Source organism: Bradyrhizobium sp. SZCCHNS3016, assembly GCF_032484535.1.
GTDB lineage: Bacteria > Pseudomonadota > Alphaproteobacteria > Rhizobiales > Xanthobacteraceae > Bradyrhizobium.
This window is the reverse complement of the sequence record NZ_JAUETE010000006.1, coordinates 113178-170848: the sequence shown is the minus strand read 5'-3', so window position 1 is coordinate 170848 and position 57671 is coordinate 113178. Positions and strand designations below refer to the sequence as shown.

Genomic DNA, 57671 nt, shown 5'->3' with positions numbered 1-57671 from the left:
AGGATCACGCGGTAGGAGTTGAGCTGGGTGAAGTACTGCGCGACCTGGCGCTGGCCGAACGCGTCATACAGCGTGTCATCGATCAGCTGCGGCGAGATGCCGTACCGCGAGGCGGTGTCGCGGTTGATCGTGAGCTGCACGGTGGTGCCGTCGGCCTGCTGGTCGGTGGCGACGTCGCGCAGCTGCGGCAGCGAACGCATCTTCTCAAGGATCTTCGGCGCCCATTCGTTCAGCTCTGCGACGTTGGGATCCTGCAAGGTGAACTCGAACTGGGTGCGGGACGGGCGGCCGCCGAGCCGGATGTCCTGCGCTGCCTGCATGTAGAGCCGCGCACCCTCGACCTTCTCGAGCTGCGGCCGCAGGCGGGTGATGATCTGCTGCGCCGTCGCGTTGCGCTCCTCGCGCGGCTTCAGCGTGATGAACATGTTGCCGTTGTTGCCGGCGCGGCCGGAGCCGCCGATTGCCATGGCCACGCTGGCGACGTCGTGATCGGCCATTACGATGTTGGCGAGCGCCTCCTGGCGCGACTGCATCGCCTTGAACGAGATGTCCTGGGAGGCCTCCGAGGTCGCGGTGATCAGGCCGACGTCCTGCTGCGGGAAGAAGCCCTTCGGGATCAGGATGAACAGATAGACCGACAATCCGAGCGTGGCGAAGAACACCATCAAGGTGGCGAAGCGCCAGCGCAGCGCCAGATCGAGCCCCTTCTCATAGGCGCGCAGCATCGCGTCGAACGCGGCCTCGCTCCACTGGTAGAACTTGCCGTGCTGCGCGGCGTGCTCGTTGCGCAGGAAGCGCGAGGCCATCATCGGCGTCAGGGTCAGCGACACGAACATCGAGACGAAGATGGTCATCGCCAGCACGACCGCGAACTCACGGAACAGTCGGCCGATGATGCCGCCCATCAGCAGCAGCGGGATCAGCACCGCGACCAGCGAGATCGAGATCGACACGATGGTGAAGCCGATCTCCTTGGCGCCCTTGTAGGCGGCGGCCATCGGCGATTCGCCTTCCTCGACATAACGCGAGATGTTCTCGAGCATGACGATGGCGTCGTCGACCACGAAGCCCACCGCGATCGTCAGTGCCATCAGCGACAGATTGTCGAGCGTGTAGCCAACCCCCCACATCATCGCGCAGGCGCCGAGCAACGCCAGCGGCACTGTGATGGTCGGGATCACCGTCGCCCAGAAGCTGCGCAGGAAGATGAAGATGACCATCACCACCAGGAAGATGGTCAGGATCAGCGTGAACTGAACGTCCTCAACGGCGGCGCGGATGGTGGTGGTGCGGTCGGAGATGAGATCGATCTTGATCGCCGGTGGGATCGCCGCGACCAGCCGCGGCAACAGCCCCTTGATGCGGTCAACGGTCTCGATGACGTTGGCGCCGGGCTGCTTGAAGATCACCAGGAACACGCCGCGCTTGCCATTGGCCCAAGCCGCCTGCTTGGCGTCCTCGGCCCCGGTCACAGCCTTGCCGATGTCGCGGATGCGCAGCGGGCCGCCATTGCGGTAGGCGATGATGACGTCGTTCCAGTCCTTCGACTCGGTGAGCTGGTCGTTGGCGTAGATCGTGTAGGCCCGCCGCTCGCCGTCGATGTTGCCCTTGGGCGCGTCGACCGTGGTGATCGCGATCTGGCTGCGCACATCCTCCATCGACAGCCCCTTGGCGACGAGCTTGGCCGGGTCGATCTGGATGCGGATGGATGGTTTCTGCTGGCCGCCGATGATCACCTGGGCGACGCCCGCGATCTGGCTGATCTGCTGGGCGAGACCGGCGTCGACCGCGTCGCTGACGCTGGTCAGCGGCAGCGTCTCCGAGGTTGCCGACAGCAGCAGGATCGGCGAGTCCGCCGGGTTGACCTTGCGGTAGGTCGGCGGCGACGGCAGATTCTTCGGCAGCTGGCCGGAGGCGGCATTGATTGCACCTTGGACGTCGTTAGCGGCGCCGTCGATGCTGCGATTGAGGTCGAACTGGATCGTGACCGATGCGGTGCCCAGGTAGCTGGTCGAGGTCATCTGGGCGATGCCCGGGATCTGGGCGAACTGCCGTTCCAGCGGCTGGGCGACCGAGGTTGCCATGGTCTCGGGGCTGCCGCCTGGCAGGTTCGCCGTGACCTGAATGGTCGGGAAGTCGACCTGCGGCAGCGGTGCGACCGGCAGCAGGGGGTAGGCGACGAGGCCGATGAACAGGATACCTGCCATCAGCAGCGAGGTGCCGATGGGGTATTTGATGAAGGGTGCCGAGATGCCGCCGCCGTTCATTCCTGCCGGACCTTAGCTGGCGCCAGCTCCGAGCTGGCCACCGCGGTGGTCACGACCGAGCCTGGCTGCACTTTGAATTGACCGCCCGTGATCACCTGCTGGCCGGGGGTCAGTCCCTCTTCGACGACGGTACGGCCATCGATCGAAACGCCGACCTTCACCTTGCGCAGCTCGGCCTTGTTGTCCGGGCTCACCGTGTAGGAATACAGCCCGTTGGTCGAATGCTGGACGGCGTCGTCGGGAACCACCGTGGCATCCTTCAGCGTCCGCACCAGGAGCCGCGTCGACACCGACTGTCCAGGCCACAGCACGTGGTCCTTGTTGTCGAACACCGCCTTCAGCCGGATCGTTCCACTCGACGTGTCGACCTGGTTGTTCACGACCATCAGCTTGCCTTCGGCGAGCTGTTTCCTGCCGTCGGTGGTGAACGCGATCACCTTCAGGGCAGCAACCTTCTGCGCCTCGTTGATATAGGGCAACTGCTCCTCCGGCGCGGTGAAGATCACCGCAATCGGCTCGATCTGCGCGATCGAAACGATGCCGGTCTGGGTCGAGGCATTGACGATGTTGCCGATGTCGACCTGGCGCAGGCCGGCGACGCCGGAGATCGGCGCCTTGACCTGCGTGTAGCTGAGCTGGGTCTGGGCATTGGCGATCGCGGCGTCGTCGGCTGCGATCTGAGCGGTGAGCTGCGCGACGGTGGCGCGCTGCGTGTCCTGCTGCTGCCGGGTCGCGAACTCGCCGAGCTTGGTGGTGCGCTGCAGGTCGAGATTGGCGTTGTTGAGATTGGCCTCGTCCTGCGCCCGCTTGGCCTTGGCCTGGTCGAGCGCGGCCTGGAACGGCCGCGGGTCGATCTCGACCAGCAGGTCGCCCTCGTTCACGAGCTGGCCTTCGGTGAAGGCGATCTTGTCGATCTGGCCGTCGACGCGGGTCCGGACCTGGACGGTGTTGAAGCCTTGCACGGTCCCCAGGCCGGTGAGGAAGACCGGGAAGTCCGTCTTCTGGACCAGCACGGTCGAGACTCGAACGGCCTGCGGCCCGGCCGATTTCTGTGCAGCCGTCTTCTTCGCTGCCTCAGCGCCCTGATAGCGCTGCCAGCCGTAATAGCCGGCGCCGCCGAGAGCCGCCAGCAGCAGGATCCAACCTATGGTTCGCGATGTCTTCATGCTGGCCCACATGCTGAGACGAACAGGATAACCGGTCTTTAAAACCATTCCCAGCACGCCAGATATAGTACGCACGCAATTAATGTGTAAACACACGAGCGCGTGGACAAACCTAAACAATCGGCAAGCTTCGAGGGATCGCAAGGGAGTTCACAGCCATGTCGCTGGATATGAGACGTCAGCTCGTTGCGCAGCTTGTCGAAAGCTCGCGCATCCTGCGCAACTATATTGATCATCGTGCCAAACAGCGCGGCACGACCCGCGCACAATGGGTGGTGCTGTTTCGGCTGCGCGCGCATGAGGGGATGTCACAGGTCGATCTCGCAGAAGTGCTGGAACTGCAGCCCATCTCGCTGGTGCGTCTGCTCGACAAGCTGGTCGAGCAGGGGCTGCTGGAGCGCCGGCACGATCCGAGGGATCGCCGCGCGAACCGTCTCCATCTCACCGCCGCGGGACGAAAGCTCGTCGATGATCTCGACGAGCTGCGCGATGCGATTGCCGGCGAGGTTCTGCACGACATTCCGGACGAGGCCGTCGCGACCAGCCTGTCCACGCTCAGGGACCTGAAGGATCGGATCAAGACGCTATCCGATCCGAAAGCCGAGGTCGCGCTCAAATAGCCGAGCCGCAGCGCGGACCGTCTTGATCCCATCTTGAGTTGCGTTGTTCTACTAAAACATCTTGAGTGCGAAAAATGGCGCAGAAGCTTGCCATTGCCGCCGTGCGGCCTGCGCGAGAGCAGGGCGGTCTGCGGCATTCCTCTGCCGCGATCGTCGGCCAGCGCGCCGCGCCGGATCTGTCGCCGACCGCGCGGGTCTCTCGTGCGAAAGCCGCACTCCGACCTATTCTCGCCGTCTTGTCGCGCCCGATGGGAGCTGATTAGAAGCCGATGAGTCCGGCCGCCGTCATGGCGCCGTCGGGCAGGGGCAGGATTCAACCGGAGCGAGGCTGCGTCGCCCGACGATGCGCCGTGCGACGATAGCGAATGGGGAGCTCACGATGGAAGAACTGAATGGAAAGATGCTCGCGTGCCAGATCCTGGTCACCGGCCTGATCGCGCGCGTCGCCAACGAGCAGCGCGATCCCTTGCGCTTCCTGACCGATTTTCGCGATGAGATCAGGGCCGTCGTCAAGGGCGTGCGGATCGCGGGGGTCGATGATTCCGATCGCGTGCGCCAGATCGCGGTGCAGACCGTGGACGAGCTGTTCTCGCTGATGAAGCCGCCGAGCAGCGACGAGCCGGCTGGCTCGTCGAACTGACAAGCGCAGCGATTCGACGGCAGCGCGAGTCAATTCGCGCTGTTTAGAACGATTTCAAGTTCCGCATGTTGTTAGTTGAGCGTTTTAGAATTGTTTTGATCTGGAACTATTCAAGGCCAAATTAGGGCTCCTCAAATTGACCCCCTGAAACGCGCCCGATACCAACGACACATCGTTGCAACGCAAATGATCCGCGTTCGCGATGTGGAATGAAAAAATCTGGGGCGCGTGAAAATAATATGGGACAGGTGAGAGCACCGCGTTCGCTGCGTGGGGTCGCAGCGACGAAGTTCAATGACGGACGAGGAGAGGGGCCCTCCGTCACCAAGGTGTCGGCGGTGGCCGGGCTGATGGCGGTGGCATCGATGTCCTCGGCCGAGGCGCAGCCGGCTTCCGACCTGCCCCCGGTCAACGTCGATGCGCCGATCGCGCGCGCCAAGCCGACGTCCCCCAAGCCGACCGCCGAGCAGGTCCGCGCGCGCAATGCCCTACGCCGCGCGGCGGCCCGTCAGCAGGCGGCGCAGCAGGCCGCGGTGGCGTTCCCGAACGCAGGCGGGCTGTCCGCGCCGGACGCCAACCCCTACGCGGACGCAGCCGAGCCCTACAAGGTCAACCGCGTGCAGGCGTCGGGCAAGTTTCCTGAGCCGCTACTGAATACGCCCAAGACCATCACGGTGATGAGCAAGGAGGTGCTGCAGGACAAGCACATCACGGCGCTCAAGGAGATCGGCCGCTCGACCGCCGGCGTCACGCTCGGATCGGGCGAAGGCGGCAATGCGTTCGGCGACCGCTTCTTCATTCGCGGCTTCGATGCCCGCAACGACGTCTTCATCGACGGCATCCGTGATCCCGCCGTGTCGATCCGCGAGAACTTCTTCACCGAGCAGATCGAGATCCTGCGCGGTCCGGCCTCGTCCTATGCCGGACGCGGCACCGCCGGCGGCGCCATCAACATCGTCACCAAGCAGGCTGGCGATACGAACTTCAAGCGGATGGATACCGAGTTCGGCACCGACCAGCAGAAGCGCGTCACGCTCGACGTGAACCAGGTGATCTCGCCAACCTTCTCGGTGCGCACCGGCGGTCTGTTCCAGGACTCCAACGTCGCGGGGCGCAACTACGTCACCGACGACCGCTGGGGCGCCTTCCTCTCGACCAAGTGGACGCCGATCGACGATCTCAAGATCACGACGAACTATGTCCATACCGATCTGTCGGGTTATCCGGATTTCGGCGTACCCTACTACAAGCAAGGCAACGTCCCCGTGACCTCCGCGGGCATTCCGCGCGGCACCTGGTATGGCTTCCTCAATCGCGACTTCCAGACGGCGCGGCAGGATTTCGGCACTGCCGCAGCCGAGTACAAGGTCAACGAGGCGATCACCCTCAGCAGCAAGTTCCGCGGCGAGCACTCGCTGCTCAACTATATCGGCACCTTGCCGCAGAATCCGAACACGACCAGCCCCAATCCGCTGCTCTGGACCACCACGGCGAGCGCGCAGAGCCGCTATCAGACGGTGGACGTCTGGGCCAACCAGAACGACGCCACGTTCAAGCTCGATACCGGCGGCGTCAAGCATACCGCCGTTCTCGGCACCGAGTTCTCGAACGAGAACATCTCGATCGATCGCTACACCGGCCTCTCGTCCGAACTGTTCGGCGGCGGCTCGACCAGCTCGGGCGCGGTCACCGGCGTCAACGTGTACTCGCCGCAATACACCTACATCCCATTCAGCACCACGCCGTCGCTGGTCGGCAACCCGACGCGCTACGGCGTCAACACCAACAGCGTCTACGTCATGGACACGGCCAACTGGCGGGACACGGTCATCCTGAACGGTGGGGTGCGCTATGACGGCTACACCATGAGTTCGTCGACGAACTCGCCGAAATACCTCAAGATGAACGCGGACCTGGTCAACTACAATGTCGGCCTGGTCTACAAGCCGATGCCGATCGGCAGCATCTACGCGGCCTATGCGACCTCGGCTAATCCGTTCGGCTCCGAGCTCGACGCCACCGGCACCGACTATGGCGGCGTGCCCGCCAACACCGCCGTGCTGCTCGGGCCGGAGCGCAACAAGGCCGCCGAGCTCGGCACCAAATGGGAGCTGGTGGACCGCCATCTGCTGGTCTCAGCCGCACTGTTCCAGACCACCAAGGACAATGCCCGCGAGACCGTCGGCGGCCTGCTCACCTCGGGCGCGGCCTACCGCATCCAGGGCATCGACATCGAGGCGGAAGGCAAGCTCACCGATCGCTGGAGCATCTTCGGCGGCCTGGTGCTGATGCAGTCGAAGGTCACGCGGAGCGGCGTCGCCTCCAACATCGGCCTGCAGCTCGCCAACATCGCGCATCAGTCGTTCAGCATGCTGTCGAAGTACAAGCTCGACAATGGCTGGGAGATCGGCGGCCAGGCGGTCTACCGCTCCAAGGTCTATGGCGGCACCTTCGCGGCGAACACCGGCAACGAGCTGCCGAGCTACTGGCGCTTCGACGCGTTCGTCGAGAAGAAGCTCGACGCGCACTGGACCATGAAGCTCTATGCCCAGAACCTGACCAACAAGCTGTACTACGACACACTGTATCGGAGCGCGGTGCCGTTCGTCGCCGTGGCCCCGGGGCGCGCCTTCTACATCGTCACCACTGCGAAGTTCTGATCATGCTGATCTGCATCCCCGACGTTCTGTCGAAGGACGAGGTGGCCGAGTTCCGCCGCATCATGGATGCGGCGGAGTGGGAGGACGGCCGCTCGACGGCCGGGGCGCAGTCGGCCATGGTCAAGCGCAACGAGCAATTGCCGCCGGACGGCGAGGCGGCGCGGGTGCTCGGCCAGCGCATCATCCAGGCGTTGACGAAGCATCCGCGCTTCCTGTCGGCGGCGATCCCGCTGCAGATCTTTCCGCCCTTGTTCAACCGCTACACAGCCTCGCGCGGCGATCATTTCGGCATCCATGTCGACAACGCCGTGCGCGGCGATCCGCTCACCGGCCTGCGCATCCGCACCGACCTGTCGATGACCTTGTTCCTCGCCGAGCCCGACGAATATGATGGTGGCGAGCTTGTGATCGAGGACACCTACGGCTCGCACGAAGTCAAGTTGCCCGCGGGGCATGCGGTGCTGTATCCGTCATCGAGCCTTCACATGGTCACGCCGGTCATGCGCGGCGCCCGGGTCGCCTCTTTTTTCTGGATGCAGAGCATGGTACGGGATGCCCACGTCCGGAGCATGATCTTCGATCTGGACACGGCGATCCAGAGTCTGGCGGAACGCCTCGGGAGGGACGATCCCGATGCTGTCAAGCTGACCGGCATCTATCACAATCTGATCCGGCAATGGGCCGAGGTCTAATGGGCCGAAATATGATGACATCGTTCCTCGTTAGGTTTGCAATCGTCCTGTCATGTCTGTCTGCTGCTGCGGGGCTACCTGCACATGCGCAGCAGGAGCCCGCCAGGTCCGCGCCGGCGGTCTCGACCGATCTGTCCGCGCCGGGCACGGCACACACGATGGCACCACCGGCATCGGTCCAGGCCGCGCCGACGGCTGCTGCGCCGGCCGGCGCAGAGAGCGGCACCCGAAGCGGCAAGTCGGTTGCCACCGGACTCGACGAGCTGTCGCCACTCGGCATGTTCCTCAAGGCAGACATGGTCGTCAAAGCGGTCATGATCGCGCTGGCGCTGGCTTCGGTCGCGAGCTGGGCGATCTTGATTGCCAAGAGCATCGAGTTTTCCGTGCTGCGCCGGCGGCTCGTCGGCGCGCTGCGCAAGCTCACCGGCGCCAAGTCGCTGGCGGAAGCGCAGCTCGCGCTCGGCCATGGAAGAAACGTTGCGGCGGTACTGCTGCAGGCGGCGATATCGGAGGCCCGGCTGTCGGCAGGGCTGAACAGCGATGAGGGCATCAAGGAGCGCGCGGCCTCGAGCTTCACCGAGATCGTGCGTGCGGAAGCGCGGCGCGTGCGCGTCGGCATGGGCCTGCTCGCCACGGTCGGCGCAATCTCGCCCTTCGTCGGGCTGTTCGGCACCGTCTGGGGCATCATGAACAGCTTCATCGGCATTTCCAAATCGCAGACCACCAACCTCGCAGTGGTCGCGCCGGGCATCGCCGAGGCGCTGCTGGCGACCGCGATCGGGCTTGCCGCCGCGATCCCTGCCGTCATCATCTACAATCACTTTTCGCGCGTGACGAAGGGTTATCTGGAGCTCGTCAACCGCGCATCCGGTGCCGCCGGCCGCCTGCTGTCGCGTGATCTCGACCGCAGCCAGGTCGGCATTCACGTGCGCGCGGCGGAGTAGCAGGCGATGGCCGTTTCGCTCTCCGAAGGCGATCTCGACGACGATTTCGACGAGACCCACGACATCAACGTGACGCCGTTCATCGACGTCATCCTGGTGCTCTTGATCATCTTCATGGTGGCGGCGCCGCTGTCGACCGTCGACCTGCCGATCGACCTGCCGTCCTCCAGCGCCACGCCGCAGAAGAAGCCGGACAAGCCGACCTATGTCTCGATCAAGCCGGACCTGTCGCTGGCGATCGGGGAAAACCTGGTCAAACGCGTCGACCTGGTGCGCGAGCTCGACGCCATGACCGATCAGCCCAAGGACCGGCCGATCTTCCTGCGCGCTGACAAGCTGGTGCCCTATGGCGAGCTGATGGGAGTCCTGGAGCTGCTGCGCGCCGGCGGCTACACCAAGATCAAGCTGGTGGCGCTGGAAGCGCCGCCTGCCGCGGCCGCCCAGGTGCCGCCGGCCCAGCCCGCGCAGCCGTGAGGGGCGCTGGCTAGTGATGAGCGACCTCGACATCGGGCACTCCCCCTCGCGCCGTCTGTGGTTTCTGGCCATCATGGGCGCGCTGATGCTGCATGTCGGCGGCGCCGCACTGGCGCTGACGCATCTGAAGGACGACGAGGACGCCGGCGGCCTCGGCGCGGCGGGCGCTGAGGTCATCGACATCGACATGGGCTCGCCGAGGGTCGAGAACGACGAGGTTCCGGTCGGACAGGACTCGGTGGCGCAGACAGCCGCTCCGCAGATGCAGGAGCAGAAGGCCGAGGTCGAGCAGACCGATCTGCAGAAGGATGTCCCGACCACGACCGAGGAGGCCGACCGCGAGGTCACGACCTCCGACGTGAAGAAGCCGACCGAGGAGCAGAAGGTCGCGACGGTCCAGACACAGGCGTCAGAGGCGCAGGAAGCCTCCGAGGACAGGGCGCGCAAGGCCCTGGACGAGAAGGTTCCTGAAGCCGAGAAGACCAAAGCGCCGAATGCCGGCATCGGCAAGGACGTGCAAAGGCTGACGGCCAATTGGGGTCGCAAGATCAGCGCCTATTTCGAACTGCACAAGAAGTATCCATCCGGAAAGAAGGTTGCAGCCCAGCTCAAGCTGGCGCTCGTGCTCAACCGGCTCGGCCGTGTCGTCTCGGTGGACGTCAGGGAAACGTCCGGCGATCCGGAGTTCGATCAGGCCGCCGTCAGCATGGTCCGCCGTTCGGATCCCGTGCCAAAGCCTCCCGCGGGCCTCACCGACGACGAATTCTCCTTCATCCTGCCGGTCAAGTTCAACCCGCCGAAATGAGGGCGTGGGCTTTGGCCGACCTCACTGCCAATACAGCCTGACTCCGACATAGACCGCGCAGAGCGCGGCGAAGATCAGCGCGACCGGCAGCTTGCGCGGAGCGGTCGTCCCGCTCTGCGCGGCCTTCGGCTTCGGCGGCAACTTGCGGAAGGCGGTGACATTGTCGGTCACCGGCTCGGCGGCGACCGGCTTGACTTCAGGCGGGACGCCGCCACCGCCCATCTCGGCATAATAGGCCTTGTACATCTCGCGGATGGTGGCCTCGGTGGCCTCGTCCTCAGACATGTCGTCAAGGCGGGTCTTGTAGCTTGCCAGGAAGTCCTGCGCCGCCGGCGGCAGGCCGGAGGCGCCGTTCAGTTTGGCGATCATCTTCCAGGTCGCGAAATCGGCACGGGCGCGGGTGTCGGCGCGGCGTGCGATCATCATGTCGGCGGCTTTGACCAAGAGTGCCTCGGGGCTCGTTCGTTACCATCCCTGACGGGTAGATCTAGACGTTACCCGTCAATAACAGAAGCAGCTGCTTCAGAGAATCGGTCGTGGCGCGGAGCAGCCCCGACACAAGATCAAGATTGAGACCGAACTGGGAACCCGCCAGCGGCAGAAGGATCAAGAATCCGATCAAAATCAGCATGCCATAGGGCTCGAGCCGGGCAAAAGGCCGCGCCAGCACCGACGGCAGCAGGCCGACCGCGACCCGGCCGCCGTCCAGCGGCGGTATCGGGAGCATGTTGAACACGGCGAGCAGGATGTTGAACGAGAAGGCATTCAGCAGGTTGTGGGCAACCCACTGCGCGCCCCCGGCCGGCACGAACGGCATGAGGTGAAAGGCCAGGGCGGCCGCAAGCGCAAGCGCGATGTTGGTCGCCGGGCCCGCGAGCGCCACCATCACCATGCCGGCCCGCAGCGGCTGCAGATTGCGAAAATCGACCGGCACCGGCTTGGCGTAGCCGAACAGGAACGGCGAGCCGGACAGCAGCAGCATGCCCGGCAGCAGGATCGTGCCGAACGGATCGATGTGCTTGAGCGGGTTGAAGCTGACGCGACCGAGTCGCAACGCCGTGTCGTCGCCGAACCGCCAGGCGACGAAGGCGTGAGCGGCCTCATGAAAGGTGATGGCGATGATGATCGGCAGGATCCAGACGGAGATGCCGTAGAGGGAGATGTTCAAGGATCGGGGTTCCGGACGCGTTACGGCGTTACATAGGCACGATGGTTCCCCGATGCTACGCGGGATTCTCCGGAAATTGCGGCAGGCCGTCGTTGAGCTGCACCCAATCCATCTTTTCCGAGACCCAGATGTGCTCGGTCGGGGCAAAGGCGTTGCGGTCGTCGAAGCAGGCCAGCGCCACGCCGACCACCGGGCGCGTCTTGCGCCATGAGAACAGCCTGACGCCGCAGCGCGGGCAGAACATGCGGTCGAGCGCGTCGGAGGAGGGGAAGCGCGCGGTTTCGCCGGCGATCGTCAGCGCGTCGTGCGCGAACAGCGCGCGGGCGAAGAACGGCGAGCCCGTCGACCGCTGGCAGTTGCGGCAGTGGCAGACGCGCACGTTGATCGGCTCGCCGGTGCATTGAAAGCGCACCGCGCCGCAGAAGCAGCCGCCGTGGTGGGTCATCAGGCAAGCTCCATGGGTCAGAAATCCGTGTCGTCAGCGAGACGTGTAGGGTGGGCAAAGGCGCGAGGCAGTCATGCCTGTGTTCTCGCAAAATCTCCCGCGCGCGGTGCCCACCGTCCTGATGGGTGAAAGCCGATGGTGCGCACGTCGCCGTCTGCGACGGCGCCTTTGCCCACCCTACACGTACCAAACTAACCAAACTAATAAGTTGCGCGGCCGCCGGAAATGTCGAATACGGCGCCGGTCGAGAACGAGCATTCTTCCGAGGCGAGCCACGACACCAGTGCTGCCAGTTCCTCGACCAGCACGAAGCGGCCCTTCGGGATCTTCGACAGCATGAAATTGATGTGCGCTTCCGTCATCTGGTCGAAGATGGCGGTCTTCGCCGCGGCGGGCGTCACCGCATTGACCGTGATGTTGTGCTGCGCCAGCTCTTTGCCGAGCGACTTGGTCAGCGCGATCAGGCCGGCTTTGGACGCCGAGTAGTGCGCAGCGTTCGGGTTGCCCTCCTTGCCGGCGATCGAGGCGATGTTGACGATGCGGCCATAGCCCTGCTTCAGCATCACCGGCACGATCGCCTTGGCGCAGATGAAGGGACCGTCGAGATTGATGCGCAGCACCTTGCGCCACTCCTCGAGATCGGTCTCCCACACCGTCTTGTTGATGCCGGCGATGCCGGCATTGTTGACCAGGATGTCGATGCCGCCGAACGCGGCCAGCGTCGCGTCACGCGCGCCTTCGACCGCTTTGGTGTCGGTGACGTCGACCTGCAGCGCCAGCACCTCCGAACCGATCGCCTGCGCGGTCTTCTCCGCCAGCGCGATGTCGTGATCCCAGATCGCGACCTTGGCGCCGGAGGCCTTGAAGCGCTCGGTGATGGCGCGGCCAAAGCCCTGCGCGCCGCCGGTGACCACGGCGCAGCGGTTGGTAAGGTCGATGTGGTTCATGATGTTTCCCCGGTCGATCTTTGTTGTCGTCATTCCGGGGCGCGCGCAGCGCGCCCCCGGAATCTCAAGATTCCGGGTTCAGCCCTGCGGGCTGCCCCGGAATGACGGAGCAGAACTACAGCGTCCAGCCGCCGTCGATGGTATGCGCTACGCCGGTCGTGAACGCGCTCTCGTCGCTGGCGAGATAGACCGCGAGATGGGCGATCTCCTCCGCCGTGCCGAGCCGGCCCATCGGCTGGCGCGAGATGAACATCTCCAGCCCGTTCGGGCCGGCCGAGGCCGCGCGTCCCAGCATCGAGGGCGTTTCGATCGTGCCCGGGCAGATGCAGTTGCAGCGGATGCGCTTGCCCACGAAATCGGCGGCGACCGAGCGCGTCAGCGCCGCCACGGCCGCCTTGGTCGCACCGTAGACGTAGCGGTTCGGCGCCGCCTTGAACACGCCCGCGGCGGAGGCGATGTTGACGATGGCGCCGCCGCCCTGATCGAGCATCTTCGGCAGGAAGGCGCGGATGGTGCGATGCATCGACTTGACGTTCAGATCGAACGAGAAATCCCAGTCGTCGTCGGAGCAGTCGAGGATGGTGCCGTTATGCACGAAGCCGGCGGCATTGAGCAGGATCTCGACCTTGCCGACCCGCTCGGCCATCGCGTTCACGGCCGCGGTGTTGCGCACGTCGAGCGTCGCGACCTCGGCAATGCCTTCGCTCTTCAGCGTGTTCAGGCCGTTCTCATCGATGTCGGTGGCGAATACGGTGGCGCCTTGACGCGCGAAGGCAATGGCACAGGCGCGGCCGATGCCGGCAGCGGCGGCAGTGACGAAGGCGCGCTTGCCCTTGAGACGGTCGGACATGGGGTCTCCCTGGAGATGCGATTTGATGTCTTCCGTCATCACGAGCGCAGCGAAGCGATCCAGGGGCCGAACGAGGACTCCGGATTGCTTCGTCGCTTCGCTCCTCGCAATGACAGTGGTTGGCTTTGTGCGTTGTGATTAGTGATTATGCCGCGCCACACCGACGGTGCCGGCGATGTTGTGATAGCGCGTGGCAAGCTCCATGCAGGCGCCGGTGGACTGCTGGCCCACGGTGTTGCGATAGAGCTCCTGCCAAGGCGTCTGATTGGCGGGGTGCGGGAAGCCGCCCTTGGCCTTCAGCTCGGCGCGCCGCTTCGCGAGCTCCTCGTCCGAGATCAGGATGTTGGCCGAGCCCTTGTTGAGGTCGATGCGCACGCGGTCGCCGGTCTTGAGGATTGCGAGCCCGCCATCGGCGGCGGCTTCCGGCGACGCATTGAGGATCGAAGGCGAGCCCGAGGTGCCCGACTGCCGGCCGTCGCCGATGCAGGGCAGAGACAGGATGCCGCGTTTGATCAGCGCCGCCGGCGGCTGCATGTTGACCACCTCGGCGCCGCCGGGATAGCCGATCGGCCCGGCGCCGCGGATGAACAGCACGCAGTGCTCGTCGATCGCAAGCGACGCATCGTCGATGCGGTCGTGATAGTCCTCCGGACCCTCGAACACGATGGCGCGGCCCTCGAACGCGTTGGGGTCCTTCGGGTTGACGAGATAGCGGTCGCGGAATTCCTTGGAGATCACGCTGGTCTTCATGATCGCGGAATCGAACAGGTTGCCGCGCAGCACCAGGAAGCCGGCGTCCTTCACCAGCGGCTTGTCGTAGGACCAGATCACGTCGCCGTCGGGCTTCGGCGCCTCGCGGCAATTCTCACCCATGCTGCGGCCGTTGACGGTGATGACGTCCTCGTGGATGCGCCTGTGGCGCATCAACTCGCCGATCACGGCCGGCACGCCGCCGGCGCGATGGAATTCCTCGCCGAGATAGAAGCCGGCCGGCTGCATGTTGACCAGCAGCGGCACGTCATGGCCGAACTTCTGCCAGTCGTCGATGTCGAGCTCGACGCCGACATGGCGCGCCAGCGCGTTGATGTGGATCGGCGCGTTGGTCGAGCCGCCGATCGCGGAGTTGGCGACGATGCAGTTCTCGAACGCCTTGCGGGTGAGGATGTCAGAAGGCTTGAGGTCCTCCCACACCATGTCGACGATGCGTGTTCCCGTCTCGTAGGCGATCTGGCCGCGCTCGCGATAGGGCGCTGGGATCGCGGCGCAGCCGGGCAGGGACATGCCGAGTGCCTCGGCCAGAGCATTCATCGTCGATGCCGTGCCCATGGTGTTGCAATGGCCAACCGACGGCGCCGAGGAGGCGACGATCTCCATGAACTCCTCATAGCCGATCTCGCCGGCGGCGAGCCGCTCGCGCGACTTCCACACCACGGTGCCGGAGCCAGTGCGCTGACCCTCGTGCCAGCCGTTCAGCATCGGGCCGCCCGACAGCACGATGGCGGGAATGTTCACGGTCGCCGCGGCCATCAGGCAGGCCGGCGTCGTCTTGTCGCAGCCGGTCGTCAGCACCACGCCGTCGAGCGGATAGCCGAACAGGATTTCCACCAGGCCGAGATAAGCGAGGTTGCGGTCGAGCGCGGCCGTCGGGCGCTTGCCGGTCTCCTGGATCGGATGGGTCGGAAATTCCATCGCGATGCCGCCGGCCGCGCGGATGCCCTCGCGGACGCGGTGCGCCAGCTCGATGTGATGGCGGTTGCAGGGCGAGAGATCGTTGCCGGTCTGGGCAATGCCGATGATCGGCTTGCCCGACTGGAGCTCGGCGCGGGTCAGGCCGTAATTCAGATAGCGCTCGAGATAGAGCGCGGTCATGCCCGGATTGTGCGGATCGTTGAACCACGCCTGCGAGCGCAGCTTGCGGCTCTTGTCAGCGCCGTTGCCGGCATGCCCGTTCGACTTCGTCATGTGTTTTCTCCCGCAGTGCAAACGTGGCGAGGCCGGTCCGTCGTCTGCGCGCCATCGGCCCGCTGTCGAAGATCGCCTACGTCTTTCGTTCAAGTCATCGTTGGTTCGAGTGGTTCTAGTTCATGGCTTTTGGTTGCGCTACCATTTTGTTCCGGAAGCGCGCCCCGACGCGGGCTGCGGACTTGCGGCGGCGCGCTGCAAGGTCGAGCTCTGCCGTTCGATCACCTCGAAGCCGAGATCGACGACGCGCTCCGCCACGGGACGGCCTTCGACGGCGTCCATGATCATCGTCGCCGCGCGCCGGCCCATCTCGTAGCGATTGGTGCGCACGCTGGTGAGCGTCGGAACCGCCGCGGCCATGAATTCCATATCATTGAAGCCGACGATCGCGATCTGCTCGGGCACCGCAATGTGCCGGCGCTGGCATTCGAACAGCACGCCGAGCGCGAGATCGTCATTGGCGCAGAACACCGCGTCGAGATCCGGCGCCTTCATCAGCAGATCGGAGAACAGGCTGCCACCCATTGTGGTCGAGGTCGGAACAGGCGCCGTGACGATGAGACGCGGGTCGAACAAACCGGCCTCCTTCATCGCGTTCTGATAGCCCTGCAGCCTGCGCTGCACCCTTGGGTCCATGCGGGCGCCGATGAAGCCGATGCGACGGCAGCCCTGCGCGAGAAGGTGTGAAATGGCTGCAAAACAGGCATCGACATGCGAAAATCCGATCATCATGTCGATCGGGTCGGTGCCGAGCTCCATGATCTGTACGACCGGACAGTCCGCTGCCTGGATGATCGACCGGCTCTCCGCCGTCTGGTCGAGGCCGGTCACGATCAACCCGGCCGGCTTCTGCATCAGGAACAGCCGCAACAGGCGTTCCTCTTGCAGCACGCTGTAGCGGGTGTTGGCGAGCTGGATGCTGTAGCGGCTACCCTCGAACGCGTCATAGATGCCGCGCAGCACGTCGGAGAACACGTTGTTGGTGAGGGACGGTATCAGCACGCCGATCACTTCGGTGCGCTGCGAAGCGAGCGCGCGGGCGGCGAGGTTCGGCACATAGCCGAGCTCCTTGGCGGCACTCTCGATCCGCGTGCGGCGGCCGGCCGAGACCGTGGCGGGATTACGGAAGAAGCGTGACACCGTGATCGGGCTGACGCCCGCCAGTGCCGCAACTTCGGTCAGCCGGACTTTGCCCGGCTCGATGCGTTTCCGTCCCATGCCTCGCTCATAGCATAGGCGGTCTGGTACACAAGCGATATTGACAGCGCTATCACGCGGTTGCTAAGCGAGGCATTGCGGAAGCGAACTGAACTGCGGACAATGTCAGCCGAGCTGGTCCTTGTTTCAGATCCAGTCGGAGCGACCATAGCCAACAACAAGGCCACCAAAAACAAGACTGCACGACCAAGACTACAAAACGACAAGCGGCCTGATCAAACGGCCGAGAACAACGGTCAGAATGCCGCCGGCAAGCAGCCAATGCTGTCGGTCTTTGAGGAGGAAATTGATGTCGTCGGTGCAAATTCGCGACGTGCGCAAATCATTCGGCGGATTCGAGGTGCTGCACGGCGTGACGATTCCGATCGAGGATGGCGAGTTCGTCGTGCTGGTCGGGCCGTCCGGCTGCGGCAAGTCGACGCTGCTGCGCATGCTCGCAGGGCTCGAGAACATCACCGCCGGAACCATCTCGATCGGAGAGCGCGTCGTCAACAACGTGCAGCCGAAAGAGCGCGACATCGCGATGGTGTTCCAGAACTACGCGCTCTATCCGCATATGACGGTCGCCGACAACATGGGCTTCTCGCTGAAGCTGCGCGGCGCACGGCCCGAGGACATCAAGAAGGGCGTCGCGCGCGCCGCCGAGATCCTGGCGCTGACGCCGCTGCTCGACCGCTATCCGCGCCAGCTCTCCGGCGGCCAGCGCCAGCGCGTCGCGATGGGCCGCGCCATCGTGCGCGATCCGCAGGTGTTCCTGTTCGACGAGCCGTTGTCGAACCTCGATGCCAAGCTGCGCGTCGCGATGCGCACCGAGATCAAGGAGCTGCATCAGCGGCTCAAGACCACCACCGTCTACGTCACCCACGACCAGATCGAGGCCATGACGATGGCCGACAAGATCGTCGTGATGCATGATGGCATCGTCGAGCAGATGGGCTCGCCACTCGATCTCTACGACAAGCCGGACAACCAGTTTGTGGCCGGCTTCATCGGCTCGCCGGCGATGAACTTCCTCAACGGCCACCTCAAGTCCAACGGCTCGGTCTATGTCGAGACCGAGAACGGCGCCAGGCTACCGATCCTCACCGCGCCGGCGGCCTCCGACGGCCGCCCCGTCGTCTACGGCGTCAGGCCCGAGCATCTCGAACTCGCCGATGACGGCATCGAGGCCGAAGTGGTCGTGGTCGAGCCGACCGGCTCGGAGACGCAGATCGTCGCCCGCATCGGCACTCAGGACATCATCGCGGTGTTCCGCGATCGCCACGAGGTCAATCCTGGGGCGAAGATCCATTTGCGTCCGCGCGCGTCGGCGGCGCATCTGTTCGACAAGGACAGCGGCCGGAGAATTTGACCAGCCGCACGGCGCGGAACTGACAACAAGCAAAACAAGCAAAATACTCAACGGGAGAAAACTTCAGATGGCTCATTTCCCCACCGATCGACGGTCTCTGCTCAAGGGCGGCGCGACCTTGCTGGCGGCTGCCGCGACCATGTCGGCCGACGACCTGCTCGGCTACGCCAAGGCCTGGGCGCAGACCTCGCCCTTCAAGCCGGAGCCCGGCGCCAAGATCAACATGATGCGCTGGAAGCGCTTCGTCGAGGCCGAGGACGTGGCCTTCATGAAGATCGTCGACGCCTTCCAGAAGGCCAACAACGTCACCATCAACGTCTCCAACGAATCCTATGACGACGTCCAGCCCAAGGCCTCGGTCGCGGCCAATACGGGGCAGGGGCTCGACATGGTGTGGGGCCTCTACACGCTGCCCTTCCTGTTCTCCAACAAGTGCGTCGACATGACCGACGTCGCCGACTACCTCGGCAAGAAGTGCGGCGGCTGGACCGACTCGGGCAAGGCCTATGGCATGCTCGACGGCAAGTGGATCGGCATCCCGGTGGCCGCCACCGGCGGCCTCGTCAACTACCGCATCTCGGCCGCCGAGAAGGCTGGCTTCAAACAGTTCCCGAAAGACCTCGCCGGCCTGTCCGAGTTCTTCAAGGCGATGAACAAGAACGGCACGCCGGGCGGCATGGCGCTCGGCCACGCCTCGGGCGACGCCAATGGCTGGGTGCACTGGGCGCTGTGGGCGCATGGCGGCAATCTGATCGACAAGGACAACAAGGTCGTCATCAACTCGCCTGAGACCGCCAAGGCGCTCGAATACGTCAAGGGCCTGTACGACAATTTCGTGCCGGGCACCGCGTCGTGGAACGACTCGTCCAACAACAAGGCGTTCCTCGCCGGCCAGCTCTACGCGACCGTCAACGGCATCTCGATCTATGTCACCGCCAAGAAGGAGGCGCCGCAGATCGCCGAGGACATGAACCACGCGCATCTGCCGCCCGGCCTCGACGGCAAGACCCGCGAGATGCATTTGGGCTTCCCGATCCTGGTGTTCAACTTCTCCAAGTACCCGCAGACCTGCAAGGCGTTCACCGCCTTCCTGCTGGAGCCGGAGCAGTTCAACCCGTGGATCGAGGCGGCGCAGGGCTATCTGTCGCACTTCCTCAAAGGCTACGACGCCAACCCGATCTGGACGGTCGATCCGAAGAACACGCCGTATCGTGAGGTCGCGGCGACCGCGACCACGCCGGCCGGTCTCGGCAAGCTCGGCGAGGCGGCTGCGGCCGCGATCGCCGACTTCGTCCTGGTCGACATGTTCGCGAACTACTGCACGGGCCGCGAGGACGTGAAGACGGCGATGGCGAGCGCCGAGCGCTCCGCCAAGCGCATCTTCCGCTGAGGCGAGGACGGCCGGCGCGCGAGAGCGCCGGTCGCCATCGTCGGAGGGTGGGCAAGGCGCAACGCGCCGTGCCCACCGTCATTGCGAGCGCAGCGAAGCAATCCCGGGAGGAACGTCGGACTCTGGATTGCTTCGTCGCTTCGCTCCTCGCAATGACGGAGTAACTCTATCCGTCCCGAACGCCGGTGGGCGCGCGTCGCTCACCCCACGGTTCGAAGGGAGCTGCTGGATAAATGAGTACCATTCAGACCTCGTTGCCACGAGGCGCCGCCGTCGGCGAGCCCTCGGCATGGGTGCGCATCAAGACCAACCGCAACGTCATTGCGCTGTGGTTCATGCTGCCCGCGGCGGCCTTCCTGATCCTGTTCCTGGCCTATCCGCTGGGGCTCGGCGTCTGGATGAGCTTCACCGACGAGAAGATCGGCCGCACCGGCGTCTTCGTCGGGGTCGAGAACTACGAATGGTTGTGGGACGACTCGATCTTTTGGCTGTCGGTGTTCAACACGCTGCTCTACACGATCGTGGCGAGCGCCATCAAATTCGCGATCGGCCTGTATCTCGCGCTGCTGCTGAACCGGCACATGCCGTTCAAGGCCATGATCCGCGCCATCGTGTTGATCCCCTTCATCGTGCCGACCGTGCTGTCGGCGATTGCGTTCTGGTGGATCTACGATTCGCAGTTCTCGATCATCTCCTGGTCGCTGATCAAGCTCGGGGTCATCACTCAGAACATCAACTTTCTCGGTGACACCAACTGGGCGCGTGCCTCCGTCATCATCGCCAACATCTGGCGCGGCGTGCCGTTCGTCGCCATCACCTTGCTGGCCGGCCTCCAGACCGTGTCACCCTCGCTCTATGAGGCCGCCACGCTCGACGGCGCCACCAGTTGGCAGCGCTTCCGCTTCATCACCTATCCGCTGCTGACGCCGATCATCGCAGTCGTCATGACCTTCTCTGTGCTGTTCACCTTTACCGACTTCCAGCTGATCTGGGCACTCACCCGTGGCGGCCCCGTCAACGCCACCCACCTGATGGCGACCTTGAGCTATCAGCGCGGCATCATCTCCGGGCGGCTCGGCGAGGGCGCCGCGATCGCGACCGCCATGATCCCGTTCCTGATGGCGGCGATCGCGATCTCCTGGTTCGGCATGCAACGGCGCAAATGGCAGCAAGGATCCGACCAATGACCGACACCACGCTGCACGCCAAGGCACCCACCACGGCCGGCTCCGACGAATCCGAGGGCATGAGCTACCTGGAGTCGCTGCCGCGCCGGCTGATCACGCTGTATCTGCCGCTGTTCATCATCCTCGTGGTGCTGCTGTTCCCGTTCTACTGGATGGGGCTGACGTCGATCAAACCCGACGAGCAACTGATCGACATGGAGAAGTACAATCCGTTCTGGGTGGTGCATCCGACCTTCAAGCACATCTCCAAGCTGCTGTTCGAGACGCAGTATCCGCGCTGGCTCTGGAACACTATGTATGTCGCGGTCGGCGCGACCACGCTGTCGATCTTCGCCTCCGTGCTCGCGGCCTATGCGATCGTTCGGTTGCGCTTCAAGGGCGCCGACACCGTCGGCGTGCTGATCTTCTTCGCCTATCTGGTGCCGCCGTCGATCCTGTTCATCCCGCTGGCCTCGGTGATCCAGGCCTACGGCTTGTTCGACTCGCCGCTGTCCTTGATCCTGGTCTATCCGACGCTTCTCATCCCGTTCTCGACCTGGCTCTTGATGGGCTACTTCAAGACGATCCCGTTCGAGCTCGAGGAATGCGCCCTGATCGACGGCGCCAGCCGCTGGCAGATCCTGGTCAAGATCGTGGTGCCGCTCGCGGTGCCCGGCCTGATCTCGGCCTTCATCTTCTCGTTCACGCTGTGCTGGAACGAGTTCATCTATGCCCTGACCTTCCTGCAGTCGACGCCGAACAAGACGGTGCCGGTCGCGATCGTCAACGAGTTCGTCGACGGCGACATCTACAAATGGGGATCGCTGATGGCCGGCGCCCTGGTCGGCTCGCTGCCGCTGGTGATCCTTTACGCCTTCTTCGTCGAGCACTATGTGTCGGCGATGACCGGCGCGGTGAAGGAGTAGGCGAGATTCGCGTGTTCCGTCATTGCGAGCGCAGCGAAGCAATCCAGAGCTATGGAGAAGACTCTGGGTTGCTTCGTCGCTTCGCTCCTCGCAATGACGACCAGTTTTCGTAGGGTGGGCAAAGCGAAGCGTGCCCACCGTCGTCCGGCATCACCCGGTGCTGCGGTGGGCACGGCGCTATGCGCCTTTGCCCACCCTACATTTTGAAGGAGCACTCCCTTGCATATTCTCGTTCTCGGCGCCGCCGGCATGGTCGGACGCAAGCTGGTCGAGCGGCTCGTTCGCGACGGCCGCCTCGGCGAGGCCGCCATCACCCGCATGACCCTGCAGGACATCGTGGCGCCGGCGAAGCCGGATACGAGCATCGCGGTCGAGACCATCGCCGGCGATTTCGCCGTCGCAGGTTTTGCCGAGAAGCTGGTCGCCGCGCGCCCCGACGTGATCTTCCATCTCGCCGCGATCGTCTCCGGCGAGGCCGAGCTCGATTTCGACAAGGGCTACCGCATCAATCTCGACGGCACGCGGATGCTGTTCGACGCGGTCAGGCTGATCGGCGACGGCTACAAGCCGCGCCTGGTCTTCACCTCCTCGATCGCGGTGTTCGGCGCGCCGTTCCCCGACGCGATCGGCGACGAGTTCGTCAATGCGCCGCTGCTCAGCTACGGCACCCAGAAGGCGATCGGCGAGCTCCTGCTGGCCGATTACAGCCGCCGCGGCTTCTTCGACGGCGTCGGCATCCGTCTGCCGACCATCTGCATCCGCCCCGGCGCGCCCAACAAGGCCGCCTCCGGCTTCTTCTCCAACATCCTGCGCGAGCCCTTGGCCGGCAAGGAGGCCGTGCTGCCGGTGTCCGAGGACGTCCGGCACTGGCACGCGACGCCGCGCTCCGCTGTCGGCTTCCTCCTGCATGCCGCGACCATGGACACCGCGCGGATCGGCCCGCGCCGCAACCTCACCATGCCCGGCCTGTCGGCGACGGTGGGCGAGCAGATTGCCGCGCTCCGGCGCGTCGCTGGTGACAACGTCGCGGCTCGCATCAAGCGGGTTCCCGATCCCTTCATCATCGGCATCGTCGACGGCTGGCCGCGGAATTTCGAGGCCAAGCGGGCCCGCGAGCTCGGTTTCACCACCGAGGAAAAGACCTTCGACGACATCATCCGGATTCACATCGAGGACGAACTCGGTGGTAAGTTCGTGGCCTGAGAACGCCACCAGCCTCTGGACTCAAATGGCGCGAAGCGCCATTTGAGCAGGGAGATAGTCGGGAGAGAGATCATGACCGCCAGCATTGTCGGATGGGCGCATACGCCGTTCGGAAAGTTCGACGCCGAGACCGTTGAGAGCCTCGTCGTCAAGGTCGCCAACGAGGCGATCGCAGATGCCGGCATCTCGGCCGGTGACGTCGACGAGATCGTGCTCGGCCATTTCAACGCCGGCTTCTCGCCGCAGGACTTCACCGCCTCGCTGGTGCTGCAGGCCGACCCCGCGCTGCGCTTCAAGCCGGCGACCCGGGTCGAGAACGCCTGCGCCACCGGCTCTGCCGCCGTCCACCAGGGCATCCGCGCCATCGCCGCCGGCGCCGCCAAGATCGTGCTCGTCGTCGGCGTCGAGCAGATGACGCGCACGCCGGGACCTGAGATCGGTAAGAACCTGCTCAAGGCGTCCTACCTACCCGAAGACGGCGACACCGTCGGCGGCTTCGCCGGCGTGTTCGGCAAGATCGCGCAGGGCTATTTCCAGAAATACGGCGACCAGTCCGACGCGCTGGCGCTGATCGCGGCCAAGAACCACAAGAACGGCGTCGCCAACCCCTATGCCCAGATGCGCAAGGATTTCGGCTTCGAGTTCTGCCGCTCCGAGAGCGAGAAGAACCCCTATGTTGCCGGTCCGCTGAAGCGCACCGATTGCTCGCTGGTCTCCGACGGCGCCGCCGCGCTGGTGCTGGCCGACAGCGAGACCGCGAAGTCGTTCGCCAAGGCGGTCAACGTCCGCGCCACCGCGCACGCGCAGGACTTCCTGCCGATGAGCAAGCGCGACATCCTTGCCTTCGAAGGCTGCACGGTGGCCTGGCAGCGCGCGCTGGAGAAGGCCGGCGTCACCTTGTCCGATCTCTCCTTCGTCGAGACCCATGACTGCTTCACCGTCGCCGAGCTGATCGAGTACGAAGCGATGGGCCTGACGCCGCGCGGGCAGGGCGCCCGCGCCATCAAGGAAGGCTGGACGCTCAAGGACGGCAAGCTGCCGGTCAACCCGTCCGGCGGCCTCAAGGCCAAGGGCCACCCGATCGGCGCCACCGGCGTCTCCATGCACGTGATGACCGCCATGCAGCTCACCGGCACGGCGCCCGAGGGCATGCAGCTGCCCAACGCCAAGCTCGGCGGCATCTTCAACATGGGCGGCGCCGCGGTCGCGAACTACGTGTCGATCCTGGAGCCGGCGAAGTAGGTCGCCGTTTCGGCAGAGCTCCATCCTCCGTCATTGCGAGCGAAAGCGAAGCAATCCAGGGCTGCGCCCGCTACTCTGGATTGCTTCGTCGCGGAGCCTGCTCTCGGGCTCGCCCAAGGCGAGACCCGGGGGCTCCTCGCAATGACGGTGGCCTAAGAGAGCCCGCCGTTGAGCGGGAGATTCGACATTCGCTGGTCGGGCCGCCCATCATGATCATTTCCACCGAACGCCTGTTTCTGCGCGAATGGCGCGACGAGGACCGGGCGCCGTTCGCGACGATGTCGGCCGATCCGGAGGTGATGGCATTCCTGCGCGCGCTGCCGACGCGGCAGGCGTGCGATCAGTGGATCGACGCTCAGATCGCGCATCATGCCGCCCACGGCTTCGGCTTCTGGGTCGTCGAGGGCCGGAGGTCGGGCGCATTCCTCGGCACGGTCGGGCTGTTCCGCGTCGGCTTCGACGCGCCGTTCACGCCGGCGGTCGAGATCGGCTGGCGGCTCGCGCGCGAAGCCTGGGGGCAGGGTGTTGCGACAGAAGCGGCGCGTGCGGCGCTCGACTTCGGCTTCAACACGCTCGGGCTCGACGAGATCATCGCCTACGCAGCGCCGGCCAATCAGGCGTCGCAGAACGTCATGCGCAAGCTCGGCATGGCCAGGGATGCGGCGTCGGATTTCGACCATCCTCGCGTCGCGGCCGACAGCCCGCTTCGGCGGCAGGTCATGTACCGACTCTCACGCGACGCATGGGCTTCGGACGCGATGCCGTAGGGTGGGCAAAGCGGCCGCCGAAGGCGGCAGCGTGCCCACCGTCGGGCGGCATGCGCATCGGCAAGATGGTGGGCACGGCGCCATTGCGAGTGTTCTTGAGGAGAGAGCGCGGCAGCGCCTTTGCCCACCCTACGGCTTCCACACCTTCTCCTCGCTGAACCCCAGCGCGCTGAAATCTCCGGTCCGCAAGCCCCATCATCCGCCGGAAAGAACTCATCCAGCTGCGGCGGCTTGACGGATGTCGCCGACAGCATCGCATGCGCCTGGCCGCGGTGATGGATGTCATGCTGGAACAGATGCAGCAGCAGCCGGTCGCAGCGCTCGTTCTGCACCCGCGTCTCGCGGTTGATGCGCACGGTGTCGTCGAGCCGCTCCGGCGTCAGCGTCTCGCAGAAGCTGATCAGCCGGCGGTCCATCGCGCTCTGCGCCTTGACGAGGTCTGACAGCCGCGGGAACGGCACCTGGTTCTGCCACGCCATCGGGCCGAGCCAGCCGCCCTCCAGCGCATCGATGTAGAACAGGTCGATGATGTAGATGTGGTTGAGCGTCTTCTGCAGGCTCGGAAAGAAGCCCGCGCGTTCCGCGGCGAAGTCCTCGGCGCTGAGCTGGCCGCAGGCCGTCAGCAGGCGGTGGTTGGCCCAGGCATTGTTGTAGGCGAAGGCGCGAAAGGTCTGGACGAGATCGGCGGGCATCGTGTCGAGCGTCCCCATGCTGGCTCCGCACTGATCATAGGGACCTGCGTGCGGCATTGACCATGGCTTTTGCGCAGGTCCCTTCAGCGTCCCCACAAGATGTTCCTCCGGAACTCTGCCTCACTTGGTCGCGGTGAATCGGCCTGCGTCCTGTGCAAGAAGTTCGGATGCCGCATGACACACCTCTCATCGCGACCATCGTCGCCGGCCTCGGTCTTGCCTTCGTGTTCGGAGCCCTGGCGCAGAGGTTCCGCTGTCCGCCGCTGGTCGGCTATCTCCTCGCCGGCGTCGCCGTAGGTCCCTTCACGCCCGGCTTCGTCGCCGATCAGGCGCTGGCGACCGAGCTCGCCGAGCTCGGCATCATCCTGCTGATGTTCGGCGTCGGCCTGCATTTCTCGCTCAAGGACCTGATGTCGGTCCGCGCCATCGCCGTGCCCGGCGCGATCGTGCAGATTGCCGCCGCGACCCTGATGGGCATGGCGCTGGGCTGGATGATGGGCTGGTCGATCGGCGCGGGCCTCGTGTTCGGTCTCGCGCTGTCGGTGGCCAGCACCGTGGTGCTGCTGCGCGCGATGCAGGAGCGCCGGCTGATGGACACCGAGCGCGGCCGGATCGCCGTCGGCTGGCTGATCGTGGAAGACCTCGCGATGGTCCTGGCGCTGGTGCTGATCCCGGCCTTCGCCAGCCTGTACAACGGCAATGGCGATGCGCTCGCGGCCCGGTTCGGGCTCGGTCTTCCCGGCGTGCTGCTGCTGACCTTCGTCAAGATCGGCGTGTTCATGGCGCTGATGCTGGTGGTCGGGCGCCGGCTGATCCCGTGGATCCTGCACTACATCGCCCACACCGGTTCGCGCGAGCTGTTCCGCCTGGCGGTGCTGGCGATCGCGCTCGGTGTGGCCTTCGGCTCGACCAAGCTGTTCGGCGTGTCGCTCGCGCTCGGCGCCTTCTTCGCCGGCATGATGCTGGGCGAGTCGCCGCTGAGCCAGCGCGCCGCGCAGGAATCGCTGCCGCTGCGCGATGCCTTCGCGGTGCTGTTCTTCGTCTCCGCCGGCATGCTGTTCGATCCGGGAAGCGTCATCCGCGAGCCCTGGCCGCTGCTCGCCACCTTGTTCATCATCCTGTTCGGCAAGTCGGTTGCCGCGTTCCTGATCGTGATCGCATTCCGCCATCCCGCGTCGACGGCGCTGACGATCTCCGCGAGCCTCGCCCAGATCGGCGAGTTCTCCTTCATTCTCGCCGAGATCGGCGGCGCCTCGAACCTGCTGCCGAAAGCGGGCCGCGACCTGATCCTGGCCGGCGCCATCATCTCGATCATGCTCAATCCGCTGATGTTCGCCGCGCTCGACTGGCTGCTGCCGCGGCTGGAGCGGCGCCGCGCCGATGCCTCCGCGCCGGCCGCAACGCCGCCGGCCGAGATCCCGGTGACGCAACTGACCGAGCACACGATCATCGTCGGCTATGGCCGCGTCGGACGCCTCGTCGGCGAGGCGCTGCAGCAGCGCGGGCATCCGTTCCTTGTGGTGGAAACGTCGGAGGACGTCCTCGAGCAATTGAAGAGCGATGGCGTCGAGACCATCACGGGCAACGCCGCGCGCAGCAACGTGCTGCGGGCGACAAACCCAACGGCTGCGCATGCGCTGGTCATTGCCATCCCCGAGGCGTTCGAGGCCGGCCAGATCGTCGAGCAGGCCCGCGCCGTCAACCCCGCTCTGCACATCGTTGCGCGAGCGCATTCCGATGCCGAGGTCGATCATCTCAAGTCGCTGGGCGCCGACAAGGTCATCATGGGCGAGCGCGAGATCGCGCGCGGCATGATCGAGGAATTGGATACGAGGCCACCCGACGCCGCCCCCGAGCTGGCGCCGGAGCGGACGGCGGAGGGGGTGCAGGTCCAGGCGTAGAACGCGCAGCCCGGGTGAGCGAAGCGATACCCGGGTTCATTCGCACAGCTCGTGTGACCCCGGATATCGCTTCGCTCATCCGGGCTACGGGCCTGTGGCTGCGTCGAGCGGCGAATTTCGCTTGTGCCTTCAGGCTGATTTGCCCTGTCCAGTCCCCGCGCGAAAAAGATTCTTGTTTCGCTTTTCCAGAAAATATGCTTCACTCCCGCCATCCTGCTTCGCCACGAGGGGCGCTTCGCGATCGTCACGAACGTTGAGGCAGGGAGGCGGTGGCCGCGACGTGTCGCAGCGTAGCTTGTCTGCGCGGACGAACGGCATGGCGCGGACGTGAAGTCGCGTGGTCCCGGCATCCCGATGCTGATGCCAAGCCTAAGGGGCATGATGATCCCAACGGCGACGGTGGCCAAAAGCCGGTGCACCGAGGAGATCGCGAAGTAAGCGTGAAAACCATCGCGCAGGGAAGGCCGGGTCGGTCCGGCTGAACCTGTGGTTCTCTCCCCGTGCTTTCTTTCGCACGGGGGCCACGGGTGCCAGTCGGCACCCGGCCTTCCCTGCGCCCTCTGTTTCGAAGGGGGCGGCTTCGATCAGCACAGCTCGGACAGATCCTGTCGCGAGGCCCCTGATGCTCGCGTGGTTGCTGGAAGCAGACCTTGCCTTACTCCGGCATCATCTCGCCGGAGCCGCCGAACTCGGCCGGGAAATCCTTCAGCTTCGGCAGGCCGTCCCTGATGGGCAGCACCGTTTCCGCGTAGTTGACGTGCACGCCGGGCGTGAACTTCAGCGTCGGAATCGTCGCGGCATAGACGTCGATCATGCCGAGCGGCGGGTGGTCGGTCATCAGATGTCCGCCACACTTGGTGCAGTACTTGCGGTAGCTCATGTCGGTCTTGTGGTAGGTGCCGATCGCATCGGCGCCCTTTGTCACCCGCACGCTCTGTGGCTTCCACAGGGTGAAGGCGTTGACCGGGCCGGCCGACCAGGACCGGCACGACGAACAATGGCAATAGCCCATTGCCTCCGGCTCGCCGTCGGCCTCGATCTCGACCGTGCCGCAGAAGCATTTGCCCTGATAGAGCGTCATGAGAGCGTTCTCCCTCGTGTGTGTTCTGGATGTTGGACCGGCATGCTGACACACCTGAACGTTGAAATGGAATCCTAGAATGCAGCTCGCTGCAGGGAACATCTGGTGCAGCGCAGCGGTCCTCGTCCGTGATCCGCGACACGGAATGTTGCGGCGGGGGATCAGACGCATGGCCCCATACCCGCAGGCCCGCTTGCTAGGGAACATCAGGTGCCGTTAGCTCTGGCGACAACAAGGATCGAGGGAGCCGACGCCACGATGGGACCGCTTGCGGGCATCAAGGTCATCGACATGACCACCGTGCTGATGGGGCCGTATGCCGCCCAGACGCTCGGCGACTACGGCGCCGACGTCATCAAGGTGGAATCGCCGGAAGGAGACGTCACCCGCAAGATCGGCCCGTGGCATCATCCGGGCATGGGGCCGGTCTATCTCAATACCAACCGCAGCAAGCGCGTGATCTGCCTCGACCTCAAGAAGCCCAGGGGACGCGAGGCCGCGCTGCGGCTCATCAAGGACGCCGACGTGCTGCTCTACAACATCCGGCCGCAGGCGATGGCGCGGCTGAACCTCGGCTATGATGTGGTCTCCGCGCTCAATCCGCGGCTGGTCTATGCCGGCGTGTTCGGCTTCGGCCAGGACGGTCCCTATGCGGCCAAGCCCGCCTATGACGACCTGATCCAGGGTGGGGCGGCGCTGTCGCACCTGATGGCGGTCGCCGGTGACGGCACCCCGCGCTATGTGCCCAATGCGCTGGTCGACCGCATCGTCGGCCTGACCGCGGTCGGCGCCATCTGCGCCAGCCTCGTGCATCGCGACCGCACCGGGCGCGGCCAGCGCCTCGACGTGCCGATGTTCGAGACCATGTCGGCCTTCATCATGGGCGATCACATGGGCGGGCTGACCTACGAGCCGCCGCTCGACAAGGGCGGCTATGCGCGGCATCTGTCGCCCGACCGCAGGCCCTACAAGACCGCCGACGGCCATATCTGCGTGATCGTCTACAACGACAAGCAATGGGACGCGTTCTTCACGGCGTCCGGCCGCACCGACCTGCGCGCGGATGACAGGTTCAACAGCTTTGCCCGGCGTGCCGCCAACATCGATTTCGTCTATGCCGAGCTCGCGCGCATCTTTCAGACGCGCACCACGGCCGAATGGACCGATCTGCTGGATGCGGCCGATGTGCCGGTCATGCCGATGCACGACCTCGAAAGCCTGCTGAACGATCCGCACCTCGTGGCGACCGATTTCTTTCCCCTGGTCGAACATCCGACCGAAGGTCCGATCCGCAGCACCCGCGTTTCCGCGACCTGGTCCGAGACCAAGGCCGAGCCGCAGCGTCTGGCGGCGCGGCCGAACGAGCATGGCGCTGATATCCTGCACGAGCTTGGATTTTCGGACGAGGAGATCGCCGCGATGATCCGCGACGGCGTGACCACGCCGGCGCCTGCCAGGGAGTGAGACGATGGATTTCGCGCTCTCCGCCAACCAGGAATCGATCCGCGACGCGGTCGCAAAAATTTGTGCGCGTTTCGACGATGCGTACTGGCTGAAGAAGGACAAGGAGGGCGGGTTTCCCGCCGACTTCCACAAGGCCTTGGCGGAGGCTGGCTGGCTCGGCATCTGCATCCCCGAGGCGTATGGCGGCTCCGGCCTCGGCATTCTCGATGCTGCGATCATGATGCGCACCATCGCCGAATCCGGCGCCGGCATGTCCGGTGCCTCGGCGATCCACATGAACGTGTTCGGGCTCAATCCGGTCGTCGTGTTCGGAACTAAAGAGCAGTGCGCGCGGATGTTGCCGGGCATCGTCGATGGCAGCGAGAAGGCCTGCTTCGCGGTGACCGAGCCCAACACCGGACTCAACACCACCCAGCTCAAGACCCGCGCCGTGCGCAAGGGCGACCGCTACATCGTCAACGGCCAGAAGGTGTGGATCTCGACCGCGCAGGTCGCCGAGAAGATCCTGCTGCTGGCGCGAACGACGCCCTTGGAGGAGGTGCAGCGCCCGACCCATGGGCTCAGCCTGTTCTACACGGATTTCGATCGCAGCCGGATCAAGGTGCACGAGATCGAGAAGATGGGCCGCAAGCCGGTCGACTCCAACGAGCTGTTCTTCGAGGATGTCGAGATCCCGGTCGAGGACCGCCTGGGCGAGGAGGGGCGGGGCTTCGACTACATTCTGCATGGGATGAACCCCGAGCGCATCCTGATTGCCGCCGAAGCCGTCGGGCTCGGTCATCTCGCGCTGTCACGTGCGAGCGCCTATGCGCGGACGCGCAACGTGTTCAATCGCCCGATCGGTCAGAACCAGGGCATCCAGCATCCCCTGGCGAAGAACTGGATGGAGCTGGAGGCCGCCTGGCTGATGGTGCTGCAGGCCGGCTGGCAATACGACCAGGGCATGGCGTGCGGCCCGGCCGCCAACGCCGCGAAATATCTCGCCGCAGAGGCCGGCTTCCACGCCTGCGAGCAGGCGGTGATGACCCATGGCGGCTTCGGTTACGCGCGCGAGTATCACGTCGAGCGTTACCTGCGCGAATCCCTGATCCCCCGCATCGCGCCGATCAGCCCGCAACTGATTTTGTCCTTCATCGCCGAGAAGGTCCTCGGCCTGCCGAAATCGTATTGAGATGTCGTAGTGGGACGAGCCTGTATTGAGATGATGAACCATTCAGCTGTCAGGGACGAACGCTGCCTGCATTCCCTCCCCCCTTGTGGGGGAGGGGCAGGGAGGGGGGTACCCAGCAAAGATTCGTTGTGTGGCCATCCCCGACGCCTCCCCGCAAGGGAAGGGGAGCGCAGCAGTGCTCGCGGCCTCGTATTCGGTCAACAGCGAATGCTGTTTGCCTCACTCCGTCATTCCGGGGCGCGACGAAGTCGCGAACCCGGAATCTCGAGATTGTTTTGCGCATTCGTTTCTCAGCTCGAGATTCCGGGTTCATCGCTGCGCGATGCCCCGGAATGACGGCAGAGGGCATGGCGCGATGACCTATATCACCGGCACTGGCCTGACATCCTTCGGCCGGCACGACGGCCGCTCCTCGCTCGACCTGATGAGCATGGCGGCGCAACTGGCGCTCGATGATGCCGGGCTAAGGCGGCGCGACATCGACGGCATCCTGTGTGGCTATTCCACGGTGTCGCCGCACATCATGCTCGCGACCGTGTTCGCCGAGCATTTCGGCCTCACGCCGTCCTATGCTCACGCCGTCCAGGTCGGCGGCGCCACCGGGCTCGCGATGGCGATGCTGGCGCATCACCTGGTCGAGGCCGGCGTGGTCAAGCACATGCTCGTGGTCGCCGGCGAGAACCGCCTGACCGGGCAGAGCCGCGACGCCTCGATCCAGGCGCTGGCGCAGGTCGGCCATCCCGACTACGAGTTGCCGCTGGGGCCGACGATCCCCGCCTATTACGGCCTCGTTGCGTCGCGCTACATGCACGACCACGGCGTCACCGAGGAGGACCTCGCCGAATTCGCGGTGCTGATGCGCACGCATGCGCTGGATCATCCCGGCGCGCAGTTCCAAGAGCCGATCACGGTGGCCGACGTCATGGCATCGAAGCCGGTGGCGCGGCCGCTGAAGCTGCTCGACTGCTGTCCGGTCTCCGACGGCGGCGCCGCCATCATCATCAGCCGCGAGCCGACCGGAGCGACGGCGGTGCGCGTGCGCGGCTGCGCCCAGGCGCACACGCATCAGCACGTCACGGCGGCGCCGGCCCTGAGCGAGCTCGGTGCCGAGATTGCGATCGCGAAGGCGAAGGCAGCAGCGGGTGTGGACATCAAAGACGTCGACTACGCCGCCGTCTATGACAGTTTCACCATCACGCTCTGCATGCTGCTCGAGGATCTCGGCCTCGCCGGCCGCGGCGAGGCGGCGGCGCGGGTCAGGGCCGGTCATTTCAGCCGCGACGGCGCCGTGCCGCTCAACACCCATGGCGGGCTGCTCAGCTACGGTCATTGTGGCGTCGGCGGGGCCATGGCGCATCTGAGCGAAGCGCATCTGCAGATGACGGGGCGCGCCGGACCTCGCCAAGTCCGCGAAGCAGCGCTGGCGCTGCTGCACGGCGATGGCGGCGTGCTGTCCTCGCATGTCAGCATGTTCTGGGAGCGGGTGCGATGAGCGAATCGGCCGACTGGACCAGGGGCACTGCAGCGATTCGCTTTCAGCGCTGTGCGTGCTGTGCCCACCTGCAGTATTTCCGCCGCGACTTCTGCGCGGCCTGCGGCTCGCTTGCGCTCACCGATCACGCGGCGACGGGCGAAGGCACCATCTATGCGGCATCATTGGTCTGCCGGGCCGCGACTCCAGAGACGCGCGCGCATGTGCCCTACAACATCGTGCTGGTGGATATGCGCGAGGGCTTTCGCATGATGGCCCATGGCGACCACGAACTTGCGATCGGCGATCTCGTCACGGCCCGCTTCGTCACCTTCGCCGGCGGCATCGTGCCGTACTTCGGGAAAGTCAAATGAAGATGGGGAACAGAACGACGTCTGAAAAGGTCGACCGCAGGCGGCCGAGGCGGGACGATACGCAACACACATTCGTCCCGACCCGGATCGCCGCGCGATTGACGCAAAACTGTTACGCTACGCTCACCAACTCAAACGCAACTCTACTCGGTCGTTCGCGTGAGCAATCAAGCTCACATTCCTACCTACGGGCGATGAAGAAACTGCGACGCAGAACCTCCAGACAGCCCTTCATCGCCCGTAGAACAGGACGCTGGCGATGACGATCATGGACGTCACCGCCAGCATATGCGCGAGTGCCTCCGACGTTGCCCTCTTAGTGGCTTCCTTCATGCCGTTTCCTCCCTGGACACTGGACTGGACACGACTCTCCGTGGCGCAAATACACACGCTACGTCGGCTGGAATTTTACTCGGAACACCCCACTTCGACGTTCGCTTCGCGAGTCCCCACTCGGCGTTCATCGACGGTTCAGAACATCGTCGGGTAATGCGGCGTGAATTGGGCTCGCTTATGGTTGTCCTGCGACCGAGTCCCGGTAACGTTTAGGCGAGCCCGTACAAATACGAGTGATGCGAATTATCGACCGAAAGCCGTTAGTTGCTGTGGATTGCAACCTTGAGTAATTGTTTGCTTCGACCGCGTGCGACACTTCGATGACGGACTTCGACGCACTGAGATCAGTCTGCCGCGAGCAAATTGAGCCGCGCATTGGCGACAGTCAGACGCTCGGCCAACAGCTGCGCCAGATTGCGCATGATCCGCTCGCCGGCTTTCGGATGTCGCACGCGTAAACGTTCGAAATCCACCAGCGAGATCTCGAAAGCGGTGGCCGAGAAATCCGCGACGACGTCGGCGGAGCGCACGGGCTCCAGCAGTGCCATCTCGCCGAAGCATTGCCCTGCCGTCAGCGTCGCGAGCCGGATGCCGTCGGGCAGGGTGACGTGGACGACGCCGGAGCGCAGGAAGAACAACGAGGCCGCAGCATCGCCGGCCGCGAGGATGCGTTCGCCCTGCTGATAGTGCCGGATGATCGCCAGTGCCGCGAGCTCATGGCGCTCGTCCGCGGAGAGCCCCGCGAGCAGCGGCTGCTCGGCGAGCTCGGTGGTTTCGAGGAAATCGATGGCGCCGCCATAGCGATAGACGATCTGGTCCTCGGCCCATTCGATCGCGGTGTCGAGCAGGTAGAAGTCGCGCACGTTCTTGCTGTCGCCGGTACGGGCCGCGATCTCCTGCCATTCCGGCGAGCTGCGGCGGATGCCCGACAGCACGACGGTGACGTGGAAGTCGGCGAGCTCGTGAAACAGCTCGGAGAGCAGGCGCAGGCCTGCTTGTGTCATCGCGGTGACGCGGTGGAGGTCGACGATGACGAATTGCGGTCGCGTGCTCGCCGCGAGCTGGCGCGAGACGTAGTCGACGCTGGAAAGGGACAGCGTGCCGACCAGCTCGAGCACGCGCACCGCGTCGGGATGGGCGGTGAGGATGTTGCGCTCCTGAGCGCGGCGGCTGCGTCGCGACGGGTTGGCGCCGATGTCGTAGTCGGCGATGATCGTGGTGCGCGCATCGTCGGAACGGTTCAGCATGTGCAGGCCGTAATGCGCCGACAGCGCCTCGCAGACCTTGATGCCGCGCACGCTGTTGCCGTGACCGTCGAGCCTGGGCGAATAGCTGCCGAGCCCGAGCCGTGCCGGCAGGCTTGCCAGGATGCCGCCGCCGACGCCGCTCTTGGCGGGTATGCCGACGCGGTAGATCCACTCGCCGGCGAAGTCATACATGCCCGACGAGGTCATCACCGACAGCGTGCGCGACACGGCATAGGGCGTCACCACCTGCTCGCCGGTGACCGGATTGACGCCACGATTGGCGAGCGTGGCCGCCATGATCGCGCAGTCGCGCGCCGTGACGAGCACGGCGCATTGCCTGAAGTAGACCGCGAGCACGTCGTCGACAGGCTCCCTGATGACCTCCGACGTCCGCAGCAGGTAGGCGATCGCGCGGTTGCGATCGCCGGTGGCGGCTTCCGACGCGAACACCGCGTCGTCGACATCGAGCTTGCGGCCGGCGAAGCGGCCGAGCGCATCGCGGATGGTCTCGAAGGCGTCGTCGTGCCGTGCCCTGCGGATCAGGCCGCTGCAGGCGATCGCGCCGGCATTGACCATCGGATTGAACGGGTGGTTCTCCGCATTGAGCCGGATCGAATTGAAGGGATCGCCCGACGGCTCGACGCCGATCACGCGCTCGACCTCGTCGGAGCCGAGCGTATCGAGCGCGAGCGCGAACACGAACGGCTTCGACATCGATTGGATCGTGAAGGGCACGCGGCTGTCGCCGACCTCGTAGACGTGGCCGTCCAATGTGGCGAGGCCGATGCCGAAATGCGCCGGGTCGGCCTTGCCGAGCTCGGGGATGTAGTTCGCGACGGCGCCGTCATGATCGGGCCAGAAGTCGGCATGGCAGGCCGACAGGAAGCGCTGCAGAGGCGGCATCGCGGCCGTCGCCCAATGCTGCGGATGTCGGATCGGCCTCGGGTGGGTGGTCATGGGAAGCTCGGCGGGAAGAAGGTCTCGCGCCGGTTATGTCGCAGCCGCGACGGCGCAGCCAGCCCACACTTGTCGCAACGCTGGTCAAATGTTGCCGTTGCTCACCGATTGAGCGGGTTTGCGGGCGCGATGACCGCTCCGTGTTGCCATGCGCGGGGGCGATGCCGATCGAAAGCCAGCGCTGCGGTACCGCGCTTTGGAACCGGCGACGGTCGTCACGCCCGCATACCGCTGGCCGTTGTCTAAGGATGCCGAGTCTTGTGCCAACACGCTGAAGAACGGCGGCTTTTAGAGACGGTCTACTGTTGTGACGGCAAAACGGCTGGGTTAGCTTGTTCAATAAGCGGAATATCATTCCGCATGACGGAATTGGTGGGAAACGCATGGGACGACGGTCTGAGCGATTGAGCAGGAGCAGCATGCTGCCCGGAGATCTCGCCGGTGAGGGCGAGGTCATTCAAGTGGTGTCGCGGGCGTTCGACGTGCTTCGCTGTTTCGAGGGGCACGAGGCGCGGCTCGGCAATCTCGAAATCTCCAACCGCTGCGGCCTGCCGCGGTCGACGGTGTCGCGGCTGACGCACACGCTGACGCGCATGGGCCAGCTGGTCTACCTGCCGCGCGATCAAAAATACCGCATCGGCCCGAGCGCCGTGGCGATGAGCACGTCGATGACCAGAGGCTTGCAGTTGCGCAATCTGATCCGGCAGCGGCTGCAGGACGTCGCCGAGCAGTTGCCCGGCACCGTCGGCTTCGTCATTCCCGACCGCTTCCACCTCGTCTATCTCGAGTTCGGCCGCGCCGCGAATGCGCTCGGCCTGCATGAGACCACGGGCAGCCGCATCTCGATGGCCTCGACCGCGGCCGGTCATGCCTATGTCGCCGCGCTCGAGCCGGAGGTCGGCGACGCCTTGCTGGCCGAGATGGAGCGCGAGATGCCGGACGCGGCCAAGCTGCTGCGGCCACGCCTCGAGCACAACAGACAGTTTCTCAAGGAGCATGGCTACGTCGTGGCCTGCGGCCTGTGGAGTCCGCACATCAATGGCGTCGCGCTGCCGCTGTGGTCGCCGCAATACCAGACTTATGTCGTGCTCACGATCGGCCTGTTGTCGGCGATGTACGACGAGCAGCGGCTGCACGACGAGGTCGCCCAGCCGATGCGCGAGCTCGGCCGCAGCATCGCCGCGCTGCTGCAGGGCGCGGAAGCCGACGTCTTCAACAGCCGGATGGACAGAAAGCCGCTCCAGGTGAACGCGAAGACCAACCATAAGAACAAGACCATCACCGGGGCAGGGGGAACGAATGAGTTGGCAGCCGGAGCTCGAGGAACTGGCCCGGCGCGAGGCCTTCGCGCGGGAGATGGGCGGGCCTGACAAGGTCAAGCGTCAGCACGACCAGGGCCGCCTCACCGTTCGCGAGCGCATCGACGGCGTCGTCGATCCCGGCAGCTTCCACGAGATCGGCGCGGTCTCAGGGATCGGCGAGTATGACGAGCAGGGCGAGCTCACGCATGTGACGCCCGCCAATTGCGTGTTCGGGCGCGGCCGCATCGACGGCCGCACCGTCGTCGTGGTCGGGGATGACTTCACCGTGCGCGGCGGCTCGGCCGACGCATCGATCGCCGCCAAGCCGCTGATGGCGGAAGAGATGGCGCACGACTTCCGTCTGCCCATCATCCGCATCATCGAGGGCTCCGGCGGCGGCGGCTCGGTCAAGACGATCGAGACCAAGGGCGCGGCCAACCTGCCCGGCGGCATCGGCGGCAATCGCTGGTACCGCTACACGACCGAGAACATGTCGCTGGTGCCCGTGGTCGCGCTCGGCCTCGGCTCGGTCGCAGGGCTAGGTGCGGCGCGGCTCGCGGCGAGCCACTACTCGGTGATGACCAAGCAGTCGGCGATGTTCGTCGCCGGCCCGCCGGTCGTGAAGCGGCTGGGGCAGGACCTCGGCAAGATGGAGCTCGGTGGCGCCGACATCCAGACCCGCGCCGGCGGCGTCGATCATGCGGTGGACACCGAGGCGGAGGCGTTCGCCTGCGCGCGGCGCTTCCTGTCCTACCTGCCATCGTCGGTCTACGAGCTGCCGCCGACCTCGCCCTGCACCGATGACCCGCAGCGCGTCGACGAGCAGCTCATCAGCGCGGTGCCGCGGGATCGCCGGCGCGTCTACAAGATGCGGCCGATCATCGAGTCCGTCGTCGACAACGGCTCGTTCTTCGAGGTGACGCAGAACTATGGCCGTCCGATCATCATCGGCCTCGCGCGTCTCGAAGGCCGCGCGGTGATGGTGCTGGCGAGCGATCCCTATCACTATGGCGGCTCGTGGACCGCGGATGCCTGCCAGAAGGTGATCCGCTGGGTCGATTTCGCCGAGACCTTCCATCTGCCGATCGTCTACCTGATGGATTGCCCCGGCTTCATGGTCGGGCTCGAGGCGGAGAAGGCGGCGACCATCCGCCATGGCGTGCGCGCGATGGCCGCCGTCAATCAGTCGACGGTGCCGTGGTGCACGGTGATCGTGCGCAACAATTTCGGCGTCGCCGGTGTCGTGCATCAGCCAGCCGACCGGTTCTCGATCCGCTACGCCTGGCCGTCGGCCTATTGGGGCTCGCTGCCGCTCGAAGGCGGCATCGAGGCGGCCTATCGCGCCGAGATCGACGCCGCGCCCGACCCGAAAGCCAAGCTCAAGGAGATCGAGGATCGGCTGAACAAGCTGCGCTCGCCGTTCCGCTCGGCCGAGAAGTTCTGGGTCGAGGAGATCATCGACCCGCGCAAGACGCGCGCGCTGCTGTGCGAGTTCGCGCGCCTTGCCGAGCCGCTGCGCACGCCCGGGCCGCCCACGGCGATGACGACACGGCCGTGAGCGGCTGATGTTAAGCCGCGGCGGGCTTCGCCTGCCGCGCGATCGCCAGCGTCAGGAGCGCGGCGACGATGCACAGTGCGCCCGCCGTGAAGAACGCCGGCAGGTAGCTCTGCAACAGAGTGCGCGACAGGCCGGCGCCGAACGCGGCGGTGCCGGCGCCGAGCTGATGTCCGGCGAACACCCAGCCGAACACCAGATTGGCCCGCTCCGGCCCAAAGCGCTGCGCGGTCAGCCGCACCGTCGGCGGCACGGTGGCGATCCAGTCGAGGCCGTAGAACATCGCGAACAGCGACAGGCCATAGAACGAGAAGTCGGTGAACGGAAGGAACAGCAGCGAGAGCCCGCGCAAGCCGTAGTACCAGAACAACAGCCAGCGATTGTCATAGCGGTCCGACAGCCAGCCCGAGACGATCGTGCCGACGAAGTCGAACATGCCCATCGCGGCGAGCAGGCTCGCCGCCTGGACCTGCGGAATGCCGAAGTCGAGGCACATCGGGATCAGATGGACCTGGACGAGGCCGTTGGTCGAGGCGCCACAGATGAAGAAGGTCGCGAACAGCATCCAGAACACCGGTGCGCGCGCCGCATCGCGGAGGGTGCCGAGCGCGGCGGCGAGGATCGGTGTGGTGACGGGCGCGGGTGCGGCGATCGGGTCGGTGCCCTTGTCGCCGAAGGGACGCAGGCCGAGATCACTCGGGCGATCGCGCATCAGCAGCAGCACGGCGGTGGCGGAAACGCCGAGCATGACGCAGATGAGCCCGAGCGCGACGCGCCAGCCGAGCCGCTCGGTGAGGCTGGCGAGCAGCGGCAGGAACACCAGCTGTCCGGTGGCAACGCTGGCGGTGAGGATGCCGACGACGAGGCCGCGGCGCGCGACGAACCAGCGCGTCGCGATGGTGGCGCCCAGCACCAGCGCGGTCATGCCGGTGCCGATGCCGATCACGACGCCCCACAGCAGCACGAGGTGCCAGACATGGGTCATCGCCAACGACGAAAGCAGAGCGGTCACGACGATCAACTGGGCCAAAAGCGTGATGTTGCGCAGACCGTAGCGGTTGAGCAGGGCGGCGGCGAAGGGGGCCATCAGCCCGAACAGCACGAAGCGGATCGACAGTGCCGAGGAGATCTCCGCGGTGCTCCAGCCGAACTCCTGCTGCAGCGGCACGATGAACACGCCGGGTGCTCCCACCGTGCCGGCCGATACCAGGGCCGTGAAGAACGTTACGGCCACCATGATCCAGCCATAGTGGATGTTGCGCCGTTCGAGTGCTGCCGCGAGCCGGTTCGAGATCATGTGCTTCTCAGTTCGATGCGGATTTCGCGCCCATTCTGCCAGGGCGCCTCAACGACATAAATGGCTAAGTTCCCTCGTTTCAGGACATCAAGGTCGATCTACGGCGATCGCAGTCGCCTCGCCGCCGCCGATGCATAGCGACGCCACGCCGCGCTTTAGTCCACGGGCCTGCATCGCATGCAGCAGCGTCACGATCAGCCGCGCGCCGGTGGCGCCGATGGGATGGCCCAGCGCGCAGGCGCCGCCGTTGACGTTCAGCCGGTCACGCGCAATGCCAAGGTCGCGCTGCGCGGCCATCGCGACGATCGCAAACGCCTCGTTGATCTCGAACAGGTCGACATCCTCCACCCGCCAGCCGACCTTGTCGAGCAGCTTCCTGATCGCCGGAATCGGCGCGGTCGTGAACCATTGCGGCTCCTGGCTGTGCGTGGCGTGGCCCTTGATCTCCGCGATGATGGGCAGCCCGTCACGGTCCGCACGCGAGCGCTTGGCGAGCACGAGCGCTGCGGCACCATCCGCGTTCGCAGAGGACGCCGCGGGCGTGATAGTGCCGTCCTTGCGGAACGCCGGCTTCAGCGCCGGGATCTTCGCCGGATCGACCTTGAGCGGATGCTCGTCATTGACGACCAGGCGTGCGCCGGATTTCTCGACGAGCGTGATCGGCGCGATCTCGGCCTTGAACGCGCCGCTCTCGACCGCCCTGCGCGCACGCGTCAGCGTCTCGACGGCGTAGGCATCCTGGTCGGCGCGGGTGAACTGATAGGCCTCGGCCGTCGCCTCGCCAAAATCGCCCATCGAGCGTCCGGTCTCATAGGCGTCCTCCAGGCCGTCCAGCATCATGTGATCGAGGATCCGATCGTGCCCGGCACGATAGCCGCCGCGCGCCTTGGCCAGCAGATACGGCGCGTTGCTCATGCTTTCCATGCCACCGGACACGACGAGGTCGGCAGAACCGGCCTGGATGATATCGTGCGCCAGCATCGTGGCCTTCATTCCAGAGCCGCAGACCTTGTTGATGGTGGTGGCGCCTGTGGCATCGGGCAGGCCGGCACCCCGTGCCGCCTGCCGCGCCGGAGCCTGGCCCTGACCTGCCGGAAGCACGTTGCCCATGACAACCTCCGTGACCGCGTCAGGCGAAACGGCGGCGCGTTCGAGCGCGGATTTGATCACGTGCGCACCGAGCTTGTGCGCACTCAGCGGCGACAACTCGCCCATGAAGCGGCCGAGTGGAGTGCGGGCAGCGGACAGGATCACGACGGGATCGGACGAGGCCATGACAGGCTCCCTTAAAAAAGATGATGATCATCATATAATGACATCGCGAAAAAGGAAACCCCGGCAATCGCGCTGAACTTGTCGTGAAGCTGGCGCGACACTGCCGGGATCCGCGAGACGAGACTTGGAGAAACTTGCTATCGCTTGCGGTCGATGAACTGCTGCATCAGCCGTTTCGGCTCGTCGGTCAGGAACGACCGTCCGAAGGCGCCGATCGATATCTCGACGGACTCCTTCAGCGGCAGCTCCTCCCATTGCCGCAGCAGAGCCTTCTGAGTCCGCAGCGCTTCGGGACCGCAGGCGAGCAGGGATGCCACGGCCTTCTCGACCGCGATGTCGAGCTCTCCCTCGGCGGCGACGGCATCGACAAGGCCCCAGGCGAGCGCCGTTGGCGCGTCGATCGTCTCGGCCGTCATCAGCAGCCAGCGCGTGCGGCCCCAGCCGATGAGACGCGGCAGCAGCGCGGCATGAATGACCGAGGGGATGCCGACACGAACCTCGGGCATGCCGAACTTGGCATCATGTGCCGCGACACGGATATCGCAGGCCGTTGCGACCTCCAAGCCGCCACCCAGACACCACCCCGGCATCCGCGCAATCACGGGTGCAGGAAAATTTCGCACCGCATCGCAGAGCCCGGCAAGTCGCGAGATGAACGTTTCCGCTGAAGCCTGATCGAGTGTCGCCATCTCCTTGATGTCGGCGCCCCCGATCATGCTCTTCCCGCTTTCGCCGGCCAAAACGAGAACGCGAATGCCTGCTTCGGAGGCGAGCGATTGCAGGCCGGCTTCCATGTCGAGAATCGCCGCCGAACCGAGAATGTTGAGCGGACCGGCATTGCAGATCGTCAGCCGGACCACGCCGCGGCCGTCACGACTCACGCCGCAGTGGGAATTGAGCATATCCATGGGTTGTCCTCGTCGGGTTCCTGGGCAAGGGAGAGTGTGCCGGGAATAAATCAGGCCAGCGAAGTTGATTTAGATCAACTCGAATTCATCAAATAGCTGCAGTCAGCAGGACGCAGAACTGTTATTGTATGACCGCAGACATTCAATGGGACGGCAATGCGTTACTCTCCGGAACACAAGGCGGAAACCCACGCGCGGATCGTGCGCAAGGCATCGGTGCGGCTGCGCGAGCGTGGTGCTCACGGTGTCGGGGTTGCCGACCTGATGAAGGAGGCCGGGCTGACTCATGGCGGCTTCTATGCGCATTTCGATTCGCGCGAGGCGCTGGTCGTGGAGGCGTTCGGTTATGCGATCGACCGTTCGATTGAGCATTGGCGCAAGCTGCTGGACCAACTGCCGCCGCAGAAGCGACTCGCGGCCATCGTCGACGGCTATCTGTCCGCGGCTCATCGCGACGATGTCGGTCACGGCTGCGCGGTTCCCGCGCTTGGAGCGGAAATCGCCCGCGAGAGCGCAAAGACCCGCAAGGCCTTTGCTGCGAAGCTGGAAGAGCTGATCGCCCTGTTCGCCGAGTACATCAGCGACGTGCCGGCCAAGACTGCGCGAAGGCGGGCTTCGGCGATGCTCGCGACGCTGATGGGGACGCTCGTGATGGCGCGACTCATGGGCAGCGGCGAATTGTCAGACGAAATCCTGAGCTCCGGGCGCGAGGTGGCGCTGGCTGTCGCCAGCGGCGGCGGGCCGGCGGGGAGGGCCCCTGCGCGGGCGCCCGCGAAAAGGCCCGTGAAGAAGGCGGCAGCCGCGAAGCGCTGATCCGTCGCGCGGCTCGGATGGTGGACGCAGCGCGCCACGCTGCAGGGCCTGCCGTGATCGTGCCGGCCGAGCGAAGGGGCGGCATTTTCGCAGCGCCGGGCAGCGCTTAGACCCTTCCCAAACGCCGCAAAGACTGCAAGATGCCGGCCAAATCGGCACTGCTTACCCCTGCGGAGGATACCCCATGCGTTCGATCGGTCATTTCATTGGCGGCAAAGAGGTCAAGGGCACGTCTGGACGGACGGCCGACGTCTTCGAGCCCATGACCGGCGACGTTCAGGCCAAGGTCGCGCTGGCCTCTCGCGCCGAGCTCCGTGCCGCTGTCGAGAACGCAAAGGCGGCGCAACCGGCCTGGGCCGCGACCAATCCGCAGCGCCGCGCCCGCGTAATGATGAAGTTCGTCGAACTCGTCCAGCGCGACTATGACCAGCTCGCCGATCTGCTTGCGCGGGAGCATGGTAAGACCGTCCCCGACGCCAAGGGCGATATCCAGCGCGGCCTGGAGGTCGCGGAGTTCGCCTGCGGCATTCCGCACCTGATGAAGGGCGAGTACACTGAGGGAGCCGGCCCCGGTATCGACATCTATTCGATGCGCCAGCCGCTCGGTGTCGTTGCCGGCATCACGCCGTTCAATTTCCCGGCGATGATTCCTATGTGGAAGTTTGCCCCTGCCATCGCCTGCGGCAATGCCTTCATCCTCAAGCCCTCGGAGCGCGATCCGGGCGTGCCGATGAAGCTCGCCGAGCTGATGATCGAGGCCGGGCTGCCGGCGGGCATCCTCAATGTCGTCAACGGCGACAAGGAGGCGGTCGACGCCATCCTCGAGGATCCGGACATCATGGCGATCGGCTTCGTCGGCTCGTCGCCGATCGCGCAGTACATCTATGAGCGCGCGGCTGCGCACGCCAAGCGCTGCCAGTGCTTCGGCGGCGCCAAGAACCACGCCATCATCATGCCGGACGCCGATCTCGACCAGGCGGTCGATGCGCTGATCGGCGCTGGCTACGGCTCGGCCGGCGAGCGCTGCATGGCGGTCTCGGTCGCCGTGCCCGTCGGCAAGACCACGGCCGACCGGCTGATGGAGAAGCTGATCCCGCGCGTTGAAAGCCTGAAGATCGGCACCTCGGTCGATCCCTCGGCCGATTTCGGTCCGCTGGTGACCCGCGAGGCGGTCGAGCGCGTCAAGAATTATGTCGATATTGGCCTCAAGGAAGGCGCGACGCTCGCCGTCGACGGCCGCGGCTTCAAGATGCAGGGCTACGAGAACGGCTTCTACATGGGCGGGTGTCTGTTCGACAACGTCACCAAGGACATGCGGATCTACAAGGAGGAGATCTTCGGCCCGGTGCTGTCGGTCGTGCGCGCCAAGGACTACGCCGAGGCGCTGGCGCTGCCGTCGGAGCATGATTACGGCAACGGCGTCGCGATCTTCACCCGCGACGGCGACGCGGCGCGCGACTTCGCGGCCAAGGTCAATGTCGGCATGGTCGGCATCAACGTGCCGATCCCGGTGCCGATCGCCTACTACACCTTCGGCGGCTGGAAGAAGTCCGGCTTCGGCGACCTCAACCAGCACGGTCCGGATTCGATCCGCTTCTACACCAAGACCAAGACCGTCACCTCGCGCTGGCCGTCCGGTGTCAAGGAAGGCGCGGAGTTCTCGATCCCGCTGATGAAGTGAGGTCGGGTCCGTTCGGACTCTCTCCTTCGTCATTGCGAGCGAAGCGAAGCAATCCAGGATCTTTCTGCAGAGGCAGTCTGGATTGCTTCGTCGCCTTCGGCTCCTCGCAATGACGGCGCATGAGGAAAGCGCAAAGACCAACAAACAAGACCAGGAAACGCGGAGAACGGATGCAGTTCGCTCTCGACGAGGATCAGATCGCGGTGCGCGACATGGCGCGCGCCTTCGCGGCCGAGAAGATTGCCCCGCATGCGCTGCGCTGGGACGAGGAGAAGCATTTTCCCGTCGATGTGATGCGGGAGGCGGCGGGCCTCGGCATGGGCGGCATCTACATCCGCGACGATGTCGGCGGCTCGGGCCTGAGCCGGCTCGACGCGGCACTGATCTTCGAGGCGCTGGCGACGGGCTGCCCCACGGTCTCGGCCTTCATCTCGATCCACAACATGGCCTCGTGGATGATCGACACCTTCGGCACCGAGGCACAGAGGCAGGCTTACTTGCCGAAACTCTGCGCCATGGATCTGATCGCGAGCTACTGCCTGACCGAGCCGGGCGCGGGCTCCGATGCGGCGGCGCTGCGCACGCGCGCGGTGCGCGACGGCGACGACTACGTGCTCAACGGGCAGAAGCAGTTCATCTCCGGTGCCGGCGCCACCGACATCCTCGTCGCGATGGTGCGGACCGGTGCCGATGGTCCCGGCGGAATTTCGACGGTGGTGGTCGATGCCAGCACCGCCGGCGTGTCGTTCGGCGCCAATGAGCGCAAGATGGGCTGGAATGCGCAGCCGACCCGGGCCGTGATCTTCGAGAATGCGCGGGTGCCGGTGGCCAACCGGCTGGGTGAGGAGGGCATTGGGTTCAAGATCGCGATGGCGGGGCTCGACGGCGGCCGTCTCAACATCGCCGCCTGCTCGCTCGGTGGCGCGCAGGCGGCGCTCGACAAGACGCTGGCCTATACGAAAGAGCGCAAGGCGTTCGGCAAGCGGCTCGACGAATTCCAGGCGCTGCAGTTTCGCATCGCCGACATGGCGATCGAGCTGGAGGCGGCGCGCACCTTCGTCTGGCGCGCGGCGGCTGCGCTCGACCGCAAGGATGCTGACGCGACCATGCTGTGCGCCATGGCCAAGCGCTTCGGGACCGATGTCGGCTTCGAGGTCGCCAACCAGGCGCTGCAGCTGCACGGCGGCTACGGCTATTTGAGCGAATACGGCATCGAGAAGATCGTGCGCGATCTGCGCGTGCACCAGATCCTCGAAGGCACCAACGAGATCATGCGCCTGATCGTGTCGCGCAAGCTGATCGAGGCGGCGCGATGAGCGAGGTCATCGAAGGCGACCTGATCATCCGCCGCGAAGGCTCGGCCGGCATCGTCAGGCTGAACCGGCCCAAGGCGATCAACGCGATGACGCTGGAGATGTCGATGGGCATCGACGCCGCGCTGGATCGGTTCGAGGGCGATCCGGCCGTCGCAATTGTCGTGCTCGAAGGCGCGGGCGAGCGTGGACTTTGCGCGGGCGGCGACATCCGCGGGCTCTATGAGAGCTCGAAGACGAACGGCGATCTCGGCAAGGTGTTCTGGCGCCAGGAATACATCATGAACGCGCGCATCGCGGCGTTCCCAAAACCCTATGTCGCCTACATGGACGGGCTGGTGATGGGCGGCGGCGTCGGACTATCGGCGCATGGCCGTCACCGCATCGTGACCGAGAAGACCAAGCTTGCAATGCCCGAAGTCGGTCTCGGCTTCTTTCCCGACGTCGGTGGCACCTGGCTCTTGTCGCGCGCGCCCGGCGAACTCGGCGCCTATTTCGGCCTGACCGGGCAGACCATGAACGGGCCCGATGCGATCCATGCGCGCTTTGCCGATGCCGTGGTGCCGACCGAGAAATGGCCGGCGCTGCGCGAGGTCCTGACCAAAGTCAGGCCGGGCACGCTGTCGATCGAGATCGACCGGCTGATCGCCGGCTTCGCGACGTCGGAGACGGCCGGCCCGGTGGCGGCGCAGCAGGCGAAGTTCGACGCGTGGTTCGCCCATGACAGCATGCACGACATCTTTACCGCGCTGAGAGCGGACGGCTCGGAGCTCGCGTTGGCGACGCTGAAGACGCTGAAGGAGAAGTCGCCGCGCGGCATGGTCGTGACGCTCAAGCTGCTGCGACTGGCACGCGGTGCGGCGTCGCTGGAGGAATGCCTGGTGCGCGAGTATCGTGCGGCGCTCGAAGTGTTCCGCAGCGACGATTTCCGCGAGGGCGTGCGTGCGGCGATCATCGACAAGGACCGCGAGCCCAGATGGTCGCCGCCTGATGTCGATCAGGTGACACTGGAGATGCTGGCGCCATATCTCGCCGAGATCGGCGCCGACGAGCTGACCTTTCCGCAGAGCAAATAACAATCAGGTCGAGGGGAGAGAACGAACCATGGCAACGATCGCATTCATCGGCCTCGGCAACATGGGCGGACCAATGGCCGCCAACCTGGTCAAGGCCGGCCACAAGGTGGTCGCGTTCGATCTGGTCGAGGCCTCGCGCGTCCAGGCCAAGGCCGATGGCGCCGAAATCGCCGACAGCGCCGTCGCCGCGGCCAAGGGCGCCGATGCCGTCGTCACCATGCTGCCGGCCGGCAAGCATGTGCTGGCGGTCTGGACCGAGGTCGTGCCGGCAATGACGAAGGGCGCGCTGATCATCGATTCCTCGACCATCGACGTCGAGAGCGCGCGCGCCGCGCATGCGCTGGCCGCGAAGCACGGCATCGCCGCCGTGGACGCGCCGGTGTCCGGTGGCACCGGCGGCGCCAAGGCCGCAACGCTCACCTTCATGTGCGGCGGCGAGGAAAGCGCCTTCGCCACGGCGAAGCCGATCCTGGAGAAGATGGGCAAGAAGATCGTCCATTGCGGCGGCGCCGGCGCGGGGCAGGCGGCCAAGATCTGCAACAACATGATCCTTGGCATTTCGATGATCGCGGTGAGCGAGGCCTTTGCGCTCGGCGAGAAGCTCGGCCTGTCGCATCAGGCGCTGTTCGACGTCGCCTCGACCTCGTCAGGACAGTGCTGGTCGCTGACATCCTATTGCCCAGTGCCGGGCCCGGTGCCGGCCTCGCCGGCCAACAACGACTACAAGCCCGGTTTTGCGACGGCGCTGATGTTGAAGGACCTCACGCTGTCGCAGGACGCCGCCAAGGCGGCCGGCGCGGCGACGCCGCTCGGACAGCATGCGCAGGAGATCTATAAGGCATTTGAGGCTGCCGGCCATGGCGGCGTCGACTTTTCAGGGATCATTCAGCACGTCCGCAAGCTCGCCGGGACCATCTGATGACGACATTCAAGGATGCACGCGCGTTTCTGCTGGCGCATCGCACCGACTACGATGCGGCCGTGAAGGGTTTTCGCTGGCCCGATCCCGTCCCGTTCAACTGGGCGCTCGACTGGTTCGATGCCGAACTCGCATCTGATCCGGAGAGTCGCGAGCGGACGGCGCTATGGATCTTCGATGCCGCGCAGGACCGCCAGACCAAGCTGTCCTTCGCGGCGCTGTCGCGCCGCTCCAACCAGGTCGCGAATTTCCTGCGCGCGCAGGGCTTGAAGCGCGGCGACCATCTGCTGCTGCTGCTCGGCAACGTCGTGCCGCTGTGGGAGACGATGTTGGCGGCGATGAAGCTCGGCGTCGTCGTGATCCCCGCGACGACGCTGCTGACCACCGACGAGTTGCGCGATCGTCTGGAGCGCGGCCGCGCCAAGGCCGTGGTCGCGGCGCAGGATCAGGTTGCGAAGTTCGCCGATCTCGGCGCCGATGATCTCGTCCGCATCGTCGTCGGCGCGCCGGCAGCGCCTGCCGGCTGGCTGCCGTTCGAGCAGGCGGCCGACGCGACCGAGGCGTTCACGCCGGATGGGCCGACGCAGCCGGATGATCCGATGCTGCTGTATTTCACCTCGGGCACCACGGCCAAGCCGAAGCTGGTGCGGCACAGCCACCGCAGCTATCCGGTCGGCCATCTCTCGACCATGTACTGGCTCGGCCTGCAGCCGGGCGACGTGCACCTCAACATCTCCTCGCCGGGCTGGGCCAAGCATGCCTGGAGTTGCTTCTTCTCGCCCTGGAATGCCGGCGCCACGGTATTCGTGGTCAATCAGCCGCGCTTCGACGCCAAGGGGCTGCTCGCGATCATCAAACGCTGCGGCGTCACGACGCTGTGCGCGCCGCCCACGGTGTGGCGGCTGTTCATCCAGGAACATCTCGCCGACTTCAAGGTCTCGCTGCGCGAGGCCTGCGGCGCCGGCGAACCGCTCAATCCGGAGGTGATCGATCAGGTGCGTGCCGCCTGGGGGCTGACGATTCGCGACGGCTATGGCCAGACCGAAACCGCGGCGATCGTTGGCAACTCGCCGGGCCAGAAACTGAAGATCGGCTCGATGGGGCGGCCGCTGCCGGGCTATCGCGTCGAGGTCGCCGACATCGACGGCAATCTCGCCGGCGAAGGCGAGATCACGCTGGCGCTCACCGGCGAGCGTCCGGCCGGCCTGATGCAGGGCTATCAGGGCGACGACGGTAAGCTGTCCGGCGCCGATGGCATGCGCTACCGCACCGGCGACGTCGTGTTCCAGGACGATGACGGCTATCTCACCTTCGTCGGCCGCTCCGACGACGTGTTTAAATCGTCCGACTACCGCATCTCGCCGTTCGAGCTGGAAAGCGTGCTGCTGGAGCATGAGGCCGTCGCCGAGGCTGCCGTTGTGCCGTCTCCGGATCCCATCCGTCTCGCCATCCCGAAAGCCTATGTGTTGCTGACGGCGGGCGCGGAGCGCTCGCGCGCCACGGCGCTGTCGATCTTCACCCATCTTCAGGCGCGGCTGGCGCCGTTCAAGCGCATCCGCCGGCTCGAACTCGTGAGCGAGCTGCCGAAGACGATCTCCGGAAAGATCCGCCGCGTGCAGCTGCGCCGGCTGGAGCATGAGGACGACCGCACGGATCATCTGCGCGGCACGGAGTTCAAGGAAGAGGATTTCCCGGAGCTGAAGACCAGGCCGTCCGGGCACGAGGTGTAGGAACGCATGAACCAGATCTGGAAGAAGCCGCCGATTTCGCTCGCAGCCTATCAGGCCATGGTGGGCCAGGAGATCGGCGTGTCATCGTGGCACGTGCTCGATCAACAGCGCATAGACACCTATGCCGATGTGATCGAGGATCATCAATTCATCCATGTCGATCCGGAGAAAGCCAAGGCGACGCCGTTCGGCACCACGATCGCGCACGGATTCCTGACGATGTCGCTGTTGTCAGTGATGTCCTACGAGGTCATGCCGGCGATCGAGGGCACGGCGATGGGCGTCAATTACGGCTTCGACAAGCTGCGCTTCATCTCGCCGGTGAAATCGGGAAAGCGCGTGCGCGGCCGCTTCGTGCTGGCGGAAGCCACGCTGCGCAAGCCCAAGGAGTTGCAGTCGCGCACCAATGTCACGGTCGAGATCGAAGGCGAGGACAAACCCGCGCTGGTCGCCGACTGGATCGGACTGATCTATCTGAGCTAACTCTCTTCGTCCCAACCCACCCCTCGTCATCGCCGGGCTTGACCCGGCGATCCAACAAAACTGAGAGTTTTTCGAAGTGGATGGATGCCCGGGTCAAGCCCGGGCATGACGAGCCTAGAACCTAGGACAAACATCATGGCAATCAGATTCGACGGACGCGTCGCCATCGTCACCGGCGCAGGCAATGGTCTCGGACGCGCGCATGCGCTGGGACTGGCGAGCCGCGGCGCCAAGGTCGTGGTCAATGATTTCGGCGGCGCGCGCGACGGCACCGGCGGCTCGATGACCGCGGCGGAGACGGTGGTCGAGGAGATCCGCAAAGCCGGCGGCACCGCGATGGCTGACGGTGCCGACGTCTCGAATTTCGAACAGGTCACGGCGATGGTCGAGCGCGCAACCAAAGAGTGGGGCAGCGTCGACATCATGTGCGCCAATGCCGGAATCCTGCGCGACAAGTCGTTCGGCAAGATGGAGGTTGCCGATTTCGCCAAGGTGCTGGATGTGCATCTTGTCGGCAGCTTCTACTGCTGCAAGGCGGTGTGGAACGGCATGCGCGAGCGCAACTACGGCCGCATCGTGCTGACGACCTCGTCCTCGGGCCTGTTCGGCAATTTCGGGCAGGCCAACTACGGCGCGGCCAAGACCGGCATGGTCGGCCTCATGAACGTGCTGGCGGAGGAGGGCCGCAAGACCAACATCCGCGTCAACATCATCTCGCCGACGGCGGCGACGCGCATGACGGAGGAACTGCTGCCACCGCAGGCGCTGCAGCTGATGAAGCCGGAATCGATCACGCCCGCGGTGGAGTATCTGCTGAGCGAGGACGCGCCGACCCGGACCATCATGGGCGCGGGTGCCGGCTCCTTCGCGGTGATCAGGATCCTGGAGAGCGAGGGCATCAACCTGCCGCCGGAGGAATGGACGCCGGACGCGATCGCCGCGCATTTTGCCGAGATCAGCGACATGTCGAAGGCGAGGGCGCTGCAGGGCGCATTCGAGCAGACGCAGAAATATGTCGGTCAGGCCGCCGCGCGGCTGGGGATCAAGCTGTAAGACACGATGCCCGGGTCGAACTCCGCCGTCATGGCCGGGTCAAGCCCGGGCATGACGACCTTTTGCTCGGCGACCTGCTCGGCCTAGATTGGCGCCATGTCCTCTTCAAACCAAGTCGCCGTCATCGGTGCCGGCCCGGCCGGACTGATGGCGGCCGAGGTGCTGGCCGAGGGCGGGACCGCCGTCACCGTCTACGATGCGATGCCGTCGGTGGCGCGTAAGTTTCTGATGGCCGGTCGCGGCGGCCTCAACCTCACCCATAGCGAAGAGCTGCCCGCCTTCCTGGCGCGCTACCGCGAGGCGGCGGCGTGGCTTGAGCCGGCGATCCGCGCGTTCCCGCCGCAGCGGCTGCGCGACTGGTGCGAGGCGCTGGGCGAGCCGACCTTCGTCGGCTCCTCGGGCCGCGTGTTTCCGAGGGCAATGAAAGCCTCGCCGCTGCTGCGCGCGTGGCTGCGCCGCCTCGATGCGCAGGGCGTGCGCGTCGAGTTGCGGCATCGCTGGACCGGCTGGGACGCGGACGGACATCTCACATTCGAGACGCCGGCGGGAGCGCGCGCGGTCGCCGCTGACGCTGTCGTGCTCGCGCTCGGCGGCGCCTCTTGGCCGCGCCTCGGGTCCGACGGCGGCTGGGTGCCGATCCTGGCGGCGAAGGGCGTCGCGATCGCGCCGCTGCGGCCGGCCAATTGCGGCTTCACCGTCGCCTGGTCAGACATCTTCCGCGATCGCTTCGAGGGCCAGCCGCTGAAGGGCATCGCGCTGTCGTTCGGTGATCGCGGCGTGCGCGGGGAGGCTGTCGTCGCGCGCGATGGCATCGAGGGCGGCGCCGTTTATGCGCTGTCGGCCGAGCTGCGCGAGGCGATCGCGCTGACAGGGGGGGCGATCCTGCATGTCGCGCTGCGGCCCGACCTCGCGACAGCCGATCTCGTCACGCGGCTCTCGGCACCGCGCGGCAAGCAGTCGTTCTCGAACGTGCTGCGCAAGGCGGTGCAGTTGTCGCCGGTGGCGATCGGGCTGCTGCAGGAGGCGGCCAGGGCGCACGGCCTGTCACTCTCGTCGCTGCCGCCCGATCGTCTCGCGGCGCTGATCAATGCCGTGCCGCTGAAGCTGACGGGCACCGCCGGACTCGCCCGCGCCATCTCCAGCGCCGGCGGCATCGCGCATGACGAGCTTGACGCCGATTACATGCTCAAACGCCTGCCCGGTGTGTTCGCCGCCGGCGAGATGCTCGATTGGGAAGCCCCGACCGGCGGCTATCTGCTGCAAGCCTCGTTCGCGACCGGGGCCGCCGCGGGCAGGGGCGTGTTGAAGTGGCTCGAATTGTAGGGTGGGCAAAGCGAAGCGTGCCCACCATTAGCATTCGTACGAGAACGCGGTGGGCACGACGCTTCGCGTCTTTGCCCACCCTACCGATTTCTCGCCATTGCGAGCGAAGCGACGTGTCCGCCGAAGCTCCTCGAGCGTAGGTGGAAGCAATCCAGGGTTACGCGCGCGACTCTGGATTGCTTCGTCGCTTCGCTCCTCGCAATGACGCTGCGAGAGAGCTTCGTCCTACCGCAGCTTGCCCCGCGCCGCGACCGGCAACGTGCCCAGGATCTCCTCGCCGCGGACCATCACGACCTCGTCCATCATGTTGACGACGACGCAGACGTGGTTGGGGATGATGCGCACGACGTCGCCGACATTGGGGCGGGTGTTGCTGCGGGAGAGATCGAGGAAGCCGTGCTCCTCGGCGAAGCGCGCGATCTTCGCTTCCGGGTGCTCCAGGATCAGGCCGTGGCCGTCGAGGCCGCCGGTGTCGGTCGTCAGCGTCTTCGAGCCGGCGTCGAGGATGCCGCGCTCGGGCGCGGCGCGGCTGACGACGGTGGAGTAGATGTGCAGCGCGCAGTCGTCCCAGCTGGCGACCCCGGCGGCGACCTGCATGCGGTCGTTGTAGATGTAGGTGCCGGGCCGGTGCTCGGTGGCGCCCTTGAGCTTACCGAGATTCTTCAGGTTGGGCGAGCCGCCGGTCGAGACGATGGCAGCCTCCAGCCCTTCGGCGCGAACGCCGGCCAGGGCCTCGTCATAGAAGCGCTGCGCCTCGTCCCAGCCGGTCTCGGTCGGGTACATCATGAAGCCGGCGAAGCGCAGGCCCTCGCTGGCCTTGATCTGGCGCGCAAGCTGGATCGCCTCGGCCGGTGTCTCGACGCCGGCGCGCTTGCGGCCGGTGTCGCATTCGACCACGACCGACAGCGTGCGGCCGGATTGTTTTGCTGCCTGCGGCAGGCCGGCGATCACGGTCGCGTTGTCGGCGGCGACGGTCATATCGGCCTTGGTCTGCAGTGCGGCAAGACGCGCCATCTTTTCCTCGCCGATCAGGTTGTAGCTGATCAGGATGTTGCTGATGCCAGCGGCCGCCATGATCTCGGCCTCGCCGATCTTCTGGCAGGTGATGCCTTGCGCGCCGGCCTCGATCTGCAGCTTGGCAAGCACCGGGCTCTTGTGGGTCTTGATGTGCGGGCGGTTGGCGACGCCGGCGGCTTCGCATTGCGTCTGGATGCGCGCGATGTTGCGCTCAACTCTGTCCATGTCGATGACGGCGCAGGGCGTGCCGTAGTCCCTGGCGATCTTGGCGGCGAGCGGGGTGGTCATGTCATTTACTCCATATAGCCGTCATTGCGAGGAGCGAAGCGACGAAGCAATCCAGAGTCACGACTGCAGCCCTGGATTGCTTCCGCCGTCGCCCTTCGGGCTATGGCGGACATGTCGCTTCGCTCGCAATGACGAAGTGATTTCGATGAACGTCACGCGCCCTCGATCTCCTCGCGCAGCACTTCGAGCTCCAACCAGCGGTCTTCGGCGGCGGTGAGCTCGGCTTGCGCAGTGGCGAGGGCGAGGGAGGCGGCGTCGAATTTCTTGCGGTCTTTCGCATATAGCGCGGGGTCGGCGAGCACGGCCTGCTGCTTGGCGATCTCGGCTTGCAGCTTGGCGATCGTCTTCGGCAAGGTCTCCAGTGCGTGCTTCTCGTTGAAGGAGAGCTTGCGCTTCGGCGCGCTCGCAGGCGCCGCGGCCGCGTGCTTGGTTTCCTTCTTCTCCTCAGCCGCCTTGGCATGCTGGCGCTTCAGGTCGGCGCCGCGCTGCGCCAGCATGTCGCTGTAGCCGCCGGCGTATTCCTGCCATTTGCCGTTGCCCTCGGGGACGATCACCGAGGTGACCACGCGATCGAGGAAGTCGCGGTCGTGGCTGATCAGGATCACCGTGCCCTCGTAGTCGCCGAGCATGTCCTCGAGCACGTCGAGTGTCTCCAAGTCGAGATCGTTGGTCGGCTCGTCCAGCACCAGCAGGTTCGATGGCTTGGCCAGCGCGCGCGCCAGCATCAGCCGGCCGCGCTCGCCCCCGGAGAGCACTTCGAGCGGCGTGCGCATCTGCTCGCGCGAGAACAGGAAGTCCTCCATGTAGCCGACGACGTGCTTCGGCTTGCCGGCCACCATGACGTGATCGCCGCGGCCGCCGGTCAGCGCTTCGGCGAGCGTCGTCCGGGGATCGAGGCTCTCGCGGTGCTGGTCGAGCGTCGCCGTCTCCAGATTGACGCCGAGCCGGATGCTGCCGCTGTCCGGCTCGCTGCCGCCGGTGAGCAGGTTGACCAGCGTGGTCTTGCCGGCGCCGTTGGGGCCGACGATGCCGATGCGGTCGCCGCGCTGGATGCGGATGGAGAAGTTGTCGACGATCTTGCGATCACCAAAGCTCTTCGATGCGCCCTTCGCTTCGATCACCAGCTTGCCGGACTTGTCGGCCTCGGCCGCGGCGAGGTTGGCGGCGCCCGCCGTGCCGCGATAGTCGCGGCGCTGCTGGCGCAGCGCATGCAGATTGGCGAGCCGCTTGACGTTGCGCTTGCGGCGGCCGGAGACGCCGTAGCGCAGCCAGTGCTCTTCGTTGACGATCTTGCGGTCGAGCTTGTGCTGCTCGCGTTCTTCCTCCGCCAGCACCTCGTCGCGCCACGCCTCGAACGCCGCAAAGCCGCGGTCGATCTGCCTGATCTGGCCGCGGTCGAGCCACGCGGTCGCGCGGGACAGATTGGTGAGGAAACGACGATCGTGACTGATCAGCACCAGCGCCGAGCTTCGGCCGTCGAGCTCGTTCTCCAGCCACTCGATGGTCGTGAGGTCGAGGTGGTTGGTCGGCTCGTCCAGCAGCAGAATGTCGGGGTTGGGTGCAAGCACGCGCGCCAGCGCCGCGCGACGCGCCTCGCCGCCGGAGACATGCGCGGGATCCTCTTCTCCGGTCAGTCCGAGCTGCTCGACGAGATAGCGCGCCTGATAGTGATCGTCGCCCGGGCCGAGCCCGGCCTCGACATAGGACAGCGTGGTGGCATGGCCGGAGAAATCCGGCTCCTGCGGCAGATAGCGAACCGTGGCGCCCGGCTGCACGAAGCGGGTGCCGCTGTCGCATTCGACGAGGCCGGCGGCGATCTTGAGCAGCGTCGACTTGCCGGAGCCGTTGCGGCCGATCAGGCAGACGCGCTCGCCGGGCGAGACCGACAGTTCGACGCCCTGCAGCAGGGCGGTGCCGCCGAAGGTCAGGCGGATGTCCTTGAGTTGGACGAGAGGCGGCGCCATGGGTCTAGCCTTGCTGTTGCATCCGCGCGGCGCGCTGGCGCTGCATGCGGCGGATGGTCTGATCGAGGGTGGAGAGGAAGGTGGAGCGGTCGCGCGGCGTGAACGAGCGCGGCCCGCCGGTGACCTCGCCGGACGAGCGCAGATCGGTCATGAGGTTGCGCACGGCGAGCGTCATGCCGATCGACTCCTCGGTGAACGGCTTGCCGTTCGGTGCGATCACGGCGCTGCCGGCCTTGACGCAGCGGCTCGCCAGCGGAATGTCCGCGGTGATGACGATGTCGTCGGCGCCGGCGCGCTCTGCGATCCAGTCATCCGCGGCATCCATGCCGGTGCCGGCCGCCACGCGCGTGATCAACGGATCCTCCGGCACGCGGATGAAGCCGCCGGCGACGACGATCACCGGCAGACCGTGCCGGATCGCGACGCGGTAGATCTCGTCCTTCACCGGGCAGGCGTCGGCGTCGACATAGATGTTGATCGGGGCGGTTTCGGTCGTCATCGGGCCATCGGTTGGAATGGTCCGGTTGGTACTCCATCGCAGCGGGAATTGCGAGCCAAACGCGCCGCTTGCCACGGCCTTTCCGGCCGCTACCATCGACCAAAAATGGGGCAACGGGAGGCAAGGATGGCAGATGGAATCGCGGCGTATGCGGTCGAGGCGTTCAACACGGCCAAGCAGTCCGAGAACAAGATGCACGACGACAGCGTGGCCCGGCGGTTCGGCTTCGCCGGCGGCCTCGTGCCCGGCGTCGAGGTGCTGGCCTATATGCTGCATCAGCCGGTCGCGCGCTGGGGGCGGGCGTTCCTGGAACGTGGGCTGATCGAGGCGCGCTTCACCAAGCCGGTCTATGACGGCGAGATCGCCGAGGTCAGGGCGGAGGAGGTCGGCGACGGGCTCAGCCTCGAGGTGACGAGTAAAGGCGAGATCTGCGCCACCGGTTCCGCGTCGCTGCCGGCGGCGGCGCCCGACGTGGTGCTGGCCGACTATCGCGATGTTCCGCCAGCAGCGGTGCGGTCGGCGATCGGCGCAGACTCGTTCGCCGTCGGCAGCTGGCTCGGCACTGCGCCACGCGCCTGGCCGGGGCAGGCGGCGACGGCCTATCTCGCCGAGATCCGCGAGCGCGATCCGATCTATGCCAGCGAGCGGCTCGGTCATCCCGGCATGCTGCAGCGGGTGATGAACCGTCTGCTGGTCGACAACATCGTGCTCGGTCCGTGGATTCACGTCGGCAGCCGCATGCAGCTGCTGTCGGCGATTGCCGAAACCGACGAGATCACCGCGCGTGGCCGGGTGGTCGCGAACTACGAGAAGAAGGGCCACCGCTTCGTCGAGATCGATGCGCTGGTGGTGGCGAACGGCACGCGGCCGCTGGCGCACTGTCACCATGTGGCGATCTACCAGCCGCGCGCGCAGGCGGCCGCCTAGCGGACGGACTTGGCAAGAGGCACGCGGCATCCAAAAGACAGCTGTCATGCTCCGCCTGCGCGGACGATGACAGCGAAGTTCTGGGTACGCTGCTTGCCACACACTCCCGTCATTGCGAGCGTAGCGAAACAATCCAGAGTGTTGCCGCGGAGGCAGTCTGGATTGCTTCGCTACGCGCTACGCTCGCAATGACGTGGAGAGGACCCGCGGCCCAATCTCGACAGTCCGTAGTCCGGATGCGCGCACGCCGGCGCCCAGCGGGTGCAGGCGGGAGCGACATCCGGGCTCACCGATACAGCCCGTGAGACCCTGCATATCGCTGCGCTCATGCGGGCTACGGGCTTTCGTTTGGCAATGAGATGTTTTCGCCTCATCGCGAGCGCTGCGAAGCAGCTACGCCGCGGTCTTCGCCTTGCCGTCCTGGATCGCGCGCCAGAGCTTCTCGGTGGTCAGCGGCATGTCGAGATGCTTCACACCGTAATCCGACAGTGCGTCGATCACCGCATTGATCACACTCGCCATCGAGCCGGCGCAGCCGGCTTCGCCGCAGCCCTTGGTGCCCAAGGGATTGCTCTTGGCGGGCACCGGATGGTTGTCCACCGTCATCATCGGCACGTCGGAGGCGCGCGGCAGCGCGTAGTCCATCAGCGAG

General features: G+C 65.6%; 48 protein-coding genes and 2 pseudogenes (2 of these 50 cut by a window edge). 31 read left to right on the top strand and 19 right to left on the bottom strand.

Translation table 11 applies throughout. The features are described 5' to 3' along the window. Window positions 1-2267, bottom strand: partial view of an efflux RND transporter permease subunit gene (locus QW881_RS14070; RefSeq protein WP_315757954.1) — the 5' portion only. 880 nt of this gene lie to the left of the window's left edge; the window shows 2267 of its 3147 coding nt (coding positions 1-2267); its start codon is at window positions 2265-2267; its stop codon lies beyond the left edge, outside the window. Continuing rightward, a complete protein-coding gene (locus tag QW881_RS14065) occupies window positions 2264-3433 on the bottom strand; it encodes an efflux RND transporter periplasmic adaptor subunit (RefSeq protein ID WP_316158453.1) in 1170 nt (389 codons plus the stop codon). The genes QW881_RS14070 and QW881_RS14065 overlap by 4 nt, the downstream gene beginning before the upstream one ends. 158 nt (window positions 3434-3591) lie before the next feature. Between QW881_RS14065 and QW881_RS14060 the strand changes: the two genes are divergently transcribed. From QW881_RS14060 to QW881_RS14030, 7 genes are all read left to right on the top strand, one after another. Next, window positions 3592-4053, top strand: coding sequence for a MarR family transcriptional regulator (locus QW881_RS14060; protein ID WP_315757952.1), 462 nt, complete (start codon window positions 3592-3594; stop codon window positions 4051-4053). Window positions 4054-4432: 379 nt separating this feature from the next. Then, on the top strand, window positions 4433-4693 hold the full coding sequence (locus tag QW881_RS14055) for a hypothetical protein (RefSeq protein ID WP_315739693.1): 261 nt from the start codon (window positions 4433-4435) through the stop codon (window positions 4691-4693). Between the two features lie 239 nt (window positions 4694-4932). After that, window positions 4933-7353, top strand: a complete 2421-nt coding sequence (locus tag QW881_RS14050) for a TonB-dependent receptor (RefSeq protein ID WP_316158452.1) — start codon at window positions 4933-4935, stop codon at window positions 7351-7353. A 2-nt stretch (window positions 7354-7355) separates the two neighbouring features. After that, a complete protein-coding gene (locus QW881_RS14045) occupies window positions 7356-8045 on the top strand; it encodes a Fe2+-dependent dioxygenase (protein ID WP_316158451.1) in 690 nt (229 codons plus the stop codon). Between the two features lie 11 nt (window positions 8046-8056). Further along, on the top strand, window positions 8057-8989 hold the full coding sequence (gene exbB / locus QW881_RS14040) for a tonB-system energizer ExbB (RefSeq protein WP_316158450.1): 933 nt from the start codon (window positions 8057-8059) through the stop codon (window positions 8987-8989). A gap of 6 nt (window positions 8990-8995) precedes the next feature. Next, entirely contained in the window at window positions 8996-9463 is a 468-nt protein-coding gene (gene exbD, locus QW881_RS14035) for a TonB system transport protein ExbD (RefSeq protein WP_315776871.1), read from the top strand. Between the two features lie 16 nt (window positions 9464-9479). Further along, a complete protein-coding gene (locus QW881_RS14030; protein ID WP_316158449.1) occupies window positions 9480-10268 on the top strand; it encodes a TonB family protein in 789 nt (262 codons plus the stop codon). A gap of 21 nt (window positions 10269-10289) precedes the next feature. On the opposite strand, the gene QW881_RS14025 is transcribed toward QW881_RS14030, so the two are convergent. The 7 genes from QW881_RS14025 to QW881_RS13995 all read right to left on the bottom strand — a co-directional run bounded on the left by QW881_RS14025 (window position 10290) and on the right by QW881_RS13995 (window position 16858). Next, complete coding sequence (locus QW881_RS14025) at window positions 10290-10694, bottom strand: hypothetical protein (protein WP_315757963.1); 405 nt, start codon at window positions 10692-10694, stop codon at window positions 10290-10292. Window positions 10695-10755: 61 nt separating this feature from the next. Next, on the bottom strand, window positions 10756-11436 hold the full coding sequence (locus tag QW881_RS14020) for a site-2 protease family protein (protein WP_315757946.1): 681 nt from the start codon (window positions 11434-11436) through the stop codon (window positions 10756-10758). Between the two features lie 55 nt (window positions 11437-11491). Further along, window positions 11492-11881 carry a GFA family protein gene (locus QW881_RS14015; protein WP_315757945.1) on the bottom strand — a complete coding sequence of 130 codons (390 nt, stop codon included), beginning with the start codon at window positions 11879-11881 and terminating at the stop codon, window positions 11492-11494. 200 nt (window positions 11882-12081) lie between these two features. Next, window positions 12082-12828, bottom strand: coding sequence for an SDR family NAD(P)-dependent oxidoreductase (locus QW881_RS14010; RefSeq protein WP_315757944.1), 747 nt, complete (start codon window positions 12826-12828; stop codon window positions 12082-12084). A 115-nt stretch (window positions 12829-12943) separates the two neighbouring features. Further along, the gene (locus tag QW881_RS14005; protein ID WP_315757943.1) at window positions 12944-13678 is read right to left on the bottom strand and encodes an SDR family oxidoreductase; all 735 of its coding nucleotides are present in this window, start codon (window positions 13676-13678) and stop codon (window positions 12944-12946) included. Window positions 13679-13816: 138 nt separating this feature from the next. After that, on the bottom strand, window positions 13817-15640 hold the full coding sequence (locus QW881_RS14000; protein ID WP_315776867.1) for an IlvD/Edd family dehydratase: 1824 nt from the start codon (window positions 15638-15640) through the stop codon (window positions 13817-13819). A gap of 138 nt (window positions 15641-15778) precedes the next feature. Continuing rightward, window positions 15779-16858 (bottom strand): LacI family DNA-binding transcriptional regulator, encoded by a 1080-nt coding sequence (locus QW881_RS13995; protein WP_316158448.1) that lies wholly within the window; start codon window positions 16856-16858, stop codon window positions 15779-15781. Between the two features lie 289 nt (window positions 16859-17147). On the opposite strand from QW881_RS13995, the gene QW881_RS13990 reads away from it, so the two are divergent. The 7 genes from QW881_RS13990 to QW881_RS13960 all read left to right on the top strand — a co-directional run bounded on the left by QW881_RS13990 (window position 17148) and on the right by QW881_RS13960 (window position 24903). After that, a complete protein-coding gene (locus QW881_RS13990; protein ID WP_315739705.1) occupies window positions 17148-18209 on the top strand; it encodes a sn-glycerol-3-phosphate ABC transporter ATP-binding protein UgpC in 1062 nt (353 codons plus the stop codon). 67 nt (window positions 18210-18276) lie between these two features. Then, window positions 18277-19599, top strand: a complete 1323-nt coding sequence (locus QW881_RS13985) for an ABC transporter substrate-binding protein (protein WP_316158447.1) — start codon at window positions 18277-18279, stop codon at window positions 19597-19599. Window positions 19600-19832: 233 nt separating this feature from the next. After that, window positions 19833-20786 (top strand): sugar ABC transporter permease, encoded by a 954-nt coding sequence (locus tag QW881_RS13980; RefSeq protein ID WP_315739707.1) that lies wholly within the window; start codon window positions 19833-19835, stop codon window positions 20784-20786. Beyond that, window positions 20783-21691: a carbohydrate ABC transporter permease gene (locus QW881_RS13975; protein WP_315739708.1), complete on the top strand. Its 909-nt coding sequence runs from the start codon at window positions 20783-20785 to the stop codon at window positions 21689-21691. Before QW881_RS13980 ends, QW881_RS13975 begins: the two co-directional genes overlap by 4 nt. A gap of 219 nt (window positions 21692-21910) precedes the next feature. Then, window positions 21911-22894: a D-erythronate dehydrogenase gene (gene denD, locus QW881_RS13970; protein WP_316158446.1), complete on the top strand. Its 984-nt coding sequence runs from the start codon at window positions 21911-21913 to the stop codon at window positions 22892-22894. A gap of 72 nt (window positions 22895-22966) precedes the next feature. Next, window positions 22967-24136 (top strand): acetyl-CoA acetyltransferase, encoded by a 1170-nt coding sequence (locus QW881_RS13965; RefSeq protein WP_316158445.1) that lies wholly within the window; start codon window positions 22967-22969, stop codon window positions 24134-24136. Window positions 24137-24345: 209 nt separating this feature from the next. Next, window positions 24346-24903 (top strand): GNAT family N-acetyltransferase, encoded by a 558-nt coding sequence (locus QW881_RS13960; protein WP_316158444.1) that lies wholly within the window; start codon window positions 24346-24348, stop codon window positions 24901-24903. Window positions 24904-25032: 129 nt separating this feature from the next. Here QW881_RS13960 and QW881_RS13955 read toward each other — a convergent pair. Further along, a pseudogene (locus QW881_RS13955) lies at window positions 25033-25595 on the bottom strand (DinB family protein). Window positions 25596-25762: 167 nt separating this feature from the next. Between QW881_RS13955 and ybaL the strand changes: the two are divergent. Continuing rightward, the gene (ybaL, locus tag QW881_RS13950) at window positions 25763-27496 is read left to right on the top strand and encodes a YbaL family putative K(+) efflux transporter (RefSeq protein ID WP_316158443.1); all 1734 of its coding nucleotides are present in this window, start codon (window positions 25763-25765) and stop codon (window positions 27494-27496) included. 655 nt (window positions 27497-28151) lie between these two features. Here the strand turns inward: ybaL and QW881_RS13945 are convergent. After that, window positions 28152-28577: a GFA family protein gene (locus QW881_RS13945; protein ID WP_315739144.1), complete on the bottom strand. Its 426-nt coding sequence runs from the start codon at window positions 28575-28577 to the stop codon at window positions 28152-28154. 258 nt (window positions 28578-28835) lie between these two features. Here QW881_RS13945 and QW881_RS13940 point away from each other — a divergent pair, with 258 nt between their 5' ends. The 4 genes from QW881_RS13940 (at window position 28836) to QW881_RS13925 (ending at window position 33057) form a co-directional block, all read left to right on the top strand. Further along, window positions 28836-30041, top strand: coding sequence for a CoA transferase (locus QW881_RS13940; RefSeq protein ID WP_315757935.1), 1206 nt, complete (start codon window positions 28836-28838; stop codon window positions 30039-30041). A gap of 4 nt (window positions 30042-30045) precedes the next feature. Then, window positions 30046-31212, top strand: a complete 1167-nt coding sequence (locus QW881_RS13935) for an acyl-CoA dehydrogenase family protein (RefSeq protein ID WP_315757934.1) — start codon at window positions 30046-30048, stop codon at window positions 31210-31212. Window positions 31213-31567: 355 nt separating this feature from the next. After that, complete coding sequence (locus QW881_RS13930; protein WP_315757933.1) at window positions 31568-32704, top strand: thiolase family protein; 1137 nt, start codon at window positions 31568-31570, stop codon at window positions 32702-32704. Next, complete coding sequence (locus QW881_RS13925) at window positions 32701-33057, top strand: Zn-ribbon domain-containing OB-fold protein (RefSeq protein ID WP_315757932.1); 357 nt, start codon at window positions 32701-32703, stop codon at window positions 33055-33057. The genes QW881_RS13930 and QW881_RS13925 overlap by 4 nt, the downstream gene beginning before the upstream one ends. Before the next feature lie 680 nt (window positions 33058-33737). Here the strand turns inward: QW881_RS13925 and glsA are convergent. Further along, window positions 33738-35597 (bottom strand): glutaminase A, encoded by a 1860-nt coding sequence (gene glsA, locus QW881_RS13920; RefSeq protein WP_315757931.1) that lies wholly within the window; start codon window positions 35595-35597, stop codon window positions 33738-33740. A gap of 383 nt (window positions 35598-35980) precedes the next feature. Here glsA and QW881_RS13915 point away from each other — a divergent pair, with 383 nt between their 5' ends. Both QW881_RS13915 and QW881_RS13910 read left to right on the top strand, forming a co-directional pair. After that, the gene (locus QW881_RS13915; RefSeq protein ID WP_315739150.1) at window positions 35981-36967 is read left to right on the top strand and encodes an IclR family transcriptional regulator; all 987 of its coding nucleotides are present in this window, start codon (window positions 35981-35983) and stop codon (window positions 36965-36967) included. Beyond that, window positions 36897-38456 (top strand): acyl-CoA carboxylase subunit beta, encoded by a 1560-nt coding sequence (locus tag QW881_RS13910; RefSeq protein ID WP_315757930.1) that lies wholly within the window; start codon window positions 36897-36899, stop codon window positions 38454-38456. The genes QW881_RS13915 and QW881_RS13910 overlap by 71 nt, the downstream gene beginning before the upstream one ends. Before the next feature lie 10 nt (window positions 38457-38466). Here the strand turns inward: QW881_RS13910 and QW881_RS13905 are convergent, their stop codons facing one another. From QW881_RS13905 to QW881_RS13895, 3 genes are all read right to left on the bottom strand, one after another. Continuing rightward, a complete protein-coding gene (locus tag QW881_RS13905; protein ID WP_315757929.1) occupies window positions 38467-39750 on the bottom strand; it encodes an MFS transporter in 1284 nt (427 codons plus the stop codon). An 87-nt stretch (window positions 39751-39837) separates the two neighbouring features. After that, complete coding sequence (locus QW881_RS13900; protein WP_315757928.1) at window positions 39838-41025, bottom strand: acetyl-CoA C-acyltransferase; 1188 nt, start codon at window positions 41023-41025, stop codon at window positions 39838-39840. 137 nt (window positions 41026-41162) lie between these two features. Next, on the bottom strand, window positions 41163-41933 hold the full coding sequence (locus QW881_RS13895) for an enoyl-CoA hydratase (protein WP_315757927.1): 771 nt from the start codon (window positions 41931-41933) through the stop codon (window positions 41163-41165). Window positions 41934-42089: 156 nt separating this feature from the next. Between QW881_RS13895 and QW881_RS13890 the strand changes: the two genes are divergently transcribed. The 9 genes and pseudogenes from QW881_RS13890 to QW881_RS13850 all read left to right on the top strand — a co-directional run bounded on the left by QW881_RS13890 (window position 42090) and on the right by QW881_RS13850 (window position 52324). Continuing rightward, window positions 42090-42746 (top strand): TetR/AcrR family transcriptional regulator, encoded by a 657-nt coding sequence (locus QW881_RS13890; protein ID WP_315739155.1) that lies wholly within the window; start codon window positions 42090-42092, stop codon window positions 42744-42746. Window positions 42747-42930: 184 nt separating this feature from the next. Further along, entirely contained in the window at window positions 42931-44427 is a 1497-nt protein-coding gene (locus QW881_RS13885) for a CoA-acylating methylmalonate-semialdehyde dehydrogenase (RefSeq protein ID WP_315739156.1), read from the top strand. A 170-nt stretch (window positions 44428-44597) separates the two neighbouring features. Beyond that, a complete protein-coding gene (locus tag QW881_RS13880) occupies window positions 44598-45743 on the top strand; it encodes an isobutyryl-CoA dehydrogenase (RefSeq protein ID WP_315757926.1) in 1146 nt (381 codons plus the stop codon). Continuing rightward, window positions 45740-46816 carry an enoyl-CoA hydratase/isomerase family protein gene (locus QW881_RS13875; RefSeq protein ID WP_315757925.1) on the top strand — a complete coding sequence of 359 codons (1077 nt, stop codon included), beginning with the start codon at window positions 45740-45742 and terminating at the stop codon, window positions 46814-46816. Before QW881_RS13880 ends, QW881_RS13875 begins: the two co-directional genes overlap by 4 nt. 10 nt (window positions 46817-46826) lie before the next feature. Beyond that, window positions 46827-47735: pseudogene (mmsB, locus tag QW881_RS13870) on the top strand (3-hydroxyisobutyrate dehydrogenase); the annotation flags it as partial. Then, complete coding sequence (locus QW881_RS13865) at window positions 47735-49465, top strand: AMP-binding protein (protein ID WP_315757923.1); 1731 nt, start codon at window positions 47735-47737, stop codon at window positions 49463-49465. The pseudogene mmsB and the gene QW881_RS13865, both read left to right, overlap by 1 nt. A 6-nt stretch (window positions 49466-49471) precedes the next feature. Next, window positions 49472-49948, top strand: a complete 477-nt coding sequence (locus QW881_RS13860; RefSeq protein WP_315739161.1) for a MaoC family dehydratase — start codon at window positions 49472-49474, stop codon at window positions 49946-49948. A gap of 135 nt (window positions 49949-50083) precedes the next feature. Further along, window positions 50084-51001, top strand: a complete 918-nt coding sequence (locus QW881_RS13855; RefSeq protein ID WP_316158442.1) for an SDR family NAD(P)-dependent oxidoreductase — start codon at window positions 50084-50086, stop codon at window positions 50999-51001. Between the two features lie 96 nt (window positions 51002-51097). Then, window positions 51098-52324, top strand: coding sequence for a TIGR03862 family flavoprotein (locus tag QW881_RS13850; RefSeq protein WP_315757920.1), 1227 nt, complete (start codon window positions 51098-51100; stop codon window positions 52322-52324). Between the two features lie 225 nt (window positions 52325-52549). Here the strand turns inward: QW881_RS13850 and QW881_RS13845 are convergent, their stop codons facing one another. The 3 genes from QW881_RS13845 to QW881_RS13835 all read right to left on the bottom strand — a co-directional run bounded on the left by QW881_RS13845 (window position 52550) and on the right by QW881_RS13835 (window position 56092). Then, entirely contained in the window at window positions 52550-53629 is a 1080-nt protein-coding gene (locus QW881_RS13845) for a D-TA family PLP-dependent enzyme (RefSeq protein ID WP_315757919.1), read from the bottom strand. Between the two features lie 152 nt (window positions 53630-53781). Beyond that, complete coding sequence (locus QW881_RS13840) at window positions 53782-55593, bottom strand: ABC-F family ATP-binding cassette domain-containing protein (RefSeq protein WP_315757918.1); 1812 nt, start codon at window positions 55591-55593, stop codon at window positions 53782-53784. 4 nt (window positions 55594-55597) lie between these two features. Next, complete coding sequence (locus QW881_RS13835; protein WP_315757917.1) at window positions 55598-56092, bottom strand: YaiI/YqxD family protein; 495 nt, start codon at window positions 56090-56092, stop codon at window positions 55598-55600. 126 nt (window positions 56093-56218) lie between these two features. On the opposite strand from QW881_RS13835, the gene QW881_RS13830 reads away from it, so the two are divergent. Continuing rightward, window positions 56219-57019 (top strand): hypothetical protein, encoded by an 801-nt coding sequence (locus QW881_RS13830; protein WP_315757916.1) that lies wholly within the window; start codon window positions 56219-56221, stop codon window positions 57017-57019. 393 nt (window positions 57020-57412) lie between these two features. Here QW881_RS13830 and QW881_RS13825 read toward each other — a convergent pair whose 3' ends face one another. Further along, a protein-coding gene (locus QW881_RS13825; protein WP_315757914.1) for a xanthine dehydrogenase family protein molybdopterin-binding subunit crosses the window boundary here: on the bottom strand, window positions 57413-57671 show its 3' portion. 2117 nt of this gene lie beyond the right edge of the window; the window shows 259 of its 2376 coding nt (coding positions 2118-2376); the start codon falls outside the window, past its right edge; its stop codon occupies window positions 57413-57415.

Bases quoted from the DNA above. Each gene is read 5' to 3' on its own strand.
- QW881_RS13845 (WP_315757919.1), bottom strand. From the start codon at position 53,629: ATGACCACCCCGCTCGCCGCCAAGATCGCCAGGGACTACGGCACGCCC.
- QW881_RS13980 (WP_315739707.1), top strand. From the start codon at position 19,833: ATGAGTACCATTCAGACCTCGTTGCCACGAGGCGCCGCCGTCGGCGAG.
- QW881_RS13880 (WP_315757926.1), top strand. From the start codon at position 44,598: ATGCAGTTCGCTCTCGACGAGGATCAGATCGCGGTGCGCGACATGGCG.
- QW881_RS13885 (WP_315739156.1), top strand. From the start codon at position 42,931: ATGCGTTCGATCGGTCATTTCATTGGCGGCAAAGAGGTCAAGGGCACG.
- QW881_RS14025 (WP_315757963.1), bottom strand. From the start codon at position 10,694: ATGATGATCGCACGCCGCGCCGACACCCGCGCCCGTGCCGATTTCGCG.
- QW881_RS14060 (WP_315757952.1), top strand. From the start codon at position 3,592: ATGTCGCTGGATATGAGACGTCAGCTCGTTGCGCAGCTTGTCGAAAGC.
- QW881_RS13855 (WP_316158442.1), top strand. From the start codon at position 50,084: ATGGCAATCAGATTCGACGGACGCGTCGCCATCGTCACCGGCGCAGGC.
- QW881_RS14000 (WP_315776867.1), bottom strand. From the start codon at position 15,640: ATGACGAAGTCGAACGGGCATGCCGGCAACGGCGCTGACAAGAGCCGC.
- QW881_RS13865 (WP_315757923.1), top strand. From the start codon at position 47,735: ATGACGACATTCAAGGATGCACGCGCGTTTCTGCTGGCGCATCGCACC.
- exbD (WP_315776871.1), top strand. From the start codon at position 8,996: ATGGCCGTTTCGCTCTCCGAAGGCGATCTCGACGACGATTTCGACGAG.
- QW881_RS13900 (WP_315757928.1), bottom strand. From the start codon at position 41,025: ATGGCCTCGTCCGATCCCGTCGTGATCCTGTCCGCTGCCCGCACTCCA.
- QW881_RS14015 (WP_315757945.1), bottom strand. From the start codon at position 11,881: ATGACCCACCACGGCGGCTGCTTCTGCGGCGCGGTGCGCTTTCAATGC.
- QW881_RS13960 (WP_316158444.1), top strand. From the start codon at position 24,346: ATGATCATTTCCACCGAACGCCTGTTTCTGCGCGAATGGCGCGACGAG.
- QW881_RS14005 (WP_315757943.1), bottom strand. From the start codon at position 13,678: ATGTCCGACCGTCTCAAGGGCAAGCGCGCCTTCGTCACTGCCGCCGCT.
- QW881_RS14030 (WP_316158449.1), top strand. From the start codon at position 9,480: ATGAGCGACCTCGACATCGGGCACTCCCCCTCGCGCCGTCTGTGGTTT.
- QW881_RS13940 (WP_315757935.1), top strand. From the start codon at position 28,836: ATGGGACCGCTTGCGGGCATCAAGGTCATCGACATGACCACCGTGCTG.
- QW881_RS13990 (WP_315739705.1), top strand. From the start codon at position 17,148: ATGTCGTCGGTGCAAATTCGCGACGTGCGCAAATCATTCGGCGGATTC.
- QW881_RS14055 (WP_315739693.1), top strand. From the start codon at position 4,433: ATGGAAGAACTGAATGGAAAGATGCTCGCGTGCCAGATCCTGGTCACC.
- QW881_RS13890 (WP_315739155.1), top strand. From the start codon at position 42,090: ATGCGTTACTCTCCGGAACACAAGGCGGAAACCCACGCGCGGATCGTG.
- QW881_RS14050 (WP_316158452.1), top strand. From the start codon at position 4,933: ATGGGACAGGTGAGAGCACCGCGTTCGCTGCGTGGGGTCGCAGCGACG.
- QW881_RS13975 (WP_315739708.1), top strand. From the start codon at position 20,783: ATGACCGACACCACGCTGCACGCCAAGGCACCCACCACGGCCGGCTCC.
- QW881_RS13925 (WP_315757932.1), top strand. From the start codon at position 32,701: ATGAGCGAATCGGCCGACTGGACCAGGGGCACTGCAGCGATTCGCTTT.
- QW881_RS13840 (WP_315757918.1), bottom strand. From the start codon at position 55,593: ATGGCGCCGCCTCTCGTCCAACTCAAGGACATCCGCCTGACCTTCGGC.
- QW881_RS13830 (WP_315757916.1), top strand. From the start codon at position 56,219: ATGGCAGATGGAATCGCGGCGTATGCGGTCGAGGCGTTCAACACGGCC.
- QW881_RS13850 (WP_315757920.1), top strand. From the start codon at position 51,098: ATGTCCTCTTCAAACCAAGTCGCCGTCATCGGTGCCGGCCCGGCCGGA.
- ybaL (WP_316158443.1), top strand. From the start codon at position 25,763: ATGCCGCATGACACACCTCTCATCGCGACCATCGTCGCCGGCCTCGGT.
- QW881_RS13835 (WP_315757917.1), bottom strand. From the start codon at position 56,092: ATGACGACCGAAACCGCCCCGATCAACATCTATGTCGACGCCGACGCC.
- QW881_RS13875 (WP_315757925.1), top strand. From the start codon at position 45,740: ATGAGCGAGGTCATCGAAGGCGACCTGATCATCCGCCGCGAAGGCTCG.
- QW881_RS13945 (WP_315739144.1), bottom strand. From the start codon at position 28,577: ATGACGCTCTATCAGGGCAAATGCTTCTGCGGCACGGTCGAGATCGAG.
- QW881_RS13910 (WP_315757930.1), top strand. From the start codon at position 36,897: ATGAGTTGGCAGCCGGAGCTCGAGGAACTGGCCCGGCGCGAGGCCTTC.
- QW881_RS13995 (WP_316158448.1), bottom strand. From the start codon at position 16,858: ATGGGACGGAAACGCATCGAGCCGGGCAAAGTCCGGCTGACCGAAGTT.
- QW881_RS14045 (WP_316158451.1), top strand. From the start codon at position 7,356: ATGCTGATCTGCATCCCCGACGTTCTGTCGAAGGACGAGGTGGCCGAG.
- QW881_RS13915 (WP_315739150.1), top strand. From the start codon at position 35,981: ATGGGACGACGGTCTGAGCGATTGAGCAGGAGCAGCATGCTGCCCGGA.
- QW881_RS13965 (WP_316158445.1), top strand. From the start codon at position 22,967: ATGACCGCCAGCATTGTCGGATGGGCGCATACGCCGTTCGGAAAGTTC.
- glsA (WP_315757931.1), bottom strand. From the start codon at position 35,597: ATGACCACCCACCCGAGGCCGATCCGACATCCGCAGCATTGGGCGACG.
- QW881_RS13985 (WP_316158447.1), top strand. From the start codon at position 18,277: ATGGCTCATTTCCCCACCGATCGACGGTCTCTGCTCAAGGGCGGCGCG.
- QW881_RS13860 (WP_315739161.1), top strand. From the start codon at position 49,472: ATGAACCAGATCTGGAAGAAGCCGCCGATTTCGCTCGCAGCCTATCAG.
- QW881_RS14010 (WP_315757944.1), bottom strand. From the start codon at position 12,828: ATGAACCACATCGACCTTACCAACCGCTGCGCCGTGGTCACCGGCGGC.
- QW881_RS13895 (WP_315757927.1), bottom strand. From the start codon at position 41,933: ATGGATATGCTCAATTCCCACTGCGGCGTGAGTCGTGACGGCCGCGGC.
- QW881_RS13905 (WP_315757929.1), bottom strand. From the start codon at position 39,750: ATGATCTCGAACCGGCTCGCGGCAGCACTCGAACGGCGCAACATCCAC.
- exbB (WP_316158450.1), top strand. From the start codon at position 8,057: ATGATGACATCGTTCCTCGTTAGGTTTGCAATCGTCCTGTCATGTCTG.
- QW881_RS14065 (WP_316158453.1), bottom strand. From the start codon at position 3,433: ATGAAGACATCGCGAACCATAGGTTGGATCCTGCTGCTGGCGGCTCTC.
- QW881_RS13930 (WP_315757933.1), top strand. From the start codon at position 31,568: ATGACCTATATCACCGGCACTGGCCTGACATCCTTCGGCCGGCACGAC.
- QW881_RS13935 (WP_315757934.1), top strand. From the start codon at position 30,046: ATGGATTTCGCGCTCTCCGCCAACCAGGAATCGATCCGCGACGCGGTC.